We start from the raw sequence: 45640 nt of genomic DNA on the forward strand, positions 1-45640 counted from the left end.
AAGCGCCCGGTCGGGAGCAAATTCGTCCGACCCGGGAGCGCGCACCTCCCAACCGGGAGAAAAAAGGTCCGACCGGGAGCTTGGGGCTCCCGGCGTAGGGACAGGGCTGCCGAGCCGCGGAGTCGGTGGGGCGGGCGCCGAGCGCGGATGGGCGTGGTAGTAGGGGTTTTCGGAATGGAAGGGGTGGGGTTGTTCTGTTAAAATTCCCGTAAATTTTTCATCGTACATAAAATGTCAAGAAATCAACGGGTAGGCTACGTACAGATTTCGATGGATGCCGGAGACCCTGGAGTTCAGCGCGAGGCGTTGGTCAGGGCCGGTTGTACGGCGATCTACGAGGATGCGCTCACCAAGGGCAGGAAATCCGAATGGCCCGAGTGGGAGCGATGCCGCAAGACACTGCGCGCGGGGGACACCCTTGTCGTGTGGCGTCTCGATCGCCTGGGACGTGGTTTGTCGGAGTTGATTCGCGTTGTCACCGAGCTGGTGCGCGACGGCATCGCGTTCGAGAGTGTCTCGGATGAGATTGCGACGACAGGCAGCGATGGAGTGGCCACTTCTCGCGTGTTCGCGGCGCTTGCCAATTCGGAGCACCACCTTGTTCGGGAGCGGACCCATGCGGGGCTGAGCGCGGCCCGGGCTCGAGGGCGTGCTGGCGGAAGAAAGCCCAAGTTGGACGAGCAGGACGTGCTTGAGATTCGGGCGCTTTGGCGCGACGCGAGCTTGTCAGTGGCGGATATCGCACGACGTTACGGTGTGTCGCGGACAACGCTTTACAAACATCTGGAATCGTCAGGCTGAACGCCCGCTGCAAGAGAGCGGCTGTGGTGTGGGCGGCAACCTGCACCACAGCCTGACCATAACCTGCCTGCGATGGAGGCGAAGGCATGGCTGAACATACTTTACATGGCTCACGAACAAGATCCAGACCTTCCTCATGGCGACGACGAGATTGCCGAAGCGGGCTTCGATGCTGACGACGATGTTGCATTACGGCCCGGACCGAATGCCGATCCAATGGCCGACATCGAGCGGTACATCAGACCCGAGGTCCGTGCTCTTTACGATGTGTTCAGCTATCGGCACGCGGCGGCGATCCTCTCCACCTCGTTTCCCGTCGAGCTGGACGAAATCCAGCAGGCGTTGCTCGCATTTCGAATCTCGGTGCGGGATATCGGCATGCCCGGCGGAAACGAGTCGGTCATACCCAAGAAATTCTCCGGCGCGTTGCGTCCGGCTGATTGGGTCGAGACCCGCATCCAGGGAGATCTGTTGGTGAGGTCGCACAGTTTTCTTCCTGGTGGCAGGCAGAAAGAGGCCAGACGTAATGAGCGCACGATAGAGAACTTCATCGATGGCCACAAAATCGACTACGTGAAAGGACGAGTGGCCTTCGATATGGAGTGGAACTCCAAGGATCAGACCTTCGACCGGGATCTGTACGCCATGCGGACCTTCCATGAATGCGGCTTGATCAGTGCGGGCGTCATGGTCACCCGAAGTGCCGCGCTGAACCCCGTGTTCGACAAAGTGCCGCAACTGGACAAAGCAGGTAACGAAGTCGGCAAGAGCGTGAAGGCGAAGTTCGGTGCCAGTACCACCTGGATGGGCAAGCTCCTTTACCGCCTCAACGCCGGGCGCCATGGCGGCTGCCCGGTGCTCGTGTTCGGTATCACACCAAAATTGATTGAAGACTGGAACTAATCATCATGACCAATCCCAAGGCTGACGAAGCCCCCGATGCAGCGGGGGACCTTCTCGCCCGCCATGGCGGACGGCAATTTCATACGATCTTGGCCGACCCCCCCTGGCAGTTCCAGAATCGAACCGGAAAGATGGCGCCGGAGCATAAGCGTCTGTCGCGGTATGGAACGATGAATCTTGAGGCGATCATGGCGCTGCCTGTCGAACAGTTGGCTGCCGACACGGCGCATCTTTACCTTTGGGTGCCTAACGCGCTGCTTCCGGAAGGGTTGCGCGTGATGGAAGCCTGGGGGTTTGAATACAAGTCAAACATCGTTTGGCACAAAGTCCGCAAGGATGGCGGGCCGGATGGGCGTGGCGTCGGGTTCTATTTTCGGAACGTCACCGAGTTGGTGTTGTTCGGCATTCGCGGCAAGAACGCGAGAACGCTTGCCCCGGGCCGTCGTCAGGTGAATTTCCTCGCTACCCAGAAGCGCGAGCACTCTCGAAAACCCGACGAGTTCTACGACATTGTCGAGTCGTGCAGCCCGGGGCCCTACCTGGAACTATTTGCCCGTGGGCCCCGTATCGGTTGGGATGTCTGGGGTAACCAGTCGGATGAGTATTATCCGACGTGGCCGACGTACTCCAATCATTCCCAGTCGGATCGCGATGGCGAACTGGCCGATCTCGCAGCGCTGCCGCTCTTCAAATAGCCTTTTTTGTCGCCCGAAACAAAAACCCCCGGCGGGTGCCGGGGGTGGTCAGGCTTACTTGCGGCGGCGGGCCAGGCCCAGGCCGGTGAGGCCGAGGGCGGCCAGCATCAGGGCGGTGGGCTCGGGCACGGTCCCGCCGTTGCCGAGGCTGATGTTGGGGCCGAAGTAGCCCCAGGGCATGTCGTTCACGTAGGTGGGCGCGGTGAGGAAGTCGCCGCTGGTGCCGGCCGAGTAGGCGTTGCCCAGCTTGCTGAGGCGCGGGTCGACGACCAGATTGGCAATATCGGCGCCGAAGAGGTAGGCGTCGGAGAGGCTGGCGCCCACCACCCGGTAGTCGCCCGGGCCGAGGGTGAGCGGGGCGATGCTGGCCACGCGGAACAGGCCCTGCAGGGTGGAGGCCGAGGTGACGGTGGCGGACGCAAGCAGGGTGCCGGCGCTGTCGTACAGATTCACCAGGTGATCGGCGGAGAAGCCGTTCTGGTCGGCGTCGAAGTAGCCCAGGCCGTCCACGGCGACGGTGGAGACGACGCTGAAGTTGACCCCGAGAACCCAGGAGCCGTTGGTGTAGACCTCTTCGATGGTGCTGGCAGTCCAGCCGAGGCTGCCGGCGACGGCCAGCGACGTGGAGCCGGCGAGGGCGAGGCCGGCCAGGCTTTTGACGATGGAGTGCTTCATGGTGGGCTTCCTTGACTGAGCGATCTGACGAATGACGCAGGCTTGGCTGCATTGCCCGGGTCGGGTATTTGCCGATTAAGCAAAAATCGCGCCCAGTTTTGGAAAAGTAAAACAATTCAACAGTCTGCCGATTTTTCAAAGCGGCCGGGCGGTGCTTGCCGGGGGCGGCTGTAAAATTTGACGACATGATAAATTTCACAATTTCGCGTCATATGCCCGGTGGGCAGCGGCTTGAGCGGTGGGCGGATGGCCTTGGCAAGCTGGCGGGCGGGCTTGTAAATTTCGCGCCGTCGATGTGTCTCTGAAGGAGGGTGAGCATGCATTCCCTGATTGCCGAGTTGCAGCGCCTGTTCGGCCGGCCGGGGCAGGATCTGCCCGATCCGCTGCCGGCCGACGGTGTTGATCTCGATCTGGTGAGTCCGGACGGGCGGGTGTGGGCGATGGCGGTCGGTGTTGCGCCGGCGGCCGGGTGGGCGCCCGTGGCGGCCTTGTGCGAGGGCGCGGTGAATGGGCTGGCGCTGCCGCCGCCGGCGGTGTCGCTGGCGGCCGGGGCGGGGTTCCGGGTGTGGTTCTCGCTGGCCGATCCGGTGCCGCTGGCGCGGGCGGAGGCTTTCCTGGCCGGCCTGCAGGCGCGTTTCCTGGCCGATGTGCCGGCGGCGCTGGTGAGCTTGCTGCCGTCGGCGGTCGGGCGGGCGGTGCCGCTGGCGCCGGCGGCGGTGGGCGAGGGGCGCTGGACGGCCTTCATCGACCCGGCGATGGGCGGCATGTTCGCCGGCGAGACCTGGCTCGACATGGCGCCCAGCCCCGAGCGTCAGGCCGAGCTGCTGGCCGGCTTCCGGTCGATCGCGGCGGCGGATTTTGCGCGGGCGATGGCGGTGCTGGAACCCGGTGGCCCGGTGGTGCCGGCGCCGGTGGGGCCGGTGGCCGGGTTGGTGATGGAGCCGCCCGCGGTGCCCGGCGTTGCGCCGCACATCCGGCTGGCGGTGGGGGGCGGTTTTGTGGACCCGAAGAGCTTTTTGCTGGCGGTGATGAACGACCCGGGCGCGAGCGCCGATCACCGGATCGAGGCGGCGAAGGCCTTGTTGCCGTATTTCGAGGGGTGATGCCGGGGCGGCGGCCCGGAAAGTGCGAACCCCGGCCTGGCCGGGGTTGTTGAAGCGGGCGGGGCCCGACGCATCCGCCGGGCCGGGCTGGAGCCGGGCTACCCGAGCTTCTTCTTCAGCAGCTCATTCACCTGCGCCGGGTTGGCCTTGCCCTTGCTGGCCTTCATGCACTGGCCGACCAGCGCGTTGAAGGCTTTTTCCTTGCCGGCGCGGAATTCCTCGACCGACTTCTGGTTGGCGGCCAGCACCTCGTCGATGATCGCCTCGATGGCGCCGGTGTCGGTGACCTGCTTGAGGCCCTGGGCTTCGATGATGGCGTCGGCGGATTCGCCTTCGCCGTTCCACAGCGCTTCGAAGACCTTCTTGGCGATGGCGTTGGAGATGGTGTTGTCGGCGATGCGGGCGACGAGGCCGGCGAGTTGCAGCGCGCTCACCGGGCTGGCGGTGATGTCCAGCTCGGCCTTGTTGAGGCGCGCGGCGAGGTCGCCCATCACCCAGTTGGCGCAGGTTTTGGCGCTGGCGGCGCCGGCTGCGGCGACGGCGTCGACGTAGAACTGGGCGGTCTCGCGGCTGGCGGTCAGCGTCGTCGCGTCGTAGGCGGAGAGGCCGTATTCGCCCTGGAAGCGGGCCGACAGGGCGGCGGGCAGCTCGGGCATCTCGCCCTTGACGCGGGCTATCCAGTCGGCGCCGATCACGAGCGGCAGCAGGTCGGGGTCGGGGAAGTAGCGGTAGTCGTGGGCGTCTTCCTTGCTGCGCATGGCGCGGGTTTCGCCGGTGTCCGGGTCGAACAGCACGGTGGCCTGCTGAACCTTGCCGCCGTCCTCGATCAGGTCGATCTGCCACTGGATCTCGTAGTCGATGGCCTGCTGCAGGAAGCGGAAGCTGTTGAGGTTCTTGATCTCGCGGCGGGTGCCGAACGCGGCCTGGCCGCGGGGGCGCACCGAGACGTTGGCGTCGCAGCGGAAGGAGCCTTCCTGCATGTTGCCGTCGCAGATGTCGATCCAGCGCACCAGGGCGTGGAGCGCCTTGGCGTAGGCCACGGCTTCGGCGGACGAGCGCATGTCGGGCTCTGAGACGATCTCGAGCAGCGGCGTGCCGGCGCGGTTGAGGTCGATGCCGGTCATGCCGTGGAAGTCTTCGTGGAGGCTCTTGCCGGCGTCTTCTTCAAGGTGGGCGCGGGTGAGATTGACGCGCTTTTCGTAGTGGCCGCCCTTGCCGTCGGGCACCAGCAGGTCGAGGTGGCCGCCCTGGACGACGGGCAGCTCGTACTGGCTGATCTGGTAGCCCTTGGGGAGATCGGGGTAGAAGTAGTTCTTGCGGGCGAAGATGCTCTTGGGCGACACGCTGGCGCCCACCGCGAGGCCGAAGCGGATGGCCCGCTCGACAGCGCCCTTATTGAGCACCGGCAGCACGCCGGGCAGGGCGATATCCACCGCGCAGGCCTGCACGTTGGGTTCGGCGCCGAAGGCGATGCTGGCGCCGGAGAAGATCTTGGATTGCGTGTTGAGCTGGGTGTGAACTTCCAGCCCGATGATGACTTCCCAGTCGGTTCTGCTCATGGTGGCTCTCTAGATTTGGTGTCGTTCGGTCAGTCGCAGTGGCCGGTGCTCTTGTCGATCAGGAGCGGCCACACGTAGTCGTGGGCGCTGGCCGGGCTGCACAGGGTGTGGCAGTTGGCAAAGGCGACGGTGATCTGCTCGCCCTGTTCCCACATGTGAACCCGGCAGTCCCGCGCGCCGGTGAGTTCGACGGAGGGCAGGGCCTGGGTCTGGCGGAACTGGGCGAGGTCGTAGCGGCAGGTGCCGCGCTTGGGCATCGTCACTTCGGCCTTGAAGGCATTGACCTTGGAGTTGACCACCTCGACGGTGGCGCTGCCGAAGTTGCCGGTCTCGTCCTTGAACTTGCATTGCGTGCTCACCGAGAAGGTGCGCAGGGGCATCGGCTTGAGCTTGCCGCCGGTGCCGGTGGCCGGGCGCTCGACGATGCCACCCCCCGCGGTGCCGTCATCGGCGGGGTGGCCGGGCAGCTCCAGGGTGCCGCAGCCGGCGAGGGCGGCCACGGCGGCAGCGAGGAGGGTGCGCTGGATCGGCTTCATCGCGGGTTTCAGGCCTGGGGCGCGCGGGCGTGCCAGTCGGTGGCTTGCTGGAACTGGTGGGCGACGCCCAGCAGGCGGGCTTCGTCGAAGTAGTTGCCGATCAGCTGCAGGCCCACCGGCAGGCCGCCCTTGCCGAAGCCGGCCGGGTGCGACAGGCCGGGCAGGCCGGCGAGGTTGATGGCGATGGTGTAGATGTCGGAGAGGTACATCTGCACCGGGTCGTCGCTCTTCTCGCCGATGCCGAAGGCGACCGTCGGGCTGGTGGGGCCGGCGATCACGTCGCACTGCCGGAAGGCGGCGGCGAAGTCGTTGGCGATCAGGCGGCGCAGCTTCTGGGCCTTGATGTAGTAGGCGTCGTAGTAGCCGTGGGAGAGCACGTAGGTGCCCACCAGGATGCGCCGCTTGACCTCGGCGCCGAAGCCCTGGGCGCGGCTCTTGCAGTACATGTCGTTCAGGTCGGTGTACTCGGCGGCGCGGTGGCCGTAGCGCACGCCGTCGAAGCGGCTGAGGTTGGAGCTGGCTTCGGCCGGGGCGATCACGTAGTAGGCGGGGATCGCCAGCCGGGCGTTGGGCAGGCTCACCTCGACGGTGGTGGCGCCGAGCTTGCGGTATTCGGCAAGGGCGGCCTCCACCGCGGCGCGCACGTCGTCGTCCATGCCGTCGGCGAAGAACTCCTTGGGCAGGCCGATGCGCAGGCCGGCCAGCGGCCTGGCCAGATCGCGGCTGTAGTCTTCGGCCTCGCGCTCGAGGCTGGTGGAATCCCGCGGGTCGTGGCCGGCCATGGCGGAGAGCAGCAGGGCGCAGTCTTCGGCCGAGCGGGCAAAGGCGCCGCCCTGATCCAGCGACGAGGCGTAGGCGATCATGCCGTAGCGGGACACGGTGCCATAAGTGGGCTTGATGCCGGTGATGCCGCACAGGGCCGCCGGCTGGCGCACCGAGCCGCCGGTGTCGGTGCCGGTGGCGATGGGCACCATCCGCGCCGCCACCGCCGCCGCCGAGCCGCCGGAGGAGCCGCCGGGCACGCAGTCGGGGTTCCAGGGGTTGCGGGTGGGGCCGAAGTGGGAGTTCTCGTTGGAGGAGCCCATCGCGAACTCGTCCATGTTGGTCTTGCCGACCATCACCGCGCCGGCTTGCTTGAGCAGGCTGACCACGTGGGCGTCGTAGGGGCTCACGAAGTTGGCGAGCATCTTCGAGCCGCAGGTGGTGAGCACGCCTTCGGTGCAGAAGACATCCTTGTGGGCCAGCGGGATGCCGGTGAGCGGGCCGGCGGTGCCGGCGGCCAGGCGTGCGTCGGCTTCGGCAGCGGCCTGCAGGGCGCTGTCGCGGCAGGTGGTGACGAAGGCGTTGATGCGCCCGTTGCCGGCCTCGATGCGGGCGAGGCTTTCGGTGGCGAGTTCGACGGCGGAGACGCGCTTCGCGCGAAGGGCGGCGGCGATGTCCTTGAGGCTGGAGTCGATCATGGTGCGGGGTGCGAAGTGAGGCGGCCGCCGGGGCGGGCCGCGGGAATCGGGAGGGGTGGCGGCTTACTCGATGACCTTGGGCACCAGGTACAGCCCGGCCTCGGTCTGCGGCGCGATGGCCTGGTAGGCCTGGCGGCGGTCGGTCTCGCTGACGGCGTCTTCGCGCAGGCGCTGGGCAAGCTCCTGGGGATGGCTCATGGGCTCGACCCCGTCGGTGTTCACGGCCTGCATTTCCTCGATCAGGCCGAAGATACCGTTGAGTTTGGCCTGGGTGGCATCCAGGTCGCCGTCGGCGAGTTCAAGGCGGGCGAGCTTGGCGATGTGGCGGACTTCGTCGGCGGAAAGTGTCATGGCAATTTACAAAGTTGCTTAAACGACAAAGGTTTGTAGGTTATCATAAGCGATTCTGTTGCCCCAATTCCCAACCCCTACAACGGCTTTTTCCGGGATTTTTCTCCGATGTTTGGTTCTCTGCGCTCTTACTTTTCGAACGATCTCGCCATCGACCTTGGCACCGCCAACACCCTGATCTACGTGCGCGGCAAGGGCATCGTTCTCGACGAACCGTCCGTGGTGGCGATCCGCACCGAGGGCGGCCCGAACGCCAAGAAAACCATCCTCGCCGTGGGGATGTCCGCCAAGCAGATGCTGGGCAAGACCCCGGGCAACATCACCGCCATCCGCCCGATGAAGGATGGCGTGATCGCCGACTTCACCGTCACCGAGCAGATGCTCAAGCAGTTCATCAAGAAGGTTCACGACACCCGCCTGTTCTCGCCCAGCCCGCGCATCATCATCTGCGTGCCCTGTGGCTCCACCCAGGTGGAGCGCCGCGCGATCCGCGAATCTGCCCTGGGCGCCGGTGCCAGCAATGTTTACCTGATCGAAGAGCCGATGGCTGCGGCGATCGGTGCCGGCATGCCGGTGGCCGACGCGACCGGCTCGATGGTCGTCGACATCGGCGGCGGCACGACCGAAGTGGGTGTGATCTCCCTGGGCGGCATGGTGTACGCCGGCTCGATCCGCGTCGGCGGCGACAAGTTCGACGAAGCCATCATCAATTACATCCGCCGCAACTACGGCATGCTGATCGGCGAGACCACCGCCGAATCCATCAAGAAGGAAATCGGCTCGGCCTTCCCGGGTTCCGAGGTCAAGGAGATGGAGGTCAAGGGCCGCAACCTGGCCGAAGGCATCCCCCGCGCCTTCACCATCTCGTCCAACGAGATCCTCGAAGCCCTCACCGAGCCGCTCAACCAGATCGTCTCCGCGGTCAAGATCGCGCTGGAGCAGACCCCGCCCGAGCTGGGCGCCGACATCGCCGAGCGTGGCATGGTGCTCACTGGCGGCGGCGCGCTGCTGCGCGACCTCGACCGCCTGCTGATGGAAGAAACCGGCCTGCCGGTGATCGTCGCCGACGACCCCCTCACCTGCGTGGTGCGCGGTTCCGGCATGGCCCTCGAAAAGATGGACCAGCTCGGTTCCATCTTCACCAGCGAGTAAGACACGTCGCAGACGACCGGGACGCCCGCAGTGAACTTCCCGTTCCCCTGCGTGCGTCGCCTGCCCGGGCTGGTCCCGGGCGCGGCCGTTTGCCCATCGACCTGAGCGTCCCTGTCCGATGGTCGGCCATTCGCCTCCTCCCTTCTTCAAACGCGGGCCTGCGCCGCTGGCCAAGCTCGTGTTCTTCGTCATCGTCTCGCTGGCGCTGCTGGTCTCCGACCTCAACCTGCGCTACCTCGACGCCTTCCGCCAGGGTCTGTCGGTGCTCGCCTATCCGCTGCAGATGGCGGCCGCCACGCCGGCGGATTTCGTGCGCAACGCCTCCAACTACTTCGCCTCGCTGGTGCGCCTGCAGATCGAGAACAAGGAGTTGAAGAGCAAGCAGCTCCAGGGCGCCGAGCGCCTGCTGCGCCTCGACCAGATCGAGCAGGAGAACCGCCACCTGCGCGCCCTGCTCGAGGCCCGTGAGCGGCAGCCGGTGAAATCCGTGGTGGCCGAGATCATGTACACCGCGAAAGACCCTTTCTCGCGCAAGGTCATTCTCGACAAGGGCGCCCAGGCCGGCATCGAGCCCGGTCAGGCGGTGGTGGACGACGCCGGGGTGATCGGCCAGATCACCCGGGTCTTCCCGATGCAGTCCGAACTCACCCTGCTCACCGACAAGGATCAGGCGATCCCGGTGACCATCGTGCGCAGCGGCCTGCGGGCGGTGCTGTTCGGCTCCGGCAACGGGCTGATGGAGCTGCGCTATCTGGCCGCCAACGCCGACGTGCAGCCCGGCGACAAGGTGGTCACCTCGGGGCTCGATGGCGTCTTCCTGGCCGGCCTGCCGGTGGCCACGGTGGCCCGGGTGGAGCGCGACCAGGCCCAGACCTTCGCCCGTATCCCCTGCCTGCCGGCGGCGGGGGTCGAGCAGTTCAGCCATGTGCTGGTGCTGGGCCATCGCGAAAGCCTGCCGCCGCGCCCGCCGGAGCCCGAGGTCATCAACAAGGGCAAGGGCGGCAAGGGTCGCAAGGCCAGGGCGGCCAAGGAGTAAGCCATGCAACCGACCAACCGTTCGAGCCGCATCCTGCTCCCGGTGAAGATGTGGTTTGTGTACCTCACCCTCTTCGTCGCGCTGTTCCTCAACTACATCCCCACCGGCCATCTGCCGGCGGTGCCGGATTTCGTGGCCCTGGTGCTGGCCTTCTGGTGCGTGCGCGAGCCGCTCAAGATCGGCATCGGCGCCGGCTTCGTGTTCGGCCTCTTCACCGACATTGGCGTGGGTGCGGCGATGGGGCAGCACGCCTTCTCCTACGTGCTGCTGGCCTACGCCGCCAACGAGCTGTCGCGGCGGGTGCTGTGGTTCACGCCGGTGGAGCAGGCGCTCCACGTGCTGCCCCTGCTGTTCCTGTCCCAGGTGGTGATGGTGGTGGTGCGGCTCATCGCCGGGGCCGAGTTCCCCGGCTGGTGGATGTTCTTCGGCAGCTTCGTGGCCGCCCTCCTGTGGATTCCCCTGCACTACGTGCTGCTGCTGCCCCAGTACCAGCCCGTGGAGCGGGACGAGAACCGGCCGATCTGACCGATGACCACGATCCGCACGCCCGAGCAGGAACTCGGCCGTTTTCGTGCCCGGCTGGCGGTGGCCGGGGCGGTGGCGCTGGTGTGCTTCGGGCTGCTGGCGGCGCGCTTCTTCTACCTGCAGGTGGTGCGCTACGACTACTACTCCACCCGCGCCGAGGACAACCGGATCTCGCTGGTGCCCATCGTGCCCAACCGCGGCCTCATCATGGACCGCAACGGCACGGTGCTGGCCCGCAACTATTCGGCCTACACCCTGGAGATCACCCCGTCGCGGGTGGCCGATCTCGAGCAGACCATCGAGGCGCTCTCCAGGCTCGTCGACATCCAGCCCAAGGATCGCAAGCGCCTCAAGAAGCTGATGGACGAATCCAAGAGCTTCGAATCGTTGCCCATCCGCAACCGCCTCACCGACGAGGAAGTCGCCCGCTTCATCGCCCAGCGCTACCGCTTCCCGGGGGTCGAACTCAAGGCGCGGCTGTTCCGCGACTACCCGATGGGCGCCTTCGGCTCCCACATCATCGGCTACATCGGGCGGATCAACGACCGCGACCTGGAGCGCATCGAGGAGAACGACGACTCCGCCAACTACCGCGGCACCGACCACATCGGCAAGGCCGGCCTCGAGAAGAGCTACGAGCGCGAACTCCACGGCCAGACCGGCTACGAGGAGGTCGAGGTGGATTCCGGCGGCCGCGCCGTGCGGGCCCTGCGGCGCACCCCCGCCACGCCGGGCAACAACCTCATCCTCACCGTCGATCTCAAGCTGCAGGAAGTCGTCGAGAAGGCCTTCGGCAACCGCCGCGGCGCGCTGGTGGCCATCGAGCCGGGCAGCGGCGGGGTGCTGGCGCTGGTGTCGGTGCCCACCTTCGACCCCAACCTGTTCGTGGACGGCATCGCCCCCCAGGATTGGGACGAGCTCAACAACTCCCCCAATCACCCGATGGTGAACCGCGCCCTCAACGGCGCCTACCCGCCGGGCTCCACCTTCAAGCCCTTCATGGCGCTGGCGGCGCTGATGAGCGGCAAGCGCACCGCCAGCCAGGCCATCTCCGATCCGGGCTACTTCGATTTCGGCGGACACCACTTCCGCGACGACAAGGCCGGCGGTCACGGGGTGGTGGACATGTACAAATCCATCGTCCACTCCTGCGACACCTACTACTACAAGCTCGCCAACGACATGGGGATCGACCTGATCGCCGCCCAGATGGCCCAGTTCGGGTTCGGCAGCCGCACCGGCATCGACATCGAAGGCGAGAGCACCGGCGTGCTGCCCTCGCCCGAATGGAAGAAGCGCCGCTTCAAGAAGCCCGAGCAGCAGAAGTGGTTCGGCGGCGAGACCATCTCCATCGGCATCGGCCAGGGCTACAACGCCTACACCATGTTGCAGCTCGCCCACGCCACCGCCACGGTGGCGGCCGGTGGGGTGATGTTCAAGCCCCACCTCGTCAAGTACATCGAGAGCGCCAAGGACGGCTCGCGGCGGATGATCGAGCCCCAGCCGATCAAGACCATCCCGATCCGCCAGGACCACCTCGACACCATCCGCCGGGCGATGGTGGGGGTGAACCGCGAGGGCACCGGCACCCGCGCCTTCGCCGGCGCCCCCTACCAGGCGGCGGGCAAGACCGGCACGGCCCAGGTGTTCTCCCTGAAGGGCGCCAAGTACAACGCGCGGATCGCCGAGCGCCTGCGCGACCACGCCCTGTTCATCGCCTTCGCCCCGGCCGACAAGCCCACCATCGCGCTGGCGGTGCTGGTCGAGAACGGCGGCTTCGGTGCCGAATCCGCCGCCCCGATCGCCCGCCAGGTGCTCGACTACTACCTCCTGGGCAAGCTGCCGGCCGGCATCGCGCCGGAGTACCCCGGCGCCGAGGGCAACAACGGGGACAGCGCCGGTGATTGACTCCCGCTTCGATCCGCGCAAGTGGCCGGGCTACCTGCTGGCGCCCCTCGACGGCCCGCTGCTGGTCATCGTGCTGCTGCTGCTCGGTTTTGCCACGGTGGTGATGGTCAGCGCCTCGCCCGAGCGCCTGGGCACCCTGGCCCTCAACATCGGTGTGGCCTTCGCGGTGATGTGGGTGGCCGCCAGCATTCCGCCCCAGCGCATGATGAGCATCGCCCTGCCGCTCTACGTGCTGGGGGTGCTGCTGCTGGTGGGGGTGGCCCTGTTCGGCGACGTCTCGAAGGGCGCCCGACGCTGGCTCAACATCGGCGTGGCGCGCATCCAGCCCTCCGAGCTGATGAAAATCTCCATGCCGCTGATGCTCGCCTGGTATTTCCAGCTGCGCGAGGGCGCGCTGCGGGTGCGCGACTTCTTCGTCGCCGCGGGGCTGCTGCTGCTGCCGGTGGGGCTGATCGCCAAGCAGCCCGATCTGGGCACCGCCTTGCTGGTGGCGGCGGCCGGCTTCTACGTGCTGTTCTTCGCCGGCCTGGCCTGGCGGCTGATCCTGCCGGTGGCCATCGTGGGCATCGCCGGCATCGTCGCCATCGTCGCCATGGGCGACACCATCTGCCAGCCCGGCGTCGATTGGCCCGGGATGCGCGAATACCAGAAGCACCGGGTGTGCACCCTGCTCGACCCCACCTCCGACCCTCTCGGCAAGGGCTTCCACATCATCCAGTCCACCATCGCCATCGGCTCCGGCGGGGTGCTCGGCAAGGGCTGGGGGCACGGCACCCAGACCCACCTGGATTTCCTGCCCGAGCGACACACCGATTTCATCTTCGCGGTGCTCACCGAGGAATTCGGGCTTGCCGGTGCCATCGTGCTGGTGTTACTCTATATCTGTCTGATTTTTCGCGGTTTGTTTATCGCCGCTGGTGCCCCGACCCTGTTCTCGCGCCTTCTCGCTGGCGCGCTCACGCTGATCTTCTTCACCTACGCGTTTGTGAACATGGGGATGGTGAGCGGAATTCTCCCCGTGGTGGGGGTTCCGTTGCCCTTTGTCAGTTACGGTGGCACTGCACTCGTTACCCTGTGTCTTGGTGTCGGGATGCTCATGAGCATCCAGCGTCACCGGCGTCGGGTAGGTGCCTGAACCCGCGTGCGCCCCTTGGGCGCGCGCCCGAACAGGAATACGTGTCATGCCCCCTGTAGCGATCTCCCGTCGCGCCGGCTTGCTGCCTGCGCTCTTCAGTAGCGTCCTCCTGCTGTCTGCCCCCGCCATCGGTGCGCCCGCCACGACGACGGACGCCCGATCCGACGAGGCCACCCTCGCCGGTCTCAAGCCTACCCCCCGCTTCCATTTTGCCGACGGCGTGTTCAAGAACGACGGCCTGCCCGACGACGGGGCCGCCGCCACCCCCGACGCGCTGCCGACCGCGCCGGTCATCAGAAAAAGCGATTATTCCCTGCAGGGTTCCATCTCTTCCGGGAATGGTCTCACCCTCGAGAAAGGGGTGGCGAGTTGGTACGGCAAGATGTTCCACGGCCGCAAGACCTCCAGCGGCGACACCTACGACATGTACGCGATGACCGCGGCCCACCCGAGCCTGCCGATTCCCAGCTACGTGCGGGTGACCAACCTGGCCAACGGCCGTTCGGCCGTGGTGCGGGTGAACGACCGCGGCCCCTTCCATCCGGGCCGGGTCATCGACCTCTCCTACGCGGCGGCCTACAAGCTGGGCTACGTGGATCAGGGGCAGGCCCAGGTGGAGATCGCGCTGGTGCTGCCCGAGGACGTGGCCTTCGTCCAGCCGGGCCGTCCGGTGCCGCCGATCCGGCGGGCCAAGGCCCCGGCCGCCCCGGCTCCGCTTGCCCAGCGTCCCGCGCCTGCGCCCGAGGCGGTGGCGGTGGCCGAGCCGGCCCGCCCGGCCGTCGAGCCGCCGGCGGTGGCTGCCGTGGCGCCGGTGCCCGCAGCCGTAGCCGCCGCGTCGGCCGCGCCGGCAGGGCGGGCTGCAGAGCGGGTCGGCAGCGAGGTCTTCCTGCAGCTGGGGGCCTTCGGCACGGCGGTCACTGCCGAGCACTTCAAGGGTTTCGTCGAGCACGAGCTGAAGTGGCTGAAGGAGTCGGTGTCGGTGCTGGCCTACGAGGGCAAGTACCGGCTGCGCGTCGGGCCCTTCCCGTCGGCCTTCGAGGCCCGCTCCATCGCCGAGCGCATCGCCGCCACCCTCAAGCTCAAGCCCTCGGTCGTCCAGCGCTGAACCCAACCGGGGTACAAAACCCTGTTTGTGGCAAGGTAATTTTTCACCCTTTGGCTATACTGAAGTCAACCGAAGGGAGGATGCCATGAGCTTCTTCGATTCCCCGATCAGCCGCTGCGAAGCGGTTCGCGAGATGGTCCTGACCGACCAGACTCAACGTCAATGTGCCCTTGAGCACGGTTGCCCGCCGGGGCGCAACTGCCCGCTGGATGGGTGCTTCGCGATGACTTCCGGCATCACCGAGGCGGCGAGTCTGGCCGAGGTGGCGCACGCCGAAGCCGCCCACCGCCACGCCTGAGGCATGGCCAACCGCACGCTCGGTACCCGCCAGAAGCTGGTGTTCCGCGGCCCCGACGAGGGGCCGGGCGGCGGGCCGAAATCGCCCCGCAACCCGCTGGTGGTGCCAGCCCTGCAGCGCAAGGCCGGGCCCCACGACAAAACCGCGGGGGGCAAGCGTCAGGCCGAAAAGCGCGCGATGAGCCGCCAGCTGCAACGGCTGGCGGGCGGGGTTTCCGGCGAATCCGAGTAAGGGCGTGACGCGCCGCGCGTTCAGCGCAGCTTGTCGAGCAGGCCGTCGAGTTGATCCAGGTTGCCGAACTGGATCGTCACCGCGCCGGCGCCTTTCTTGTTGGCCTTGATCTTCACCGTCGCGCCCAGGCGGTCGGCGATTTCTTCTTCCAGACGCAGGATGTCCCGGTCGGGCGCCGGGGTGGGCGCCTTGGCCTTGGGGTTGAGTTCGGCCTGCACGAGGCGTTCGGCCTCGCGCACCGACAGCCCGCGGGCGGCGATGAGGTTGGCGAGGCCGACCTGGGCCGCGCCATCGAGCGGCAGCAGCGCCCGGGCGTGGCCCATGTCGATGTCGCCGGCCATCAGCAGCTCCTGCACCGGCGGGGCCAGCTGGAGCAGGCGCAGCAGGTTGGAGGCGGCCGGGCGGGAGCGGCCCACGGCGTCGGCGGCCTGCTGGTGGGTCATGCCGAACTCTTCGATGAGGCGCTGGATGCCGGCGGCCTCTTCGAGGGGGTTGAGGTCTTCGCGCTGGATGTTCTCGATCAGCGACATGGCCAGCGCGGCCTCGTCGGGGATCGCGCGCACCAGGCAGGGCACTTCGCGCAGCCCGGCGATCTGGGCGGCGCGCCAGCGGCGTTCGCCGGCGATGATCTCGTAGCGGGCGGCGTCGAACGGGCTGCCGATGGGGCGCACCAGGATGGGCTGCATCACGCCCTGGGATTTGATCGAGGCGGCGAGTTCTTCCAGCGAGCCCGGGTCCATCCGGGTGCGGGGCTGGTATTTGCCGGGCGACAGTTCGCTGGCGGGCAGCACCTGCAGTTCGCCGTCGTTCTTCGCGTCGTCGTCGGTGTTGGCGGCGAGGAGGGCGTCGAGGCCGCGGCCGAGCCCTTTGAGTTTGGGAGGTGCCATGGTGGGGGTCAGGGAGTCTGGATCCGCGCGATCATTTCCTTGGCGAAGGCCAGGTAGGCCTGGGCGCCCTTGGCGCTGCGGTCGAACACCACGCCGGGCAGGCCGTGGCTGGGGGCTTCGGCGAGGCGCACGTTGCGCGGCACGATGGTCTTGAACACTTTGTCGCCGAAGTGGGCTTCGAGCTGGGCCGAGACCTGCTGCTGCAGGGTGACCCGCGGGTCGAACATCACCCGCAGCAGGCCGATGATCGACAGGTCGCGGTTGAGGTTGGCGTGGACCTTCTTGATGGAGTTGACCAGATCGGACAGGCCCTCGAGGGCGTAGTACTCGCACTGCATCGGGATGATGACCCCGTGGGCCACGCACAGGCCGTTGAGGGTGAGCAGCGAGAGGGACGGCGGGCAGTCGATCAGGATGAAGTCGTACTCGCTGGCGTGCAGGGCGAGGGCGTCGCGCAGGCGGTTTTCGCGGCGGGCCAGGTCGACCAGCTCGACTTCGGCGCCGGCCAGATCGCGGTTGGCGGGGATCAGGTCGTACTGGCCGGCTTCCGAGCGGACCCGCGCTTCGGCCACGGTGCACAGGCCCACCAGCAGGTGGTAGACCGACTTGCCGAGGGTGCGCTTGTCGATGCCGCTGCCCATGGTGGCGTTGCCCTGGGGGTCGAGGTCGATGAGCAGCACGCGCTGTCCGGCGGTGGCGAGGCCGGCGGCCAGATTGACGCAGGTGGTCGTCTTGCCGACGCCCCCTTTCTGGTTTGCGATACAAAAAATGCGGGCCATGGCTCAGATTTGTCTCACGATGAGGAGGTGACGTTCGGCGTCGAGGCCGGGAACCGTCAGGGCGACGCTGCGTTCGAGGGCGAAACCCGCCGGGATGCGGGCGATCTCGTCGTCGGGATAGACGCCTTTCATGGCGAGGATGCGGGTGTCGGGGCCGGCGAGGTGGGCGGTGAGGTTCACGAAGTCGGCCAGATCGGCGAAGGCGCGGGAGACGATGCCGGCCGGGGCCTCCGGCGCGTAGGGCGGCTGCCAGGCTTCGATGCGGGCGTGGTGGGCGCGGAAGTTGGGCAGCTTGAGTTCGATCTTCGCCTGGTTCTGGAAGGTGGCTTTCTTCTGCACCGTCTCGACGGAATCGACCTGCAGGTCGGGCCGGCAGATGGCCAGCACCACGCCGGGCAGGCCGCCGCCGGAGCCGACATCCACCAGCCGGTCGATGCCCGCGATGTGGGGCAGCACCGACAGCGAATCGAGCAGGTGATGGGTGACGACCTGGGCCTCGTCGCGGATCGCGGTGAGGTTGTACACCTTGTTCCACTTGATGAGCAGGCGGGCGAAGGCGAGGAGCTTTTCGGGGGCGTCGGCGGGCAGGTCGAGGCCGAGGGCGGCGATGCCTTGTTCGAGGGTGGCGCTCATGCGGATTTCGGCTCCCGGCCGCGGGCCAGCTCGCTGCGCTTGAGCCACACCAGCAGCAGGCTGATGGCCGCCGGGGTGATGCCCTGGATGCGGCTGGCCTGACCGATGGTTTCGGGCTTGTGCTGGTTGAGGCGCAGCTGGACTTCCTTCGACAGGCCGCGGACGGTGGTGTAGTCGAGCCCGGCGGGCAGGCGGGTGGCTTCGGAATCCAGCTGGCGGGCGACTTCGTCCTGCTGGCGGTCGATGTAGCCCTGGTATTTGGCGGCGATCTCGAGTTGCTCGACCACCTGCGGGTCGGCCTCGGGGGCTTCGGGGGCACCGGGGAGGGTCATCAGGCTGGCGTAGCTCACGCCGGGGCGGCGGAGCAGGTCGAAGAAGCTGTATTCGCGTTCGATGGATTTGCCGAGCACGGCTTCGGCGGCTTCGGCCGAGACCTTGGCGGGCGTTGCCCAGGTGGCGCGCAGGCGCGCGGTTTCGCGTTCGATGGCCTCGCGCTTGGTGCAGAAGGCGGCCCAGCGCTCGTCGTCCACCAGGCCCAGCCTACGGCCGGTTTCGGTGAGGCGCAGGTCGGCGTTGTCTTCGCGCAGGCTGAGGCGGTATTCGGCGCGGGAGGTGAACATCCGGTAGGGCTCGGAGACGCCGCGGGTGATGAGGTCGTCCACCAGCACGCCCAGGTAGGCTTCGTCGCGGCGCGGGCACCAGGCGTCCTGACCCTTCACCTGCAGCGCGGCGTTGATGCCGGCCAGCAGGCCCTGGGCGGCGGCTTCTTCGTAGCCGGTGGTGCCGTTGATCTGGCCGGCGAAGAACAGCCCGCCGATGGATTTGGTCTCGAGGCTGGACTTGAGGTTGCGCGGGTCGAAGTAGTCGTACTCGATGGCGTAGCCGGGGCGCAGGATGTGGCAGTTCTCGAGGCCCTTGATGGAGCGCACGATGTCCAGCTGCACGTCGAAGGGCAGGCTGGTGGAGATCCCGTTGGGGTAGATCTCGTGGGTGTCGAGGCCTTCGGGTTCGAGGAAGACGTGGTGGCTGTCCTTGTCGGCGAAGCGGTGGATCTTGTCTTCGATGCTCGGGCAGTAGCGCGGGCCCACCCCTTCGATCACGCCGGAGTACATCGGCGAGCGGTCGAGGTTGGCGCGGATGATGTCGTGGGTGCGGCTGTTGGTGTTGGTGATCCAGCACGGCAACTGGCGCGGGTGCTGGCTGGCCTTGCCGAGGAAGCTGAACACCGGCACCGGGTTGTCGCCGGGCTGCGCTTCCATCGCCGAGAAGTCGATGCTGCGGGCGTCGAGGCGCGGTGGCGTGCCTGTTTTAAGGCGGCCCTGGGGCAGGGCGAGTTCCTTCAGGCGCTGGCCGAGGCTGATCGCCGGCGGGTCGCCCGCGCGGCCGGCGGAATAATTTTGCAGGCCCACGTGGATCAGGCCGTTGAGGAAGGTGCCGGCGGTGAGCACCACCGCGGGCGCCTCGAAGCGCAGCCCGATCTGGGTGACGACGCCGGTGACCCGGTCGCCCACCACGGTGAGGTCGTCCACCGCCTGCTGGAACAGCCACAGGTTGGGCTGGTTCTCGAGGCGTTTGCGGATCGCCGCCTTGTAGAGCACCCGGTCGGCCTGGGCGCGGGTGGCGCGCACGGCCGGGCCCTTGCTGGCGTTGAGGATGCGGAACTGGATGCCGCCTTCGTCGGTGGCCGCGGCCATCGCGCCGCCCAGGGCGTCCACCTCCTTCACCAGATGCCCCTTGCCGATGCCGCCGATGGACGGGTTGCAGCTCATCTGGCCGAGGGTTTCGATGTTGTGGGTGAGCAGCAGGGTGGCGCACCCGGCCCGCGCGGCCGCCAGCGCGGCTTCGGTGCCGGCATGGCCGCCGCCGACAACGATCACGTCGAATCGGGTGGGATGGAGCATGGGAAACCGGGAGAAGGTGAATCGGGGGACGGGAATGATACGGCCTTGCGCTGCAAAAATACAGCGCCGCGCATCGCCCGGATAGGGAAAACAGACGGATTTACAACGGCTTACCCCTGTTCGGGGGCGCCGGCGGGGGGCTTGGCGGGGCCTCAATTGTGCGGGTGGGGCGCCGTTATAGGTGAATGATCGAAAGCGTGCCGGCCGCTGCCGGCGCGTTGCGGCGTGCCGTGCATTCGAACCTGCCCCACAAGGTGACCGATTGAACCCAATTTCTCCGCCTCGCCCCGATACCCGCTGCGCTGCCGCTGCGCCGGAGCGCGCGGGGGTCGAACAGGAGCGCCAGTTCCTCAAGACCCTGGTCCGCGCCCTGCCGGAGATGGTCTGGCTGAAGGACGCGGACGGCGTCTATCTGGCCTGCAATGCCAGCTTCGAGCGGCTGGCGGGGGCGGAGGAGGCCGCCATCGTGGGGCTCACCGATTACGATCTGGCGCCGTGGTCCCACGCCGACGCCTATCGCCAGGCCGATCTGCAGGCGATCCACGCCGGGGTGGCCACCCGCGATGAGCAGGCGGTGCGCGACGCCCGCGGCGAGCAGCGGGTCCTCGAGGTGATGAAGACGCCGATGTTCGACCAGTCCGGGCGGTTGCTGGGTGTGCTCAATGTGGGGCGGGACATCACCGAGATCCGGCGCGACCGGGAGGCGCTGCAGGAGCGGGAGGCGATCTTCTCCAGCATCGTCAGCCAGGCGGCGGATTCGATCGCGCTGCTGGACGTGGAGACCGGGCGCTTCGTGGAGTTCAACGACGCGGCCCACCGCCGGCTGGGCTACAGCCGCGAGGAGTTTGCCCGGCTGGGCATCCGGGACATCGATTGCGGGCTGGGGCCGGAGGAGGTTGCCGCGGCCATCGGCAGGATGCTCGGGCCCGCCGGCTATGTGCTCGAGACCCGCCACCGCTGCCGGGACGGCTCGGTGCGCGACGTGCGGGTGAGCGGGCGGGGCATCCGGCTGCGGGGCGAGCGCCGCCACATCGCGGCGATCTGGAGCGACATCACCGACAGCAAGCTGGCGGAGATCCGGCTGCGGCGCGCCAACGCCGCGCTCTACACGATCAGCGAGTGCAACCAGGCGCTGGCCCGCGCCACCGACCCGGTGCGCCTGCTGGACGACGTGTGCCGGCTGGTGGTGAAGTTCGGCGGCTATTCCCTGGCCGCGGTGCGCCTGGAGGGGGCGGCCGGCTACGGGCTGCCGGCGGGGCAGAAGGTCTTCGGCGCGGGGGGGCGGCATGTGCAGTGGCTGGATGCCTTCCCGGTGGAGCCCGATGCGCGCGGCCCCGCCGTGTGGCGCCGGCTGCCGGCCGACCCCCGGTTCGCCCAGTGGGCCGCCGGGTTGCCGGCGGAGGCGGCGATGTGCGCGGTGCCCCTCTGCGGGGACGGCTGCCCTGGCGGGACGCTGTTCGTGGCCTCGTCGGGCGAGGGCGCCTTCGACGACGAGGAGCTGCGCCTGCTGACCGAGCTGGGCGGCGACATCCTGTTCGGGCTGCGCGCGCTGCGCGACCGGCGCGAGCGGGACGCCGTCCGCCAGCTCCAGCTGGACACCGAGCAGCAGCTGCACAATCTGGTCGAGACCAGCCCCACGGTGCTCTACAGCCTGCGGGTGAGCGGACCGGGGCAGGTGGTGCCGCTGGCGGTGAGCGCCAACATCGAGCGCGTGCTGGGCTACACCGGCGAGCAGTGCCTGGCGCCGGGCTGGTGGTGGCGCAACGTCCATCCCGAGGATCGCCCCGCGGCGGCCGGCGCGCTGGGGCTTGCCTGCCAGCAGGGCCAGTTTGCCCACGAGTACCGCTTCGCCCACGGCCGGGGCGGTTATGTGTGGCTGCGGGACGAGCTGCGCTGCAGCCATGCCGCCGGCGAGGGCGGCGCCGAGATCGTGGGGGCGATGACCGACATCAGCGCCCGCAAGTCGGTGGAGCTGTCGCTGGACGCCCAGCGCCGGGTGCTCGAGAAGGTGGCCTCCGGCGCATCGCTCCCCGAGACCCTGGAGGGGCTGCTTGGCAGCGTGGAGGCGCGTCTGCCGGGGGTGCGGGCGTCGGTGCTGCTGCTCGACCCGGACGGCGTGCATCTGCGCCACGGCGCCGCGCTGCGCCTGCCCGAGGCTTACGTGCGGGCGGTGGACGGGGTGGCCATCGGCGAGGCGGTGGGCTCCTGCGGCACCGCCGCCTGGCGCGGCCAGACGGTGATCGTGCGCGACATCGCCAGCGACCCCCTGTGGGCCGACTACGCGGCGCTGGCCGCCCGCCACGGGCTGGTGGCCTGCTGGTCGTGGCCGATCTTCAGCCGCGAGGGCGGCGTGCTGGGCACCTTCGCCCTCTACCCCGACACCCCCTCCGAGCCCGACGCCAGCGCCGACGAGCAGGTGGCCATCGTCACCCACCTGGCGGCCATCGCCATCTCGCGCCACCGGGAGGAGAGCGCCCTGCGGGAGAGCGAGGCGCGCTTCCGCCAGCTCTTCGAGATGGCGCCGCTGCCGCTGGGGTTCGTTCACCCCGACGACACCGTGAGCGACGTGAACCGCTGCTTCATCGAGACCTTCGGCTACACCCGCGACGAGGTGCCGACGGTGGGCGAGTGGCTGCGCCTGGCCTATCCCGACCCGGCCTACCGCCAGCAGGTGGCGGACCAGCGCCTGAGCCTGCGCCTGCGGGAGGCCGCCGAGCGGCGTGGCGTCGAGTCGGTGGAGCGGGAGATCGCCTGCCGGGACGGCCAGACCCGCACCATGCTGGTGTCGGGCGCGCCGGTGGGCGACAGCTTCCTGGTGACCTTCTTCGACATCACCGAGATGCGGCGCCTGGACGCGCAGCTGGAGCACTACCGCCACCACCTGGAAGACCTGGTGGCGGAACGGACGGCCCAGCTGGCCGAAGTGTCGGAGCGGGCCGAGGCCGCCAGCCGGGCCAAGAGCGCCTTCCTGGCCAACATGAGCCACGAGATCCGCACCCCGATGAACGCCATTCTCGGTCAGGCGCGGCTGCTGGAGCGCAGCGCCCTCAGCGCAGAGCAGGAGGATCGCCTCGCCCGCATCCGGCAGGCCGGCAGCCACCTGCTGGCGCTCATCAACGACATCCTCGACCTGTCGAAGATCGAAGCCGGCAAGCTCCACCTCGAAGCGGTGGATTTCTCGCCCGAGGCGCTCTTCAACCAGGCCCACTCCCTGATCCACGACCGTCTGGTGGCCCGCAACCTGGCGTTCGAGGCCGACACCGACGGCCTGCCGCCGGTGCTGCGCGGCGACGTGACGCGCCTGCGTCAGGCGCTGCTCAACTACCTGAGCAACGCCGTGAAGTTCACCGAGCGCGGCCGGGTCAGCCTGCGGGCCCGGCGGCTGGCCGACGAGGGCGACACCGTGCTGGTGCGCTTCGAGGTGAGCGACACCGGGATCGGCATCGCCCCCGAGCAGGTGGGCCGGCTGTTCCGCGCCTTCGAGCAGGCCGACGCCTCCACCACCCGCAAGTACGGCGGCACCGGCCTGGGGCTCGCCCTCACCCGTCACCTGGCCGCGCTGATGGGGGGCGAGGTGGGCGTCGACAGCGAGCCCGGCAAGGGCAGCACCTTCTGGTTCACCGCCCGCCTGCAGTGCCGGCCGGGGGTCAGCCTGCCGGTGGCGGGCACGCGGCCGGCCGTCGTCGCCGGCGCCGGTCAGGTGCGCGGCGCCCGCCTGCTGCTGGTCGAGGACAACCTCCTCAACCGCGAGGTGGCCATCGAGATGCTGGCCGACCTGGGCCTCGTCATCGACTGCGCCACCAACGGCCAGGAGGCCCTCGCCCTCGCCAGCGCGGGCCGCTACGACCTGATCCTGATGGACATGCAGATGCCGGTGATGGACGGCCTGGAGGCGACCCGCCGGATCCGCCAGCTGCCGTCCCTCGCCGGGATTCCCATCGTGGCGATGACCGCCAACGCCTTCGACGAGGATCAGGCCGCCTGCTTTGCCGCGGGCATGAACGACTTCGTGGCCAAGCCGGTGGAGCCGGAGACCCTGCACGGGGTGGTCTTCAAGTGGCTCGGCCAGCCCGGCCCGACGGCCAGCGCCGACCCTGCCGTCACCGACTGGAGCAAGGCGCTGGCCGGCATCGACGGGCTCGACTGCGCCCGCGGGGTGAGCATCGTCCGCGGCCGCTGGCCGACCTACCTGCGCATCCTGCGCACCTTCGTCGGCATCCAGGCCGACACCGGCGCGCAGCTCGAGCACGCCCTCGCCGAAGGGCGGGTCGCCGACGTGGAGCGGCTGGCCCACGCCCTCAAGGGCTCCGCCGGCAACATCGGCGCGCAGCGGGTGTTCGAGCTGGCGAACGAGGTGTGCGCAGCCGTGCGCGCGGCGGGCGACGCCGACAGCATCGCCCGCCCGGTGGCCCGGCTGGTGCGCGCGCTCAAGCCCCTGCTGACCGCCCTGAGCCAGCGGCTGCCCCGGGAGACCGACGTCCGATGAGCCATCCTGCCCGATTTGCCCCTTTCCAGTGGGCCGACTACTTCGAGACCGGCTTCGGCGAGGTGGACGGCCAGCATCACAAGCTGGTCGATCTGGTCAACGCGCTGGCCCAGCGGGCCGCCGGCGGGGCGGACATCCAGCCCGGCGAGCTGGCCCACGTGCTCGACGGGCTGGCCCGCTACGCCGTCCATCACTTCGCCACCGAAGAGGCCCTGATGCAGTCGGCCGGCATCGACGCCCGGCACCTCGACGCCCACCGGCGGGCCCACGCCGACTTCGTCGCCCAGGTGCAGGCGATGCGCGGGGCGGCCGACCCGACCCAGGTGGTGCCCGCGCTGTACACCTTCGTCACCAGCTGGCTCACCTTCCACATCCTCGACACAGACCAGTCGATGGCTCGCCAGCTGCGCGCCCTGGCGGCGGGCGTGCCGGCCGCCGACGCCTACGCCGCCGCATCCGGCCACAGCAGCGACCCCGGCAACGCCGCGCTGATCGGCGCGGTGCGCAGCCTGCTGGGCCTGGTGGCGGAGCGCAACCAGGAACTGGCGCGGATCAACGCCGGCCTGGCGCAGCGGGTAGCCGAGCGGACCGCCCAGTTCGCCGCCGCCAGCAAGGATCTGCGCCACACCCAGCAACGCCTGCAGGAGGCCGACAAGCTCGCTGCGGTGGGGCAGCTGGCCGCCGGCGTAGCCCACGAGATCAACAACCCCCTGGGCTACGTGGCGGCCAACCTGGGCGCCCTGCGGGAATACGCCGAGCGCCTGCTGGCGCTGGTCAACACCGCCGACCGGCTGGCCGCCGGCAACGGCGCCTGGCAGGCCGCCCGCGCCGAGGCCGACCTGGATTACATCCGCGAGGATCTGCCCAAGCTGATGGATGAATCCAGCCGCGGGCTGGCCCGGGTGGGCGACATCGTCAATGCGCTCAAGGGTTTCGCGGCGCCCGGGCCGATGGAAACCGCCCCCACCGCGATCGAGGCCCTGCTCGACGGCGCCATCGCCGCCACCGCGCCGGGCCGCAGCCCCGGCCAGCAGGTGCGCCGCAGCTACGGCACGTTGCCCCGGCCGGCGGTGAATCCGACCCTGCTGGGCGAGGCCTTCAAGGCGCTGCTGGATAACGCCGGCCGGGCGCTGGGGCGCGATCCGGGCATCATCACGGTGCGGGCCGGGCAATCGGGCCAGCACCTGCTGGTCGACGTGGAGGACACCGGCTGCGGCATGGACGAGGCCACCCGGGCGCGGGTCTTCGAGCCCTTCTTCACCACCCGCGCGGTGGGGCAGGGGCGCGGGCTGGGGCTGTCGTCCACCTACCGCATCGTCAGCCAGCACGGCGGGCACATCGAGGTGGACAGCGCGCCGGGCAAGGGCAGCCGCTTCCGGGTGGTGCTGCCGATCGGCTGAGCGGCATCCGGCCGACAACAAAAAACCCGGCACGTGGCCGGGTTTTTTTGTCGGGGGAGGGGCCGGTCAGCGGGCGCGGGCCAGGGCGCGCAGGCGCGCCACGCGTTCCTCGGTGGCCGGGTGGGTGCTGAACAGGCCGCGCAGGCCGCCGCCGGAGAGCGGGTTCATGATCATCATCTGGCCGGTTTCCGGGTGGGCTTCGGCGGTGGGCATCGGGATGCCGCGGGCGAAGGCGTCGATCTTCATCAGCGCGTCGGCCAGGGCGTTCGGGTCGCCGGCGATCTCGGCGCCGCCCCGGTCGGCTTCGAACTCGCGGGCGCGGGAGATGGCCATCTGGATCAGGCTGGCGGCCAGCGGGGCGAGCAGGGCCACCGCGATGCCGGCGATGGGGTTGGCCGGGCGGCCTTCCTCGTCGCGGCCGCCGAACATCACCGCAAAGTTGGCCAGGGCCGAGATGGCACCGGCCATGGTGGCGGAGATGGTGGAGATCAGGATGTCCCGGTGCTTCACGTGGGCCAGTTCGTGGGCCATCACGCCGCGCAACTCGCGCTCGGAGAGCATCTGCAGGATGCCGGTGGTGGCGGCCACCGCGGCGTTGTCCGGGTTGCGGCCGGTGGCGAAGGCGTTGGGCTGGTCTTCGTGGATGATGTAAACCTTGGGCATCGGCAGCTGGGCGCGGCCGGCCAGCTCGCGCACCATGTTGTAGAGGTAGGGCGAGCTGGTTTCGTCCACTTCCTGCGCGTTGTACATGCGCAGCACCATCTTGTCGGAGAACCAGTACGAGAAGACGTTCATCGCGCCGCCGAAGACGAGCGCCATGAGCATCCCCGACTTGCCGCCGATCATGGCGCCGATCGCCCCGAACAGGGCGACGATCGCGGCCATCAGGATCGAGGTCTTGAGCCAGTTGCCGAGCATTGCGGGTATCCGTCCTTTCGAAGTTAAGCGGAAAGCGAAGGGTTAGATGGGGGAGTTCGCAAAAAATTCAATCAGCCGGCGACCGGATCGAAGCGGCTGCCCACCGCAATCGGCATCCCGCGCAGGAAGTCGGCGGCGGGCATGCGCCGGGCGCCGGGCTTCTGCAGCTCGGTGACGCACAGGGCGCCCTCGCCGCAGGCGACGATCACGCCAGCCCCTTCGGCCAGCAGCACCTCGCCCGGCGTGCCGGCGGCGTCGATGGCGCGGGCGCGCCACAGTTTGATCGGCGTGCCGTCGAGGGTGGCCAGCGCCCCGGGGAAGGGGTTGAAGGCGCGCACCGCCCGCTCGATCTCGATGGCCGGGCGGGTCCAGTCGACGGTGGCTTCGGCCTTGCCGATCTTGGCGGCGTAGGTGACGCCTTCGGCGGGCTGGGGCGTGGCCACCAGCGTGCCGGCGGGCAGCGCTTCGAGGGCCTCGACGATCAGCTCGGCGCCGATCCACGCCAGGCGGTCGTGGAGGCTGCCGGTGGTGTCGTCGGGCTGGATGGGTTCGACGCGCTTCGTCAGCATCGGGCCGGTGTCGAGCCCGGCGTCCATCTGCATGATGGTGATGCCGGTTTCCAAGTCGCCGGCTTCGATGGCCCGGTGGATCGGCGCCGCGCCGCGCCAGCGGGGCAGCAGCGAGGCGTGGATGTTGAGGCAGCCGTAGCGGGGCAGGTCGAGCACCGCCTGGGGCAGGATGATGCCGTAGGCGGCCACCACCAGCACGTCGCAGCCGGCCGCGGCGAGCGGCGCCTGCTGCTCGGGCGTGCGCAGCTTTTCGGGCTGATGCACCGGAATGCCGGCGGCCAGCGCGACCTGCTTGACCGGGCTGGGCTGCAGCTGCATGCCGCGGCCCGCGGGGCGGTCCGGCTGGGTGAGGACGAGGGGCACCTCGAAGCCGGCGGCGAGGATCGCCTCCAGCGCCGCGGCGGCGAATTCGGGAGTTCCGGCGAAGGCGACTTTCATCAGGCGGTGATCCGGGCTTTCTTGGCCAGCTTGCCCTTGATGCGGGTCTGCTTGAGCTGGGAGAGGTATTCCACGAAGACCTTGCCGTCCAGGTGGTCGAGTTCGTGCTGGATGCACACCGCCAGCAGGCCCTCGGCCTCCAGCTCGAAGGGCTGGCCCTGCCGGTCGAGGGCACGCACGGTGACCTTCTCGGCACGGCTCACCTTGTCGTAGATGCCGGGCACCGAGAGACAACCTTCTTCACAGACCTGCTCACCGGAACGGGCGATGATCTCGGGGTTGATGAGCGCCAGCAGGCCGGATTTGTCTTCGGTCACGTCGATCACCACGACGCGCTTGTGCACGTCCACCTGAGTGGCGGCGAGGCCGATGCCGGGCGCCTCGTACATGGTTTCGGCCATGTCGGCGATCAGCTTGCGGATGGCGTCGTTCACCTCGCGCACCGGCGCGGCGCGCGTGTGCAGGCGGGGGTCGGGGTAGCGGAGAATCGGTAGAAGGGCCATAAATGTTGCCGGATGAACGCTTTACGTGCAGAATTTTGAGCCAAATCTGCGATGCTCGCGTCTTGGCGCGGCACGCACCCGGCTCCGCCAACTCGACCGCCCAACCCAGCCGCACGGGCGGCCGGTTTTGTCGCGGCAAAGCAATCCGCCGAAAGCGAGTGGAAAACGAATGATTCGCAGCATTATATCTGCCCTCCTCATCGGCGTCGCTGCCCTGGTTCCGGCGGGGGCGGGTGCCAACGGCCCGATCCGTCTGGCCGACGACGCTCCCGACAGCCACGTGGTGGTGCCCGGCGACACCCTCTGGGGCATCTCCGGCAAGTTCCTCAAGGAGCCCTGGCGCTGGCCCGAAGTCTGGCGCCTCAACCACGACCAGATCCGTAACCCGCACCTCATCTATCCGGGCCAGGTGGTTGTCCTCGACCGCAGCGGCGCAAGCCCCGCCCTCAAGATCGGCAAGCGCATCGGCGCCGGTGGCAGCGACCGGGCGCTCTACGAGAAGCGTTTCCCGCAGGTGTACTCCGAGCCCGCCAAGAGCGCGATCCAGAGCATTCCGGTGCGGGCGATCCAGCCCTTCCTGTCCGAGCCGCTGGTGGTGAACGACCAGCAGGATGCCGACGCCGGCATCATCGTGGCCACCCAGGAAGGCCGCGTGTTCACCGGCGCCGGCGACACCGTGTTCGCCACCCGCATCCTGCCCGGCGTGCCCAACTGGAACGTCTACCGCAAGGCCAAGCCGCTGCGCGAACCGGTCACCGGCGAGATCCTGGGCTACGAGGCCACCTATCTCGGTCGCGCCCGGGTCACCGCCGAGGCCGGCCTCCCGCAGCCCGAGGCCGAGCGCGGCAGCGACGAGAAAGTCCGCCTGCCGGTGCCCGCCAGTCTCACCATCACCGCCGCCAAAATGGAGATCGGCAAGGGCGACCGCCTGCTCCCCGCCGGCCGGCCCGAGCTGCTCAGCTATGTCCCCCACGCCCCCAGCGACGACATGAACGGCCGGGTGGTGTCGATCTACAACGGCGTCGCCGAGGCCGGTCGCTACAACGTGGTCTCGATCAGCCTGGGCAAGCGCGAGGGGGTCGAGATCGGCCATGTGCTGTCCCTCTACCGCAATCGCGGCGAAACCCTCTATCGCGAGGACAACGTCGGCCGGCCCCAGCAGTTCAAGCTGCCCGAACAGCGTTACGGCCTCGTCTTCGTGTTCCGGGTGTTCGATCGGATCGCCTACGCCCTGGTGATGGACAACGATGGCCCGGTCGCCGTTGCCGACAGCGTGCGCAAGCCCTGAGCCTTTGAACCGAGCCCCCGGCACGGTCCGGGTCGCGCGACGTCGTGCGTTCGGTACCCGTGGCAACCGCCGGGCCGCACGCCAAGGTCTCGTCAAACGCTCACCTGCCCCGATTCGATCATGCCGGATCCTCACCCGCTTGCCGCCTGGCTGCGGCTGACGCTCACGCCGGGCGTCTCGCCGGGCAGTCAGCGGCAGCTCCTCGCCGCCTTCGGCCTGCCCGAGCACCTCTACGCGGCCGGGCATTCGGCGCTGGCCGCCGTGGTCGGCGCGGCGGTCGCCCGCACGGTGCTCGAGCACGACGCCACCGCGGCCGTCGATGCCGCGCTCGCCTGGTGCGATGAGCCGGGCAACCTCATCCTCACCCTGGGCGACACCCTCTACCCGCCGGGGCTGCTCGAGATTCCCGACCCGCCGGTGCTCCTCTACGTGAAGGGCGACCCAGCCCTGCTGTCGCGTGAGTCCATCGCCGTGGTTGGTGCCCGCAGCGCCACGCCCCAGGGCGAGGCCAACGCCGAAGCCTTCGCCACCGAGCTGTCCCGGGGCGGGCTGGGCATCGTCAGCGGGCTCGCCCTGGGCATCGACGCAGCGGCCCATCGCGGTGGGCTGGCGGGCCCCGGTGGCACGGTGGCGGTGATCGGCACCGGGGCCGACCGCATCTACCCGGCGCGCAACGCCGACCTGGCGCGGCGCATCGCCGAGGCCGGCGCCATCGTCAGCGAGTACCCCCTGGGCACGCCCCCGGTGGCCCACAACTTTCCTCGCCGCAACCGCCTCATCGCCGGGCTGGCCAAAGGGGTGCTGGTGGTCGAGGCGGCCCTCAAGAGCGGCTCGCTCATCACCGCCCGCCTCGCCACCGACTGCGGGCGCGAGGTCTTCGCGATTCCCGGCTCCATTCATTCGCCGGTGGCCCGCGGCTGTCACCGCCTGATCCGGGACGGCGCCAAGCTCGTCGAGTCGGCCCAGGACATCCTCGAGGAGCTTCGCCTGGACGCCTGTCGCACCCCTGTGCCTGCCGCGCCAGCACCGGCGGACGACGCCGGCGATGCCTCGATCATTACCCACCTTGGGCACGACCCTGTGGACATGGACACGTTGGTGCAGCGCACCAGCTTGACGCCGGAAGCGCTCTACGCCATTCTGCTGACGCTGGAACTCGAAGGGCGCGTTTCCCGCCTGCCCGGAGGGCGTTTCCAGCGTCTCTGAAAAACGACCGGCCCCAGGCCCCGCGCCATGTTCGATATCCTCGTGTATCTCTTCGAGAACTACGTTCACGCCGACGCGTGCCCCGAACCTGCGCAACTGGCCCGCAAGCTCACGGCGGCCGGCTTCGAGGAAGAGGAAATCTCCGAAGCCCTCGACTGGCTCTCGGGCCTGCGCCGGCTCTCCGACGGCGAGCGGCCGGCCCAGGTCGCCCGCCCCGGCTCGCTGCGCATCTACGCCGACGACGAGCGGGTGCGCCTGAGCGTCGAATGCCGCGGTTTCCTGCAGTTTCTCGAAAACGCCGGTATCCTCGATGCCGAATGCCGCGAGATGATCGTCGAACGGGCGCTGGCTCTCGGCGAATCCGAAATCGAACTGGAAAATCTCAAGGTCATCGTCCTGATGGTGTTGTGGCAGCAGGATCGCCCGATCAACGGCCTGATCCTCGACGAGCTGCTCAACGAGTCGGACGCAGACGACGAGCCGGTCTCATACGCCTTGCACTGATTTTCGGGCCGCTTGCAAGCCCGGCGCAGGCTTCCGTATGATGCGCCGCTCCCCCAACAACCTGAGTCGGGCGCGCTACTGGCATGAGCAAGCAGCTGATCATTGCGGAAAAACCCTCGGTTGCGGCGGACATCGCCCGCGCCATCGGCGGCTTCACCAAAGAAAAAGATTACTTCGAGTCGGAGCACTACGTGCTCTCGTCGGCCGTCGGCCACCTGCTCGAACTCACCGTGCCGGCCGAATTCGAGGTCAAGCGGGGCAAGTGGTCCTTTGCCCACCTGCCGGTCATCCCGCCTCACTTCGCCCTCAACCCGATCGAGAAGACCGAGGAGCGCCTCAAGCTCCTCACTCGCCTCATCAAGCGCAAGGACGTCACTGGCCTCATCAACGCCTGTGACGCGGGGCGTGAGGGGGAGCTGATCTTCAGCTTCATCGTGCAGCACGCCGGCACCGCCAAGCCGGTGCAGCGCCTGTGGCTTCAGTCCATGACCGCCGGGGCGATCCGCGAGGGCTTCGCCCAGCTGCGCGCCGCGGCGGATGTCGAAGGTCTGCGCCAGGCTGCGGTGTGCCGCGCCGAGAGCGACTGGCTGATCGGCATCAACGGCACCCGGGCGATGACCGCCTTCAACTCCAAGACCGGCGGCTTCCACCTCACCACCGTCGGCCGCGTGCAGACGCCCACGCTGGCGATCGTCGTCGAGCGCGAGGAGAAGATCCGCGCCTTCAGGCCCACCGACTACTGGGAGCTGGAGGCCAGCTTCGGCTGCCAGGCCGGCGCCTACGTGGGCCGCTGGTTCGACGAGGGCTTCAAGAAGCCCGAGGACGGCGCGCCGCTTGCCGAGCACGCCACCGCCTTCCGCCTGTGGGACAAGGCTCGCGCCGAGGCCATCAAGGCCAAGTGCGAAGGCAAGACCGGCACGGTGGAGGAAGAGTCCAAGCCCTCCACCCAGCTCTCGCCGCTGCTCTTCGATCTCACCTCGCTGCAGCGCGAGGCCAACGGCCGCTTCGGTTTTTCGGCCCGCACCACGCTGCAGCTGGCCCAGGCCCTCTACGAAAAGCACAAGGTGCTGACCTACCCCCGGACCGACGCCCGCGCGCTGCCCGAGGATTACGTGGGTCAGGTGCCGGGGATTCTCGCCAACCTGCCGGACGCCTTCGCCCCCTTCGCCAACGAGATCGTCAGGCAGGGCTGGGTCAAGCCCAACAAGCGCATCTTCAACAACGCCAAGATCTCCGACCACTTTGCGATCGTGCCCACGGGCACCGCGCCCAAGAGCCTTTCCGAGGCCGAGGCCAAGATCTACGATCTGGTCACCCGACGCTTCCTGTCGGTGTTCTACCCGGCGGCCGAATACCGCATCACCACCCGCATCACCCGCGTCGAGGGCGAAGCCTTCAAGACCGAAGGCAAGGTGCTGGTCAATCCGGGCTGGCTGGCCGTGTATGGCAAGGCCGCCGCGGTGAGCGAGGACGAAGGCGGCGCGCCCCAGCTGGTGGCCGTCTCGCCCGGCGAGAAGGTTTCCACCGACGAGATCCTGGTCAAGGCGCTGGTCACCAAGCCGCCCGCACGCTTCAACGAAGCCACCCTGCTCTCCGCGATGGAAGGGGCCGGCAAGATGGTGGACGACGAGGAGCTGCGCGCCGCCATGGCCGGCCGCGGCCTGGGCACCCCGGCCACCCGCGCCCAGATCATCGAGAACCTGATCGGCGAGACCTACATCCTGCGCGACGGCAAGGAGTTGATCCCCACCGCCAAGGCTTTCTCGCTCATCACCCTGCTACGCGGCCTGGGCACCAACGAACTCACCTCGCCCGAACTCACTGGCGAGTGGGAGCACAAGCTGGCCCAGATGGAGCGCGGAGCCCTGTCCCGCGCCGAGTTCATGGACCACATCCAGGCCATGACCCGGGACATCGTGGAGCGCGCCAAGCGTTACGAATCCGACACCGTGCCCGGCGATTTCGCCACCCTGGCCACGCCCTGCCCCAAGTGCGGCGGGGTGGTGAAGGAGAACTACAAGAAGTTCGCCTGCCAGCGCTGCGACTGGAGCGCCTGGAAGATCGTCGCCGGCCGCCAGTTCGAGATCGCCGAGATCGAGGCCCTGCTGTCCACCGGCCGGGTGGGGCCGCTGATGGGCTTCCGCAACAAGATGGGCCGGCTGTTCAACGCCGAGATCCGGCTCAACGACGACAAGCAGCCCGAGTTCGATTTCGGCCAGCCGAAGGAGGACGAGACCGCCGAACCGGTGGATTTCTCGGATCAGGAGTCCCTGGGCGCCTGCCCCAAGTGCGCGGCCCGGGTGTTCGAGCACGGGCTGGCCTACGTCTGCGAGAAGTCGGTGGGGCCGGATAAATCCTGCGATTTCCGCTCCGGCAAGATCATCCTGCAGCAGCCCATCGAGCGGGAGCAGATGCAAAAGCTCCTCGAGACCGGCCGCACCGAACTGCTGAAGGGCTTTGTCTCCAGCCGCACCAAGCGCAAGTTCTCGGCTTTCCTGGTGCGGGGCGACGATGGCAAGGTGGGTTTCGAGTTCGAGAAGAAGGCGCCGAAGGCCCCCGCCGCCAAGAAGCCGGCGGCGCCCCGCAAGAAGGCCGCGACCGAGTAAGCGCCGCAGCCGTCGTCCCGATGTAGCGAAACCCGCCTCTCCGGCGGGTTTCGTCCGTCTGGGGGCTCAGATCAGGGCGGCGGCGATGGTCTCGTGCAGCTCGTCCACCTCGGCGTCGGAGACGCCCAGGAAGGTCTTGGCGTTCTCGAAGGGCTGGTCGGCCACGGCGTGGGCGTCGCCGGTGTAGTCGCCCAGCACGTGCTCGGCAATGACGCTCACCGCGATCAACGCCAGGGCGTCGGAGGGCAGCGCCTTCTCCGGCAGGATGTAGGCCTCGGGGTCGTGGTGGTAGCGGATCGCGGTGGCGATCTTGTCCGACAGGCCCCAGCTGCGGGCCAGCAGCCAGCCGGCCACGGCGTGGTCGCAGCGGAACTCCTCCTGTTCCTGCAGGATCAGGGCGTGGCCGTTGTCCTGCAGGCGGGCGTAGAGCATGGCGTAGTCGGGGAAGGTGCTCATCAGCACCGGCACCGCGGCGTCCTGGAACAGCGCGAAGGTGTAGGCGGAGTCGGGCGAGATGCCCACGTGGCCGCGGGCCAGCACGCCGGCGGCGAGGGCCAGGGTGGAGGCCCGGGACCAGAACCGCTCCATCAGCTCCGCTGGCAGGTGGCTGGAGGTGTTGCGCAAGGCCACCGCCACGACCACACTCAGGATATGGTTGATGCCCAGCCGGCTGACCGCCTGCTGGACGCTGCGCACCCGCGTCCCGGCGGAGAACATCGGCGAGTTGGCCAGCTTCACCGCCGCCGCCGACATGCCGACGTCGGAGGCGATGATGCGGCTCAAGACCTTCAGCGACGGTTCGTCCCGCTGGGCTTCGCGCATCACTTCGGCGACGACGCCGGGGCAGGGCGGTATACGCACCGCGGACAGGGTTTCGTTTAGCTCGGCATGGGTGAGGGGGCGGTTTGCCGTTGCGGTGTTCATGACGGATAGCCTGTGGTTGACGGGTTTGATTTTGACGAAATTATAATTTTCGGCGTTTTAATTTTTCACATTTGAAGGATCTTCCGGGCAATTGCGGGGTGCGCCGTGCGCTGCATCACGGCGCCAGCGCCTTGCGCCCGGTGCTCCGGGGGGTTCGACATGACCCGTACGTCCTGGCCGGCCGTCGGCGTTGCGACGCTGATCTTCATCGCCTCTCAGGGGCATCTCGGTTATCTGGTCCACCAATTACGGCCGAATATCCTGGTTCTGCAGCTCTGTTTCGATGCGGATCGTTACTGGGCCATCCTGGGGCAGTGGGGCGAGGTCGGGCTGCAGCACTATCGCGCGCACCTGCCCTACGACTTCGTCCATCTTCTTGTCTATGCCGCCTTCGGGGTGGTGGTGGCGACCCGTGCCGGGCTGTTCGCCGAGGCGGAGCGCACGGCCGCCCGCTGCACGGCCTGGATCCTGCCGCTGGCGGCGCTTTTCGATCTGGGGGAGAACCTGTTGCAGCTTCATCTGCTGGGCGGCCCCTTCGGCGGGGCGAACCCGGCGGTGCCGCTGTCTGCCTGCTGTTCGGCGGTGAAATGGGGGTTGGTCGTGGCGTTTGCGCTGATCGTGGCGTGGCGGGTGCTCCGAAAATCTGCCCGGATCGGGCTTCTGTCACAGTGATGTGGGGGGTGGGCTGTGTATAACTCTGTGTCCACAGCAATCTCCAGATCCGCCCATGTCCCATCGACCCCACACGCGAGAGCAGGCCGCCGAACAGGCGCTGAGTCTCCTCGCGCGTGCCCGCGAAGGCTTCCTGAAGGCGCTCCTCGAAGGGGCGGGGGGCGTGATCCGTCATCAGGCCTGGCAGGATGTGCTGTCGGCGGCGGCCGGGGCCTGCTTCGACGAGCTGGTCGGCGGGCGCCGCGCGCCCAAGGCGCCCGACGCAGCGCCCGGCGTGCGCTCGATCAATCTGGTCCGCTCCGACGAATCCGACTACTCCATCGCCCTCATCAACCTTGACCGCCGTCTGCAGGAACGCTGCGGGCGCGATCTGGCGGCCCTGCACCTGCGGCTGCGGCTGCAGCTGGTCGAGGGCGGCATCGAGCTGACCGAGGAATCCCCGCTGGGCACCGCCACCGTGTGCCGCGCCCTGCGCGTGCTCAAGGAGGTCGAGAAGCTCAGCCCCGCCCAGGCGCTCCAGTTGCTGCAGCGCCTGGAGCAGCCGATCGGCGACCGCCTGTCGCGCTTTTACCAGGATCTGGAGCACGAGCTGGCCGACGAGGCGCTGGCCATCCGGGGGCAGGTGACCCGGGGCCTCTTCGCGCCGATCCGCCCCGCCGCTGCCGACGAGGAGGAGGACTGGACCGACACGCCGGCCGCCCGCGCCAGCCTGCCCATCGATCCGGTGGATGCGCTGCGCCTGGCCTCCCTGGCCCGGCGCGAGACCGCTCCGGCGCCGGCCGGCAGCGTCGCCCCCGGGCTGGCGTCGGCGCTGGTGGAGCGCATCGAGGCCTGGCTGGTGGAGCGCCAGAAGTTCGGCGGCGTGCCGGCCGCGCTGGGCGCCAGCGAGCTGGGCGCGCTCCTCAGCCCTGCCCAGGCGGTGGCGGTGGAGGTGGTCGAGACGGTCTGCGGCCGGGCCGAGAGCGACCCCGAGCTGCCCCAGACGATCCGGACCTTCCTGGGTGGCCTGCGGGTGCCCCTGCTGCGCCTCGCCCTGCGCAGCGAGAAGCTGCTCTCCATCGAGCGCCACCCGGCCTTCCGGCTGGTGGATCGGGTCGCCAACCTGGGCCGCACCCTGCCGCCCGACTGCTCCCCCGAGCTGCCGGTGTGCCGTGGGCTGGCGTCGATGGTGCGCTCCCTCGGGCGTCTGCCCCGGCCCACGCGGCGGGATTTCGAGCTGGCCCTGGGCGTGCTCGACGCGCTGCTCGCCACCCGCCAGAAGAGTGCCATCGCCCGCGCCGCCCAGCACATCGACACCGCCGTGCACATGGAGCGCCGGGAGGTGGCCCTGCACCAGGCGAGCCGCGCCGTCTATCTGCTGGTGGGGCAGGAACCGGCCAGCGTCGCCCGCAATTTTCTCGAGCGCTACTGGGTGCACGTGCTGGCCAAGGCGGTTTACCGCTACGGCCCCGACAGCCCCCAGTGGGCCAGCCGCCTGCTGATCGCCAACCGCCTGCTGGCCTGCGCCACGCCGCCGGCCGACGAGGCCCTGCGCCGCAAGATGCTTGGCGAGTTTCCGGCGCTGATCCACGATCTGGACGAAGGCCTCGCCTGGATCGCCCTGCCTGCCAAGCAGGCCGGTTCGGCCCTGTCGTCGGTGCAGGTGCTGCACGCCAGCCTGCTCGCCGGTCGCACCCCGCCGGTGCCCACCCTGCGCCGCACCACCTCGCCGCCCACCCTCAAGAAGCCTGAAGGCAGCCACGGCCTGCTCACCCTCAAGCACAAGCAGTACGTGGCCGGCGAGCTGTCCCTGCCGCCCGAATGGGCCGGGCTGCGGGTGGGCGACAGCGTGGCGGTGGGTCTGCCCAACGACAAGGTGATGCGCGGCTACGTGGCCCACGTGGCCCCAGCCGGCCAGGTGGTGCTGATCTCCGACGCCGACCACGACGCGGTGATGGCCATCACCGCCCGGGCGCTGGCCCAGCAGGCCGAATCCCCCGAGACCCGGCTGTACCGCGACGTCTCGCTGGTGGATCAGGCCGCCACCGACAAGCTCCTCGGCACCTGAACCACGCGGGCGCAGCGGTGTCGGACGCTACAATCGCGTTCGCCGCCTTCCTCCGACTGCCCCCTCATGTGCTCCAAGCCCGCCTGCACCGGCGACCACGCCGCGTCTGAAGCCGACCGCGCCATCCGCATCCGCGGCGCGCGCCAGAACAACCTCAAGAACCTGTCCCTCGACATCCCCCACCACGAACTGGTGGTGGTGACCGGCGTGTCCGGCTCGGGCAAGAGTTCGCTGGTGTTCGACACCCTCTACGCCGAGGGTCAGCGCCGCTACGTCGAGACCTTCTCGCCCTACGCCCGACAGTTCCTCGACCGGATGGACAAGCCCCAGGTGGACCGCATCGAGGGCGTGCCGCCGGCCATCGCCATCGACCAGACCAACCCGGTGCGCACCTCGCGCTCCACGGTGGGCACGATGACCGAGCTGGCCGACCACTTCAAGCTGCTCTACGCCCGCGCCGCCCGCCTGCACTGCCGCGGCTGCGGCAAGCCGGTGAGCCGCGACACGCCGGCCACCATCCACGCCGACCTCGCCGCCCGCGCCGCCGCGGCGGGCGACCCGCGCCTGGTGGTGAGCTTCCCGGTCAGCGTGCCGGCCAATTTCGGCGAGGACGAGGTGGCCGAGCTGCTGGCCCGCCAGGGCTACACCCGCATCCACGCCCGCGACGGCGAGGTGCTGCACGTGGTGCAGGACCGCTTCCGCCTGGGCAAGGCCGAGCACGCCCGGGTGATGGAGGCGCTGGAAATCGGCCTGCGCGCCGGCCACGGCAGGCTCACCGTGCACGCGGTGGATGGCGATGGTGGCAACGGCGGCGAGACCCGCTGGAAATACAGCAGCGGCCTGCACTGCGCCGACTGCGACATCGCCTACCCCGACCCGACGCCCAGCCTGTTCTCCTTCAACTCGCCCATCGGCGCCTGCGACACCTGCCGCGGCTTTGGCCGGGTGATCGGCGTGGATTTCGGGCTGGTCATCCCCGACGAATCCAAGACCCTCGCCGAAGGCGCCGTGAAGCCCTGGCAGAGCCCCAGCTTCAAGGAATGCCAGGACGACCTGGCCAAGATGGCGAAGAAGTACGGCGTGGCGATGGACATCCCCTTCCGCGACCTGCCGGAGGAGCACCGCCGCTGGGTGCTCGAAGGCGACGACAAGTGGAAGAACTGGGATTCCAGCTGGCCGCGCTACTGGTACGGCGTGCGCCACTTCTTCGACTGGCTCGAGACCAAAGCCTACAAGATGCACATCCGGGTGCTGCTGTCGCGCTACCGCAGCTACACCGAATGCCCCGCCTGCCACGGCGCCCGGCTCAAGCCGGAGGCGCTGCTGTGGCGCCTCTGGCGCCGTGAGGAGGAGGGGCCGAGGAGTGAGGAGAGAGGAGTAAGGAGTGAGGAGCTTCCCTCCGATCGCCAGCGCACTCGCGCTGAGCATGGCCTCCTCACGAAGCTCGCAATCAGCGAGCTTCTGGCCCTGCCCATCGACGACGTGGCCGCCTTCGTCGCCGCGCTGGATCTCCCGGCGCCGCTGGACGAAGCCACCGAGCTGCTGGTGGCCGAGATCAAGGGCCGCCTGCGCTACCTGCAGGACGTGGGCCTGGGCTACCTCACGCTGGACCGCCAGTCGCGCACCCTCTCGGGCGGCGAGGTGCAGCGGATCAACCTCACCACCGCGCTGGGCACCTCGCTGGTGAATACGCTCTTCGTGCTCGACGAGCCCTCCATCGGCCTGCACCCGCGGGACATCGGGCGCATCCTCGGGGTGATGGAGCGCCTGCGCGACGCCGGCAACTCGCTGGTGGTGGTCGAGCACGACCCGCAGCTGATGCTCGCCGCCGACCGCCTGCTCGACATCGGCCCCGGCCCCGGCGAGCGGGGCGGCGAGATCGTCGCCTACGGCCCGCCCACCGCCATCGCCAACGATCCGGCCTCCCTCACCGGCGCCTACCTCGCCGGCCGCAAGCGCGTCGATACCCGCCGCCAGCCGCGCCCGGTGGCTGGGGATGCGCCGCGCCTCACCCTCACCGGCGCCCGCCAGCACAACCTGCAGGGTGTCGATCTGGCGATCCCGCTGCAGCGCCTCGTCGGCATCACCGGCGTGTCCGGCTCGGGCAAATCCACCCTGATCCAGGACGTGCTCTTCCCGGCGCTGGCCAAGCACTTCGGCCAGCCGTCCGAGCCGCCCGGCGCCTTCGACGGCCTGGTGGGCGTCGATGCGCTCAAGGGCGTGGTGATGGTCGATCAGTCGCCCATCGGCAAGAGCGCCCGCTCCAACCCGGTGAGCTACGTGGGCGCCTGGGACGCCATCCGCAAGCTCTTCGCCAACCTCCAGGAAGCCAAGGACCGCGGCTACACGCCGGGCACCTTCAGCTTCAACTCCGGCACCGGCCGCTGCCCCACCTGCACCGGCTCGGGCTTCGAGCACGTGGAGATGCAGTTTTTGTCCGACGTCTATCTGCGCTGCCCCGACTGCGACGGCAAGCGCTACCGGCCCGAGATCCTGGCCCTGGCATGGCGCGGCAAATCCGTGGCCGACGTGCTGGAGATGACCGTCTCCGAAGCCCTCGCCTTCTTCGCCGACCAGAAAGCCGTGCTCGCCGCCCTGGCGCCGCTGGCCGACGTGGGCCTCGAATACCTGCGCCTCGGCCAGCCGGTGCCCACCCTCTCCGGCGGCGAGGCGCAGCGCCTCAAGCTCGCCGGTTATCTGGCCGAAGCTGCCCAGCTGGCCGCCAAACGATCCAAAAAATCGATAGATTCAGCCGAGCCGGGTTTGCTCTTCCTGTTCGACGAACCCACTACCGGCCTGCATTTCGAAGATGTGGCGCGGCTGCTCAATGCATTTGAAAAACTGATCGATGCCGGCCACTCGCTGGTGGTCATCGAGCACAACCTGGACGTGATCGCCGCCGCCGACTGGCTGGTGGACCTGGGCCCCGAAGGCGGCGCCGGCGGCGGGCTGATCGTCGCCGAAGGCACGCCGGCCCAGGTGATCGCCACGCCGGCGTCCCACACCGGCCGGGCGCTGGCCGACTACGCCGACCAGCTCGCCCGCCTGCAGGCCGCGCCGGTGGTGGCCGAGCCGCCGGCCCGCTACCGCCCGGTGGCGGACAAGGCCATCACCATCCGCCACGCCCGCCACCACAACCTGAAGAACGTCAGCCTCGACATTCCGCGCGATCAATTTACGGTCATCACCGGGCTGTCGGGCTCGGGCAAGTCGACCCTCGCCTTCGACATCGTGTTCGGCGAAGGCCAGCGGCGCTATCTCGAATCCCTCAACGCCTACGCCCGCCAGTTCGCCCAGCCCTCGGCCCGGCCGGATGTGGACGCCATCTTCGGCATCCCGCCCACCGTGGCCATCGAGCAGCGGGTGAGCCGCGGCGGGCGCAAGAGCACGGTGGGCACGCTCACCGAGATCCAGCCCTTCCTGCGCCTGATGTACGTGAAGCTGGGCACCCAGTTCTGCCCCGACTGCGACGTGCCGGTGACGCCCCAGCGCTTCGAGGCCATCGTCGCCCAGATCCTGCGCGACCGCGCCGGCGAATCCGTCGAGCTGCTGGCGCCGCTCGTCATCAATCGCAAGGGCCTGTACACCGACCTCGCCAAGTGGGCCCGCGGCAAGGGCTTCGAGCAACTGCGCGTGGATGGCGACTACCTGCCCACCAAAAAGTGGCCGCGCCTCGACCGCTACAAGGAGCACAACATCGAGCTGCCGGTGGGCATGGTGAAGGTGGGCGCCGACACCGAAGCCCTGCTGCGCGACTACGTGCAGGCCGCACTCGACCACGGCAAGGGCGTGCTCAAGGTGCTGCCCCTGGGCGAGCCGGGCGGCGCGCTCACCACGCTGTCCACGCTGCGCGCCTGCCCGGATTGCGGCACCAGCTTCCCCGAGCCCGACCCGCGCCTGTTCTCCTACAACGCCAAGCACGGCTGGTGCCCCGATTGCTACGGCACCGGCGTCAAGATCGTCGGCAAGGTCGAGAACCCGGACGATCTGGACCTGGGCGAACTGGAAACCGAGACCGACGAAGCCTGCCCCAGCTGCCACGGCGCGCGGCTCAACCCGGTGGCGCGGGCGGTGCGCTTCCGCGACCTGGGCCTGCACGAGCTGTCGTCCCTGGCGGTGGGCAAGGTGGCCGGCTTCTTCGAGGCGTTGGCGCTCTCGCGCCGCGAGGCCGACATCGGCCGCGACCTGATCGCCGAAATCCGCGGCCGGCTGGATTTCCTGCAGCAGGTGGGCCTGGGCTACCTGGCGCTCGACCGCGCCGCGCCCACGCTCTCCGGCGGCGAGGCCCAGCGCATCCGGCTGGCGGCCCAGCTGGGCTCCAACCTCACCGGCGTGTGCTACATCCTCGACGAGCCCACCATCGGCCTGCACCCGCGGGACAACCGGCTGCTGCTCGACACGCTCGAAAAACTCCGCGGCCGCGGCAACACCCTGCTGGTGGTGGAGCACGACGAGGACACCATCCGCCGCGCCGACCACGTCATCGACCTGGGCCCGGGCGCCGGCGTGCGAGGCGGGCGCATCGTCGCCGAAGGCAGGCTGCCCGCGCTGATGGCCGCGCCGGAATCCGCCACCGGGCGCTGCTTCGCCAACCCGCTGGCCCACCCGCTGGCCCCGCGCCGCGAGGTGGCCGCCGACCACCCGGCGCTGGCGGTGGCCGGCGCCACCCTGCACAACCTCAAGCACGTCGCGGCCCGCGTGCCGCTGGCCCGGCTGACGGTGGTCACCGGCGTGTCCGGCTCGGGCAAATCCACCTTCGCCCGCGACGTGCTTCACGCCAGCCTGGTGGCCGCCGCGCCGGTGGGCTGCGAAAGCGTGGACGGCATGGCGCACATCGGCCGCGTGCTGGAGGTGGACCAGACCCCCATCGGCAAGACCCCGCGCTCCTGCCCGGCCACCTACATCGGCTTCTGGGACGCCATCCGCAAGCTCTTCGCCGAAACCACCGAGGCCAAGATGCGCGGCTGGAACGCCTCGCGCTTCTCGTTCAACACCGGCGCCGGGCGCTGTCCGGTGTGCGAAGGCCAGGGCCGCATCACCATCGAGATGAACTTCCTGCCCGACGTGAAGCTGCCCTGCGAGGCCTGCGGCGGCGCCCGCTTCAACCCCGAGACGCTCACCGTGCAGTGGAAGGGCAAGAGCGTCGCCGAGGTGCTGAACATGGCGGTGGAAGACGCGGTGGATTTCTTCGCCGCCCACCCCGCCATCGCCCACCCGCTCAAGCTGCTGCAGGACGTGGGGCTGGGCTACCTCACCCTTGGCCAGCCCAGCCCCACCCTCAGCGGCGGCGAGGCCCAGCGCATCAAGCTGGTGTCGGAGCTGGCCAAGGTGCGCGGCCGCGCCGGCGAATCCGCCACCGGCCCGGGCCGCCCGCTGCCCCCCGAAAAGCACACGCTGTACGTGCTCGACGAGCCCACCGTCGGCCTGCACATGGCCGACGTGGAGAAGCTCATCCACGTCCTCCACCGGCTGGCGGATGCCGGCCACACGGTGCTGGTCATCGAGCACGACCTCGACCTGATGGCCGAGGCCGACTGGCTCATCGACCTGGGCCCCGAAGGCGGTGAGGGCGGCGGCGAGATCGTCGCCGAAGGGCCGCCCGAGGCCGTGGTGCAGGCGGCCCGGTCCCACACCGGGCGTATCCTTGGCGAGTTTCTGGCCACGCGCCGGGCGAGCTGAACACCTCGAAGAGAATCGGAGACGAACCCATGAACGCAACGCAACGACTGGTCGTCGCCGGGCTGCTGATGAGCGCCGGCGCCCAGGCCCAGGCCCAGGCCGGCGACCCGTCCGCCTGCGCCGCGGTGGCCGACAACACCGAGCGCCTGGCCTGCTACGACGAGGCCGTGGGCCGCCCCCACAAGGAGGCGCCGCCCCAGCCCCAGCCCGACAACTCGCCGTTTTCGGCGCGCTGGGAGCTGGACGCCGAGGACAAGAAGGGCACCTTCCTGATCCGCCCCTACAAGCCCACCTACCTGCTGCTGGCCCGCTGGAGCAACTCGCCCAACACCACCCCGACCTCGCCCAACCCGCTCAACGCGGTGACCACGCCCAACAACGTGGACCCGGCCGAGGCCAAGTACCAGATCAGCTTCAAGACCAAGCTGTGGGAGGGCCTGTTCGGCCGCCACGGCGACCTGTGGATGGGCTACACCCAGCAGTCCAACTGGCAGGTGTACAACAAGCGCTTCTCGTCGCCCTTCCGGGAGACCGACTACGAGCCCGAGCTGATGGCGGTGTTCCGCACCAACCTGGATGCCGGCGCCGGCTTCAAGCTGAAGATGATGTCGCTGGGGCTCAACCACCAGTCCAACGGCCGCAGCCAGCCCTATTCCCGCAGCTGGAACCGCATCGTCGGCCAGGTCGGCATCGAGCGCGACAACTTTGCGCTGGTGATCCGCCCGTGGCTGCGCCTGTCCGAGAAGACCAGCAAGGACGACAACCCGGACATCACCTCTTACCTTGGCCACGGCGACCTCCAGGCCATGTGGCAGGTGGGCGAGCACGGCTTCGGCCTGACCCTGCGCAGCACGCTGCTGTCGGGCCGCGAGTCGCGCGGGTCGGCCCAGTTCGACTGGAGCATCCCCATCCACCGCAACCTGAAGGGCTATCTGCAGCTCTTCACCGGCTACGGCGAAACCCTCATCGACTACAACCACCGCCAGACCACCTTCGGGCTGGGCGTATCCCTGGTGGATTGGCTATAAGCCCGGTTTCTATGTCAATAATGTGAATTTATTTGTAAGCGATTGCAAACGACATTTGCTAGGATCATGACTTCAGGTATGTCGGCCCTTGGCGCAAGGGCTGGCGATACACCGAAGATAAACAGACAACCCGATAGAGGTTTCCGTCATGCCCCAGCAGATGTCGTCGACGCGTGCGTCGGCACGCCCCTTCCTGTCTCGCCGCAACGTGGAGCCAGACTGTGGCGAGTGAATTCAAGCTCAGTGTCTGCCCCCACGACACCGCCAAGAACCTGCTCGGCTGGTTCACCCTCAACACCTACCTCCAGCGCAAGCTGGGCATCGGCATCCACTTCGAGCCCCAGGACAACTTCCTCATCGAGCGCCAGGCGGTGCTCGAGAAGCGCTTCCACGTGGTGTACGCCAACCCCTTCAGCGCCCTGTGCTACGCGCGGGACAAGGGTTTCGTGCCGGTGGCGCGGCCGGCCGGGGTGAACGACGAGACCATCCTGGTGGCCCGGGCCGGGGGCAGCGTGCCCGACGCGCCGCGCATCGCCAGCGCCACCGACAAGCTCATCATCCATGAGCTGGGCCTGCAGGTGATGCGCCGGGAGGGGCTCGATCTGGCCGGGGCGGCGTTCCAGTTCGTCGGCAACCACCTCAATGCCGCCAAGGCGGTGCTGCAGGGCGAGGCCGACCTGGGTTTCGTGTTCAACGAAACCTGGAACGGCATGAGCGCCAGCACCCGCGACGAGCTGCAGGTGATCGGCGAGAGCCGCGACGGGAGCGCCTTCCACTGCTTCATGGTGGCGCCCGAGTGGGCCGACAAGCGCGAGGCGATCCAGCGCATCCTGTGCGGCATGCACCAGGACGAGGCGGGCCTGCGGGTGCTCGACGACCTGCACTTCAAGCGCTTCGAGCCCATCGACGAGGGCGCGCTGGCGCCCCTGGCCACGCTGATCGGCGCCTGAGGGCGCGTTTCAGGGGCGGGCGTTCAGCCCGGCCACGATCTTGCGGACAAGGCCGTGCAGGGCCTCGTCCAGCGCCCGCCCGGCGGCGGCGTCGGAGACGCCGGGGCGTTCCTCGGCAAACTGCTGGCGGAAGATCACGCTGCCCTCGGCCAGCGGATCGCTCACGTCGGGCGAATGGCGGAAGCGCAGCAGGGCCGGCGCGCGGGGGTAGATCTCGACCTGGGCGGTGACCCGCAGCGTCTGCTCGCACAGGGTGTAGCCGATCCGGGCGAAGAGCACCGCTGCGCCCGACGCGTTGTCGAACAGCAGCCGCATTCGCTCGCGGCCGGCGGGCTCGTCGGGGGTGAGATCCTCGACCCGCAGCCGGCGCGAGAAGCGGATCTCGCTGCCGGCGGTTTCGCTGCGCCAGGCTCGCTGGAGCACGGCGAGGGTGTCGTTGCCGGCCGGGGCTGCGGCGGGCGTCGTCGGGGTGGTGCCCGCCGGTACGGCGGGGGTGGGGCGCGTCGGGGCCGGCGAGAACAGGCCGGGGCAGGCGGCGGGGGCCGTGTGGGTGCCCCGGGGCAGGATCAGCACGCTGTCCAGCGGGGCGATCTCGGCCCGCGCTTCCGGTTTGAGGGGAACCCGCGGTGCGGCGCAGGCGGTGACGAGCAGCAGGGTTCCGAGGGCAAGCGGAAGGTTCCCGGACATGAGGTTCTCCGTGGCGGGCGGTGGGCGCGCTTCTTCTTTTCGCGGCCAGTTTACGCGCCTCT

37 protein-coding genes are annotated in these 45640 nt (G+C 68.9%); 23 read left to right on the plus strand and 14 right to left on the minus strand.

What is annotated here, in order from left to right; all coding sequences use genetic code 11:
* The first annotated feature begins 231 nt into the window (after window positions 1–231).
* From ACE3N6_RS10295 to ACE3N6_RS10305, 3 genes are all read left to right on the plus strand, one after another.
* Window positions 232–801 carry a recombinase family protein gene (locus ACE3N6_RS10295; protein WP_374245429.1) on the plus strand — a complete coding sequence of 190 codons (570 nt, stop codon included), beginning with the start codon at window positions 232–234 and terminating at the stop codon, window positions 799–801.
* Between the two features lie 105 nt (window positions 802–906).
* Entirely contained in the window at window positions 907–1704 is a 798-nt protein-coding gene (locus ACE3N6_RS10300) for a BglII/BstYI family type II restriction endonuclease (RefSeq protein ID WP_374245431.1), read from the plus strand.
* Between the two features lie 5 nt (window positions 1705–1709).
* The gene (locus tag ACE3N6_RS10305; protein WP_374245433.1) at window positions 1710–2399 is read left to right on the plus strand and encodes an MT-A70 family methyltransferase; all 690 of its coding nucleotides are present in this window, start codon (window positions 1710–1712) and stop codon (window positions 2397–2399) included.
* A gap of 54 nt (window positions 2400–2453) precedes the next feature.
* Here the strand turns inward: ACE3N6_RS10305 and ACE3N6_RS10310 are convergent, their stop codons facing one another.
* Window positions 2454–3074, minus strand: coding sequence for a DUF4082 domain-containing protein (locus tag ACE3N6_RS10310; protein ID WP_374245435.1), 621 nt, complete (start codon window positions 3072–3074; stop codon window positions 2454–2456).
* Between the two features lie 317 nt (window positions 3075–3391).
* Here ACE3N6_RS10310 and ACE3N6_RS10315 point away from each other — a divergent pair, with 317 nt between their 5' ends.
* Window positions 3392–4177 carry a hypothetical protein gene (locus ACE3N6_RS10315; protein WP_374245437.1) on the plus strand — a complete coding sequence of 262 codons (786 nt, stop codon included), beginning with the start codon at window positions 3392–3394 and terminating at the stop codon, window positions 4175–4177.
* A gap of 98 nt (window positions 4178–4275) precedes the next feature.
* Here ACE3N6_RS10315 and gatB read toward each other — a convergent pair whose 3' ends face one another.
* The 4 genes from gatB to gatC all read right to left on the minus strand — a co-directional run bounded on the left by gatB (window position 4276) and on the right by gatC (window position 8083).
* Window positions 4276–5736 carry an Asp-tRNA(Asn)/Glu-tRNA(Gln) amidotransferase subunit GatB gene (gene gatB / locus ACE3N6_RS10320; RefSeq protein WP_374245439.1) on the minus strand — a complete coding sequence of 487 codons (1461 nt, stop codon included), beginning with the start codon at window positions 5734–5736 and terminating at the stop codon, window positions 4276–4278.
* A 29-nt stretch (window positions 5737–5765) separates the two neighbouring features.
* Window positions 5766–6272 carry a hypothetical protein gene (locus ACE3N6_RS10325; protein ID WP_374245441.1) on the minus strand — a complete coding sequence of 169 codons (507 nt, stop codon included), beginning with the start codon at window positions 6270–6272 and terminating at the stop codon, window positions 5766–5768.
* 8 nt (window positions 6273–6280) lie between these two features.
* Window positions 6281–7732 carry an Asp-tRNA(Asn)/Glu-tRNA(Gln) amidotransferase subunit GatA gene (gene gatA / locus ACE3N6_RS10330; RefSeq protein ID WP_374245444.1) on the minus strand — a complete coding sequence of 484 codons (1452 nt, stop codon included), beginning with the start codon at window positions 7730–7732 and terminating at the stop codon, window positions 6281–6283.
* A gap of 63 nt (window positions 7733–7795) precedes the next feature.
* The gene (gene gatC, locus ACE3N6_RS10335; protein WP_374245446.1) at window positions 7796–8083 is read right to left on the minus strand and encodes an Asp-tRNA(Asn)/Glu-tRNA(Gln) amidotransferase subunit GatC; all 288 of its coding nucleotides are present in this window, start codon (window positions 8081–8083) and stop codon (window positions 7796–7798) included.
* Window positions 8084–8191: 108 nt separating this feature from the next.
* Here gatC and ACE3N6_RS10340 point away from each other — a divergent pair, with 108 nt between their 5' ends.
* From ACE3N6_RS10340 to ACE3N6_RS10375, 8 genes are all read left to right on the plus strand, one after another.
* Window positions 8192–9235, plus strand: coding sequence for a rod shape-determining protein (locus tag ACE3N6_RS10340; protein ID WP_374245448.1), 1044 nt, complete (start codon window positions 8192–8194; stop codon window positions 9233–9235).
* A gap of 178 nt (window positions 9236–9413) precedes the next feature.
* Window positions 9414–10271, plus strand: a complete 858-nt coding sequence (gene mreC, locus ACE3N6_RS10345; RefSeq protein ID WP_374245450.1) for a rod shape-determining protein MreC — start codon at window positions 9414–9416, stop codon at window positions 10269–10271.
* Window positions 10272–10274: 3 nt separating this feature from the next.
* Complete coding sequence (mreD, locus tag ACE3N6_RS10350; protein WP_374245452.1) at window positions 10275–10796, plus strand: rod shape-determining protein MreD; 522 nt, start codon at window positions 10275–10277, stop codon at window positions 10794–10796.
* A gap of 3 nt (window positions 10797–10799) precedes the next feature.
* A complete protein-coding gene (mrdA, locus tag ACE3N6_RS10355; RefSeq protein WP_374245454.1) occupies window positions 10800–12704 on the plus strand; it encodes a penicillin-binding protein 2 in 1905 nt (634 codons plus the stop codon).
* Window positions 12697–13839 carry a rod shape-determining protein RodA gene (rodA, locus tag ACE3N6_RS10360; protein WP_374245456.1) on the plus strand — a complete coding sequence of 381 codons (1143 nt, stop codon included), beginning with the start codon at window positions 12697–12699 and terminating at the stop codon, window positions 13837–13839. The genes mrdA and rodA overlap by 8 nt, the downstream gene beginning before the upstream one ends.
* 46 nt (window positions 13840–13885) lie before the next feature.
* On the plus strand, window positions 13886–14944 hold the full coding sequence (locus ACE3N6_RS10365; RefSeq protein WP_374245458.1) for a septal ring lytic transglycosylase RlpA family protein: 1059 nt from the start codon (window positions 13886–13888) through the stop codon (window positions 14942–14944).
* Between the two features lie 85 nt (window positions 14945–15029).
* Window positions 15030–15242, plus strand: a complete 213-nt coding sequence (locus ACE3N6_RS10370) for a hypothetical protein (RefSeq protein WP_374245460.1) — start codon at window positions 15030–15032, stop codon at window positions 15240–15242.
* 3 nt (window positions 15243–15245) lie between these two features.
* Window positions 15246–15473: a hypothetical protein gene (locus tag ACE3N6_RS10375; protein ID WP_374245462.1), complete on the plus strand. Its 228-nt coding sequence runs from the start codon at window positions 15246–15248 to the stop codon at window positions 15471–15473.
* A gap of 20 nt (window positions 15474–15493) precedes the next feature.
* On the opposite strand, the gene ACE3N6_RS10380 is transcribed toward ACE3N6_RS10375, so the two are convergent.
* The 4 genes from ACE3N6_RS10380 to mnmG are packed head-to-tail and all read right to left on the minus strand — an operon-like array spanning window position 15494 to window position 19673.
* A complete protein-coding gene (locus ACE3N6_RS10380) occupies window positions 15494–16360 on the minus strand; it encodes a ParB/RepB/Spo0J family partition protein (protein ID WP_374245464.1) in 867 nt (288 codons plus the stop codon).
* Between the two features lie 8 nt (window positions 16361–16368).
* A complete protein-coding gene (locus ACE3N6_RS10385) occupies window positions 16369–17139 on the minus strand; it encodes a ParA family protein (protein ID WP_374245466.1) in 771 nt (256 codons plus the stop codon).
* A gap of 3 nt (window positions 17140–17142) precedes the next feature.
* Entirely contained in the window at window positions 17143–17772 is a 630-nt protein-coding gene (gene rsmG, locus ACE3N6_RS10390; RefSeq protein ID WP_374245468.1) for a 16S rRNA (guanine(527)-N(7))-methyltransferase RsmG, read from the minus strand.
* A complete protein-coding gene (mnmG, locus tag ACE3N6_RS10395) occupies window positions 17769–19673 on the minus strand; it encodes a tRNA uridine-5-carboxymethylaminomethyl(34) synthesis enzyme MnmG (RefSeq protein ID WP_374245470.1) in 1905 nt (634 codons plus the stop codon). The genes rsmG and mnmG overlap by 4 nt, the downstream gene beginning before the upstream one ends.
* A gap of 262 nt (window positions 19674–19935) precedes the next feature.
* On the opposite strand from mnmG, the gene ACE3N6_RS10400 reads away from it, so the two are divergent.
* Both ACE3N6_RS10400 and ACE3N6_RS10405 read left to right on the plus strand, forming a co-directional pair.
* Window positions 19936–24159, plus strand: a complete 4224-nt coding sequence (locus ACE3N6_RS10400) for a PAS domain S-box protein (RefSeq protein ID WP_374245472.1) — start codon at window positions 19936–19938, stop codon at window positions 24157–24159.
* Entirely contained in the window at window positions 24156–25559 is a 1404-nt protein-coding gene (locus ACE3N6_RS10405) for a bacteriohemerythrin (RefSeq protein WP_374245474.1), read from the plus strand. Before ACE3N6_RS10400 ends, ACE3N6_RS10405 begins: the two co-directional genes overlap by 4 nt.
* Before the next feature lie 66 nt (window positions 25560–25625).
* On the opposite strand, the gene htpX is transcribed toward ACE3N6_RS10405, so the two are convergent.
* From htpX to def, 3 genes are all read right to left on the minus strand, one after another.
* Entirely contained in the window at window positions 25626–26477 is an 852-nt protein-coding gene (gene htpX, locus ACE3N6_RS10410; protein ID WP_374245476.1) for a zinc metalloprotease HtpX, read from the minus strand.
* Window positions 26478–26548: 71 nt separating this feature from the next.
* Window positions 26549–27484, minus strand: coding sequence for a methionyl-tRNA formyltransferase (gene fmt / locus ACE3N6_RS10415; protein ID WP_374245478.1), 936 nt, complete (start codon window positions 27482–27484; stop codon window positions 26549–26551).
* Window positions 27484–27987, minus strand: a complete 504-nt coding sequence (gene def / locus ACE3N6_RS10420; protein ID WP_374245480.1) for a peptide deformylase — start codon at window positions 27985–27987, stop codon at window positions 27484–27486. Before def ends, fmt begins: the two co-directional genes overlap by 1 nt.
* Before the next feature lie 169 nt (window positions 27988–28156).
* Between def and ACE3N6_RS10425 the strand changes: the two genes are divergently transcribed.
* The 4 genes from ACE3N6_RS10425 to ACE3N6_RS10440 all read left to right on the plus strand — a co-directional run bounded on the left by ACE3N6_RS10425 (window position 28157) and on the right by ACE3N6_RS10440 (window position 33591).
* Window positions 28157–29275 carry a LysM peptidoglycan-binding domain-containing protein gene (locus tag ACE3N6_RS10425; RefSeq protein ID WP_374245482.1) on the plus strand — a complete coding sequence of 373 codons (1119 nt, stop codon included), beginning with the start codon at window positions 28157–28159 and terminating at the stop codon, window positions 29273–29275.
* Window positions 29276–29395: 120 nt separating this feature from the next.
* Window positions 29396–30481, plus strand: a complete 1086-nt coding sequence (gene dprA, locus ACE3N6_RS10430; RefSeq protein ID WP_374245484.1) for a DNA-processing protein DprA — start codon at window positions 29396–29398, stop codon at window positions 30479–30481.
* A gap of 27 nt (window positions 30482–30508) precedes the next feature.
* Complete coding sequence (locus ACE3N6_RS10435) at window positions 30509–30985, plus strand: DUF494 family protein (protein WP_374245485.1); 477 nt, start codon at window positions 30509–30511, stop codon at window positions 30983–30985.
* Between the two features lie 83 nt (window positions 30986–31068).
* On the plus strand, window positions 31069–33591 hold the full coding sequence (locus ACE3N6_RS10440) for a DNA topoisomerase III (RefSeq protein WP_374245487.1): 2523 nt from the start codon (window positions 31069–31071) through the stop codon (window positions 33589–33591).
* 66 nt (window positions 33592–33657) lie between these two features.
* Here the strand turns inward: ACE3N6_RS10440 and ACE3N6_RS10445 are convergent, their stop codons facing one another.
* A complete protein-coding gene (locus ACE3N6_RS10445) occupies window positions 33658–34515 on the minus strand; it encodes an HDOD domain-containing protein (RefSeq protein WP_374245489.1) in 858 nt (285 codons plus the stop codon).
* A gap of 159 nt (window positions 34516–34674) precedes the next feature.
* Here ACE3N6_RS10445 and ACE3N6_RS10450 point away from each other — a divergent pair, with 159 nt between their 5' ends.
* The 5 genes from ACE3N6_RS10450 (at window position 34675) to ACE3N6_RS10470 (ending at window position 44891) form a co-directional block, all read left to right on the plus strand.
* Complete coding sequence (locus ACE3N6_RS10450) at window positions 34675–35187, plus strand: hypothetical protein (protein WP_374245491.1); 513 nt, start codon at window positions 34675–34677, stop codon at window positions 35185–35187.
* Window positions 35188–35242: 55 nt separating this feature from the next.
* Window positions 35243–37234 carry a DUF1631 family protein gene (locus ACE3N6_RS10455; RefSeq protein ID WP_374245493.1) on the plus strand — a complete coding sequence of 664 codons (1992 nt, stop codon included), beginning with the start codon at window positions 35243–35245 and terminating at the stop codon, window positions 37232–37234.
* 66 nt (window positions 37235–37300) lie between these two features.
* Window positions 37301–42913 carry an excinuclease ABC subunit UvrA gene (uvrA, locus tag ACE3N6_RS10460; RefSeq protein ID WP_374245495.1) on the plus strand — a complete coding sequence of 1871 codons (5613 nt, stop codon included), beginning with the start codon at window positions 37301–37303 and terminating at the stop codon, window positions 42911–42913.
* Window positions 42914–42942: 29 nt separating this feature from the next.
* Window positions 42943–43941, plus strand: a complete 999-nt coding sequence (locus ACE3N6_RS10465; RefSeq protein ID WP_374245497.1) for a phospholipase A — start codon at window positions 42943–42945, stop codon at window positions 43939–43941.
* A 221-nt stretch (window positions 43942–44162) separates the two neighbouring features.
* Entirely contained in the window at window positions 44163–44891 is a 729-nt protein-coding gene (locus ACE3N6_RS10470; RefSeq protein WP_374245499.1) for a PhnD/SsuA/transferrin family substrate-binding protein, read from the plus strand.
* Between the two features lie 9 nt (window positions 44892–44900).
* On the opposite strand, the gene ACE3N6_RS10475 is transcribed toward ACE3N6_RS10470, so the two are convergent.
* On the minus strand, window positions 44901–45578 hold the full coding sequence (locus tag ACE3N6_RS10475; protein WP_374245501.1) for a hypothetical protein: 678 nt from the start codon (window positions 45576–45578) through the stop codon (window positions 44901–44903).
* Window positions 45579–45640 lie beyond the last annotated feature (62 nt).

The organism is Zoogloea sp., assembly GCF_041904905.1.
Lineage (GTDB): Bacteria > Pseudomonadota > Gammaproteobacteria > Burkholderiales > Rhodocyclaceae > Zoogloea.

Excerpts from the sequence above, each read along its gene's own strand:
- ACE3N6_RS10295 (WP_374245429.1), top strand. The coding sequence starts at position 232 with ATGTCAAGAAATCAACGGGTAGGCTACGTACAGATTTCGATGGATGCC.
- ACE3N6_RS10300 (WP_374245431.1), top strand. The coding sequence starts at position 907 with ATGGCTCACGAACAAGATCCAGACCTTCCTCATGGCGACGACGAGATT.
- ACE3N6_RS10305 (WP_374245433.1), top strand. The coding sequence starts at position 1,710 with ATGACCAATCCCAAGGCTGACGAAGCCCCCGATGCAGCGGGGGACCTT.
- ACE3N6_RS10310 (WP_374245435.1), bottom strand. The coding sequence starts at position 3,074 with ATGAAGCACTCCATCGTCAAAAGCCTGGCCGGCCTCGCCCTCGCCGGC.
- ACE3N6_RS10315 (WP_374245437.1), top strand. The coding sequence starts at position 3,392 with ATGCATTCCCTGATTGCCGAGTTGCAGCGCCTGTTCGGCCGGCCGGGG.
- gatB (WP_374245439.1), bottom strand. The coding sequence starts at position 5,736 with ATGAGCAGAACCGACTGGGAAGTCATCATCGGGCTGGAAGTTCACACC.
- ACE3N6_RS10325 (WP_374245441.1), bottom strand. The coding sequence starts at position 6,272 with ATGAAGCCGATCCAGCGCACCCTCCTCGCTGCCGCCGTGGCCGCCCTC.
- gatA (WP_374245444.1), bottom strand. The coding sequence starts at position 7,732 with ATGATCGACTCCAGCCTCAAGGACATCGCCGCCGCCCTTCGCGCGAAG.
- gatC (WP_374245446.1), bottom strand. The coding sequence starts at position 8,083 with ATGACACTTTCCGCCGACGAAGTCCGCCACATCGCCAAGCTCGCCCGC.
- ACE3N6_RS10340 (WP_374245448.1), top strand. The coding sequence starts at position 8,192 with ATGTTTGGTTCTCTGCGCTCTTACTTTTCGAACGATCTCGCCATCGAC.
- mreD (WP_374245452.1), top strand. The coding sequence starts at position 10,275 with ATGCAACCGACCAACCGTTCGAGCCGCATCCTGCTCCCGGTGAAGATG.
- mrdA (WP_374245454.1), top strand. The coding sequence starts at position 10,800 with ATGACCACGATCCGCACGCCCGAGCAGGAACTCGGCCGTTTTCGTGCC.
- ACE3N6_RS10365 (WP_374245458.1), top strand. The coding sequence starts at position 13,886 with ATGCCCCCTGTAGCGATCTCCCGTCGCGCCGGCTTGCTGCCTGCGCTC.
- ACE3N6_RS10370 (WP_374245460.1), top strand. The coding sequence starts at position 15,030 with ATGAGCTTCTTCGATTCCCCGATCAGCCGCTGCGAAGCGGTTCGCGAG.
- ACE3N6_RS10375 (WP_374245462.1), top strand. The coding sequence starts at position 15,246 with ATGGCCAACCGCACGCTCGGTACCCGCCAGAAGCTGGTGTTCCGCGGC.
- ACE3N6_RS10380 (WP_374245464.1), bottom strand. The coding sequence starts at position 16,360 with ATGGCACCTCCCAAACTCAAAGGGCTCGGCCGCGGCCTCGACGCCCTC.
- ACE3N6_RS10385 (WP_374245466.1), bottom strand. The coding sequence starts at position 17,139 with ATGGCCCGCATTTTTTGTATCGCAAACCAGAAAGGGGGCGTCGGCAAG.
- rsmG (WP_374245468.1), bottom strand. The coding sequence starts at position 17,772 with ATGAGCGCCACCCTCGAACAAGGCATCGCCGCCCTCGGCCTCGACCTG.
- mnmG (WP_374245470.1), bottom strand. The coding sequence starts at position 19,673 with ATGCTCCATCCCACCCGATTCGACGTGATCGTTGTCGGCGGCGGCCAT.
- ACE3N6_RS10405 (WP_374245474.1), top strand. The coding sequence starts at position 24,156 with ATGAGCCATCCTGCCCGATTTGCCCCTTTCCAGTGGGCCGACTACTTC.
- htpX (WP_374245476.1), bottom strand. The coding sequence starts at position 26,477 with ATGCTCGGCAACTGGCTCAAGACCTCGATCCTGATGGCCGCGATCGTC.
- fmt (WP_374245478.1), bottom strand. The coding sequence starts at position 27,484 with ATGAAAGTCGCCTTCGCCGGAACTCCCGAATTCGCCGCCGCGGCGCTG.
- def (WP_374245480.1), bottom strand. The coding sequence starts at position 27,987 with ATGGCCCTTCTACCGATTCTCCGCTACCCCGACCCCCGCCTGCACACG.
- ACE3N6_RS10425 (WP_374245482.1), top strand. The coding sequence starts at position 28,157 with ATGATTCGCAGCATTATATCTGCCCTCCTCATCGGCGTCGCTGCCCTG.
- dprA (WP_374245484.1), top strand. The coding sequence starts at position 29,396 with ATGCCGGATCCTCACCCGCTTGCCGCCTGGCTGCGGCTGACGCTCACG.
- ACE3N6_RS10435 (WP_374245485.1), top strand. The coding sequence starts at position 30,509 with ATGTTCGATATCCTCGTGTATCTCTTCGAGAACTACGTTCACGCCGAC.
- ACE3N6_RS10440 (WP_374245487.1), top strand. The coding sequence starts at position 31,069 with ATGAGCAAGCAGCTGATCATTGCGGAAAAACCCTCGGTTGCGGCGGAC.
- ACE3N6_RS10445 (WP_374245489.1), bottom strand. The coding sequence starts at position 34,515 with ATGAACACCGCAACGGCAAACCGCCCCCTCACCCATGCCGAGCTAAAC.
- ACE3N6_RS10450 (WP_374245491.1), top strand. The coding sequence starts at position 34,675 with ATGACCCGTACGTCCTGGCCGGCCGTCGGCGTTGCGACGCTGATCTTC.
- ACE3N6_RS10455 (WP_374245493.1), top strand. The coding sequence starts at position 35,243 with ATGTCCCATCGACCCCACACGCGAGAGCAGGCCGCCGAACAGGCGCTG.
- uvrA (WP_374245495.1), top strand. The coding sequence starts at position 37,301 with ATGTGCTCCAAGCCCGCCTGCACCGGCGACCACGCCGCGTCTGAAGCC.
- ACE3N6_RS10465 (WP_374245497.1), top strand. The coding sequence starts at position 42,943 with ATGAACGCAACGCAACGACTGGTCGTCGCCGGGCTGCTGATGAGCGCC.
- ACE3N6_RS10475 (WP_374245501.1), bottom strand. The coding sequence starts at position 45,578 with ATGTCCGGGAACCTTCCGCTTGCCCTCGGAACCCTGCTGCTCGTCACC.